The organism is Nonomuraea zeae, assembly GCF_005889725.1.
GTDB classification, from domain to species: Bacteria; Actinomycetota; Actinomycetes; order Streptosporangiales; family Streptosporangiaceae; genus Nonomuraea; species Nonomuraea zeae.
Map to the genome: position 1 here is coordinate 1 of NZ_VCKX01000002.1, position 55168 is coordinate 55168.

At 66.4% G+C, this 55168-nt stretch carries 61 protein-coding genes and 1 tRNA gene (1 of these 62 cut by a window edge); 22 read left to right on the forward strand and 40 right to left on the reverse strand.

Annotated features, from left to right (window positions below; genetic code table 11):
- Positions 1 to 213 precede the first annotated feature (213 nt).
- The gene (locus ETD85_RS00620; RefSeq protein ID WP_240778716.1) at positions 214 to 1239 is read left to right on the forward strand and encodes a M15 family metallopeptidase; all 1026 of its coding nucleotides are present in this window, start codon (positions 214 to 216) and stop codon (positions 1237 to 1239) included.
- Here the strand turns inward: ETD85_RS00620 and mscL are convergent.
- Genes mscL through ETD85_RS00635 form a run of 3 tightly spaced genes read right to left on the reverse strand, consistent with a single transcriptional unit; the run spans position 1236 to position 3043 of the window.
- Complete coding sequence (gene mscL, locus ETD85_RS00625) at positions 1236 to 1634, reverse strand: large conductance mechanosensitive channel protein MscL (RefSeq protein WP_138687578.1); 399 nt, start codon at positions 1632 to 1634, stop codon at positions 1236 to 1238. The two genes, ETD85_RS00620 and mscL, sit on opposite strands and share 4 nt — an antisense overlap.
- A 21-nt stretch (positions 1635 to 1655) precedes the next feature.
- On the reverse strand, positions 1656 to 2240 hold the full coding sequence (locus ETD85_RS00630; RefSeq protein ID WP_240778724.1) for an RcpC/CpaB family pilus assembly protein: 585 nt from the start codon (positions 2238 to 2240) through the stop codon (positions 1656 to 1658).
- Entirely contained in the window at positions 2237 to 3043 is an 807-nt protein-coding gene (locus ETD85_RS00635) for an S-methyl-5'-thioadenosine phosphorylase (RefSeq protein WP_138687579.1), read from the reverse strand. The genes ETD85_RS00630 and ETD85_RS00635 overlap by 4 nt, the downstream gene beginning before the upstream one ends.
- Before the next feature lie 110 nt (positions 3044 to 3153).
- Between ETD85_RS00635 and ETD85_RS00640 the strand changes: the two genes are divergently transcribed.
- Positions 3154 to 5121 (forward strand): MFS transporter, encoded by a 1968-nt coding sequence (locus ETD85_RS00640; protein ID WP_138687580.1) that lies wholly within the window; start codon positions 3154 to 3156, stop codon positions 5119 to 5121.
- Between the two features lie 572 nt (positions 5122 to 5693).
- Here ETD85_RS00640 and ETD85_RS00645 read toward each other — a convergent pair.
- The 3 genes from ETD85_RS00645 to ETD85_RS00655 form a co-directional block, all read right to left on the reverse strand.
- Complete coding sequence (locus ETD85_RS00645) at positions 5694 to 5996, reverse strand: FmdB family zinc ribbon protein (RefSeq protein ID WP_138687581.1); 303 nt, start codon at positions 5994 to 5996, stop codon at positions 5694 to 5696.
- Positions 5997 to 6063: 67 nt separating this feature from the next.
- A complete protein-coding gene (locus ETD85_RS00650) occupies positions 6064 to 7569 on the reverse strand; it encodes a potassium/proton antiporter (protein WP_138687582.1) in 1506 nt (501 codons plus the stop codon).
- A gap of 23 nt (positions 7570 to 7592) precedes the next feature.
- A complete protein-coding gene (locus ETD85_RS00655; protein WP_138687583.1) occupies positions 7593 to 8162 on the reverse strand; it encodes a 5-formyltetrahydrofolate cyclo-ligase in 570 nt (189 codons plus the stop codon).
- 24 nt (positions 8163 to 8186) lie between these two features.
- On the opposite strand from ETD85_RS00655, the gene galU reads away from it, so the two are divergent.
- The 7 genes from galU to ETD85_RS00690 all read left to right on the forward strand — a co-directional run bounded on the left by galU (position 8187) and on the right by ETD85_RS00690 (position 12792).
- Entirely contained in the window at positions 8187 to 9089 is a 903-nt protein-coding gene (galU, locus tag ETD85_RS00660) for a UTP--glucose-1-phosphate uridylyltransferase GalU (protein ID WP_138687584.1), read from the forward strand.
- Positions 9076 to 10263 carry a molybdotransferase-like divisome protein Glp gene (gene glp, locus ETD85_RS00665; RefSeq protein WP_138687585.1) on the forward strand — a complete coding sequence of 396 codons (1188 nt, stop codon included), beginning with the start codon at positions 9076 to 9078 and terminating at the stop codon, positions 10261 to 10263. Before galU ends, glp begins: the two co-directional genes overlap by 14 nt.
- 37 nt (positions 10264 to 10300) lie before the next feature.
- Positions 10301 to 10777, forward strand: a complete 477-nt coding sequence (moaC, locus tag ETD85_RS00670) for a cyclic pyranopterin monophosphate synthase MoaC (protein ID WP_138687586.1) — start codon at positions 10301 to 10303, stop codon at positions 10775 to 10777.
- Positions 10774 to 11256 carry a MogA/MoaB family molybdenum cofactor biosynthesis protein gene (locus ETD85_RS00675; protein WP_138687587.1) on the forward strand — a complete coding sequence of 161 codons (483 nt, stop codon included), beginning with the start codon at positions 10774 to 10776 and terminating at the stop codon, positions 11254 to 11256. Before moaC ends, ETD85_RS00675 begins: the two co-directional genes overlap by 4 nt.
- A 59-nt stretch (positions 11257 to 11315) precedes the next feature.
- Entirely contained in the window at positions 11316 to 11969 is a 654-nt protein-coding gene (locus ETD85_RS00680; RefSeq protein WP_206058014.1) for a GNAT family N-acetyltransferase, read from the forward strand.
- A 124-nt stretch (positions 11970 to 12093) separates the two neighbouring features.
- Positions 12094 to 12669 (forward strand): divisome protein SepX/GlpR, encoded by a 576-nt coding sequence (gene sepX, locus ETD85_RS00685; protein WP_138687588.1) that lies wholly within the window; start codon positions 12094 to 12096, stop codon positions 12667 to 12669.
- A 49-nt stretch (positions 12670 to 12718) separates the two neighbouring features.
- Positions 12719 to 12792, forward strand: a tRNA-Ala gene (locus tag ETD85_RS00690).
- 34 nt (positions 12793 to 12826) lie between these two features.
- Here the strand turns inward: ETD85_RS00690 and ETD85_RS00695 are convergent.
- Complete coding sequence (locus ETD85_RS00695; protein ID WP_170246436.1) at positions 12827 to 14170, reverse strand: tyrosine-type recombinase/integrase; 1344 nt, start codon at positions 14168 to 14170, stop codon at positions 12827 to 12829.
- Positions 14170 to 14466 carry a DUF2188 domain-containing protein gene (locus tag ETD85_RS62785; RefSeq protein ID WP_170246437.1) on the reverse strand — a complete coding sequence of 99 codons (297 nt, stop codon included), beginning with the start codon at positions 14464 to 14466 and terminating at the stop codon, positions 14170 to 14172. Before ETD85_RS62785 ends, ETD85_RS00695 begins: the two co-directional genes overlap by 1 nt.
- An 815-nt stretch (positions 14467 to 15281) precedes the next feature.
- On the opposite strand from ETD85_RS62785, the gene ETD85_RS00700 reads away from it, so the two are divergent.
- The gene (locus tag ETD85_RS00700; protein WP_138687590.1) at positions 15282 to 16817 is read left to right on the forward strand and encodes a hypothetical protein; all 1536 of its coding nucleotides are present in this window, start codon (positions 15282 to 15284) and stop codon (positions 16815 to 16817) included.
- Positions 16786 to 17739, forward strand: a complete 954-nt coding sequence (locus ETD85_RS00705) for a hypothetical protein (protein ID WP_138687591.1) — start codon at positions 16786 to 16788, stop codon at positions 17737 to 17739. Before ETD85_RS00700 ends, ETD85_RS00705 begins: the two co-directional genes overlap by 32 nt.
- A 536-nt stretch (positions 17740 to 18275) precedes the next feature.
- Here the strand turns inward: ETD85_RS00705 and ETD85_RS00710 are convergent.
- The 3 genes from ETD85_RS00710 to ETD85_RS00720 form a co-directional block, all read right to left on the reverse strand.
- Complete coding sequence (locus ETD85_RS00710; RefSeq protein ID WP_138687592.1) at positions 18276 to 19280, reverse strand: hypothetical protein; 1005 nt, start codon at positions 19278 to 19280, stop codon at positions 18276 to 18278.
- Between the two features lie 227 nt (positions 19281 to 19507).
- On the reverse strand, positions 19508 to 21409 hold the full coding sequence (locus tag ETD85_RS00715) for a DUF2075 domain-containing protein (protein WP_138687593.1): 1902 nt from the start codon (positions 21407 to 21409) through the stop codon (positions 19508 to 19510).
- Positions 21410 to 21666: 257 nt separating this feature from the next.
- Complete coding sequence (locus ETD85_RS00720; RefSeq protein ID WP_138687594.1) at positions 21667 to 22752, reverse strand: virulence RhuM family protein; 1086 nt, start codon at positions 22750 to 22752, stop codon at positions 21667 to 21669.
- A gap of 255 nt (positions 22753 to 23007) precedes the next feature.
- Between ETD85_RS00720 and ETD85_RS00725 the strand changes: the two genes are divergently transcribed.
- On the forward strand, positions 23008 to 24153 hold the full coding sequence (locus tag ETD85_RS00725; protein ID WP_170246438.1) for a Fic family protein: 1146 nt from the start codon (positions 23008 to 23010) through the stop codon (positions 24151 to 24153).
- 21 nt (positions 24154 to 24174) lie between these two features.
- Here ETD85_RS00725 and ETD85_RS00730 read toward each other — a convergent pair whose 3' ends face one another.
- Both ETD85_RS00730 and ETD85_RS00735 read right to left on the reverse strand, forming a co-directional pair.
- Positions 24175 to 24708 (reverse strand): hypothetical protein, encoded by a 534-nt coding sequence (locus tag ETD85_RS00730; RefSeq protein WP_138687596.1) that lies wholly within the window; start codon positions 24706 to 24708, stop codon positions 24175 to 24177.
- A 99-nt stretch (positions 24709 to 24807) separates the two neighbouring features.
- Positions 24808 to 25809 (reverse strand): HNH endonuclease, encoded by a 1002-nt coding sequence (locus ETD85_RS00735; RefSeq protein ID WP_206058004.1) that lies wholly within the window; start codon positions 25807 to 25809, stop codon positions 24808 to 24810.
- 334 nt (positions 25810 to 26143) lie between these two features.
- Here ETD85_RS00735 and ETD85_RS00740 point away from each other — a divergent pair, with 334 nt between their 5' ends.
- Positions 26144 to 27304 (forward strand): beta family protein, encoded by a 1161-nt coding sequence (locus ETD85_RS00740; RefSeq protein WP_138687598.1) that lies wholly within the window; start codon positions 26144 to 26146, stop codon positions 27302 to 27304.
- Here the strand turns inward: ETD85_RS00740 and ETD85_RS00745 are convergent.
- From ETD85_RS00745 to ETD85_RS00780, 9 genes are all read right to left on the reverse strand, one after another.
- Entirely contained in the window at positions 27296 to 27790 is a 495-nt protein-coding gene (locus ETD85_RS00745) for a hypothetical protein (RefSeq protein WP_138687599.1), read from the reverse strand. The genes ETD85_RS00740 and ETD85_RS00745 overlap by 9 nt on opposite strands.
- A gap of 183 nt (positions 27791 to 27973) precedes the next feature.
- The gene (locus tag ETD85_RS62790; protein ID WP_170246439.1) at positions 27974 to 28117 is read right to left on the reverse strand and encodes a hypothetical protein; all 144 of its coding nucleotides are present in this window, start codon (positions 28115 to 28117) and stop codon (positions 27974 to 27976) included.
- A 212-nt stretch (positions 28118 to 28329) separates the two neighbouring features.
- The gene (locus ETD85_RS00750) at positions 28330 to 28788 is read right to left on the reverse strand and encodes a MerR family transcriptional regulator (protein WP_138687600.1); all 459 of its coding nucleotides are present in this window, start codon (positions 28786 to 28788) and stop codon (positions 28330 to 28332) included.
- 242 nt (positions 28789 to 29030) lie between these two features.
- On the reverse strand, positions 29031 to 29285 hold the full coding sequence (locus tag ETD85_RS00755; protein WP_138687601.1) for a WhiB family transcriptional regulator: 255 nt from the start codon (positions 29283 to 29285) through the stop codon (positions 29031 to 29033).
- Positions 29260 to 29475 (reverse strand): hypothetical protein, encoded by a 216-nt coding sequence (locus ETD85_RS00760; RefSeq protein ID WP_138687602.1) that lies wholly within the window; start codon positions 29473 to 29475, stop codon positions 29260 to 29262. Before ETD85_RS00760 ends, ETD85_RS00755 begins: the two co-directional genes overlap by 26 nt.
- 10 nt (positions 29476 to 29485) lie before the next feature.
- On the reverse strand, positions 29486 to 30940 hold the full coding sequence (locus tag ETD85_RS00765; RefSeq protein ID WP_138687603.1) for a transfer protein: 1455 nt from the start codon (positions 30938 to 30940) through the stop codon (positions 29486 to 29488).
- Positions 30941 to 30943: 3 nt separating this feature from the next.
- The gene (locus tag ETD85_RS00770; protein ID WP_138687604.1) at positions 30944 to 31807 is read right to left on the reverse strand and encodes a hypothetical protein; all 864 of its coding nucleotides are present in this window, start codon (positions 31805 to 31807) and stop codon (positions 30944 to 30946) included.
- A gap of 19 nt (positions 31808 to 31826) precedes the next feature.
- A complete protein-coding gene (locus ETD85_RS00775; RefSeq protein ID WP_138687605.1) occupies positions 31827 to 32255 on the reverse strand; it encodes a hypothetical protein in 429 nt (142 codons plus the stop codon).
- A gap of 14 nt (positions 32256 to 32269) precedes the next feature.
- The gene (locus tag ETD85_RS00780) at positions 32270 to 32677 is read right to left on the reverse strand and encodes a hypothetical protein (RefSeq protein WP_138687606.1); all 408 of its coding nucleotides are present in this window, start codon (positions 32675 to 32677) and stop codon (positions 32270 to 32272) included.
- Positions 32678 to 33248: 571 nt separating this feature from the next.
- On the opposite strand from ETD85_RS00780, the gene ETD85_RS00785 reads away from it, so the two are divergent.
- Complete coding sequence (locus ETD85_RS00785; protein ID WP_138687607.1) at positions 33249 to 33446, forward strand: hypothetical protein; 198 nt, start codon at positions 33249 to 33251, stop codon at positions 33444 to 33446.
- Positions 33447 to 34354: 908 nt separating this feature from the next.
- Here ETD85_RS00785 and ETD85_RS00790 read toward each other — a convergent pair.
- From ETD85_RS00790 to ETD85_RS00830, 10 genes are all read right to left on the reverse strand, one after another.
- Positions 34355 to 34774, reverse strand: coding sequence for a hypothetical protein (locus ETD85_RS00790; RefSeq protein ID WP_138687608.1), 420 nt, complete (start codon positions 34772 to 34774; stop codon positions 34355 to 34357).
- On the reverse strand, positions 34771 to 35325 hold the full coding sequence (locus tag ETD85_RS00795; protein WP_138687609.1) for a GIY-YIG nuclease family protein: 555 nt from the start codon (positions 35323 to 35325) through the stop codon (positions 34771 to 34773). Before ETD85_RS00795 ends, ETD85_RS00790 begins: the two co-directional genes overlap by 4 nt.
- Positions 35322 to 35777, reverse strand: coding sequence for a hypothetical protein (locus ETD85_RS00800; RefSeq protein ID WP_138687610.1), 456 nt, complete (start codon positions 35775 to 35777; stop codon positions 35322 to 35324). The genes ETD85_RS00795 and ETD85_RS00800 overlap by 4 nt, the downstream gene beginning before the upstream one ends.
- Positions 35774 to 37345 carry a hypothetical protein gene (locus tag ETD85_RS00805; RefSeq protein ID WP_138687611.1) on the reverse strand — a complete coding sequence of 524 codons (1572 nt, stop codon included), beginning with the start codon at positions 37343 to 37345 and terminating at the stop codon, positions 35774 to 35776. Before ETD85_RS00805 ends, ETD85_RS00800 begins: the two co-directional genes overlap by 4 nt.
- 101 nt (positions 37346 to 37446) lie before the next feature.
- Entirely contained in the window at positions 37447 to 37587 is a 141-nt protein-coding gene (locus tag ETD85_RS62795; protein ID WP_170246440.1) for a hypothetical protein, read from the reverse strand.
- Positions 37584 to 37805 (reverse strand): hypothetical protein, encoded by a 222-nt coding sequence (locus ETD85_RS00810; protein ID WP_138687612.1) that lies wholly within the window; start codon positions 37803 to 37805, stop codon positions 37584 to 37586. The genes ETD85_RS62795 and ETD85_RS00810 overlap by 4 nt, the downstream gene beginning before the upstream one ends.
- A complete protein-coding gene (locus ETD85_RS00815) occupies positions 37802 to 38293 on the reverse strand; it encodes an SsgA family sporulation/cell division regulator (protein WP_138687613.1) in 492 nt (163 codons plus the stop codon). The genes ETD85_RS00810 and ETD85_RS00815 overlap by 4 nt, the downstream gene beginning before the upstream one ends.
- Positions 38293 to 38622: a hypothetical protein gene (locus tag ETD85_RS00820; RefSeq protein ID WP_138687614.1), complete on the reverse strand. Its 330-nt coding sequence runs from the start codon at positions 38620 to 38622 to the stop codon at positions 38293 to 38295. The genes ETD85_RS00815 and ETD85_RS00820 overlap by 1 nt, the downstream gene beginning before the upstream one ends.
- A 95-nt stretch (positions 38623 to 38717) precedes the next feature.
- Complete coding sequence (locus ETD85_RS00825) at positions 38718 to 39092, reverse strand: helix-turn-helix domain-containing protein (RefSeq protein WP_138687615.1); 375 nt, start codon at positions 39090 to 39092, stop codon at positions 38718 to 38720.
- Positions 39093 to 39215: 123 nt separating this feature from the next.
- A complete protein-coding gene (locus tag ETD85_RS00830; protein WP_206058005.1) occupies positions 39216 to 40001 on the reverse strand; it encodes a GntR family transcriptional regulator in 786 nt (261 codons plus the stop codon).
- 74 nt (positions 40002 to 40075) lie between these two features.
- Here ETD85_RS00830 and ETD85_RS00835 point away from each other — a divergent pair, with 74 nt between their 5' ends.
- Positions 40076 to 40531: an NUDIX hydrolase gene (locus ETD85_RS00835; protein WP_138687616.1), complete on the forward strand. Its 456-nt coding sequence runs from the start codon at positions 40076 to 40078 to the stop codon at positions 40529 to 40531.
- 181 nt (positions 40532 to 40712) lie between these two features.
- Here ETD85_RS00835 and ETD85_RS00840 read toward each other — a convergent pair whose 3' ends face one another.
- The gene (locus ETD85_RS00840) at positions 40713 to 41465 is read right to left on the reverse strand and encodes an endonuclease domain-containing protein (RefSeq protein ID WP_170246441.1); all 753 of its coding nucleotides are present in this window, start codon (positions 41463 to 41465) and stop codon (positions 40713 to 40715) included.
- A gap of 311 nt (positions 41466 to 41776) precedes the next feature.
- On the opposite strand from ETD85_RS00840, the gene ETD85_RS00845 reads away from it, so the two are divergent.
- The 4 genes from ETD85_RS00845 (at position 41777) to ETD85_RS00860 (ending at position 44544) form a co-directional block, all read left to right on the forward strand.
- Complete coding sequence (locus ETD85_RS00845; RefSeq protein WP_138687618.1) at positions 41777 to 42331, forward strand: hypothetical protein; 555 nt, start codon at positions 41777 to 41779, stop codon at positions 42329 to 42331.
- 136 nt (positions 42332 to 42467) lie between these two features.
- Positions 42468 to 42989, forward strand: a complete 522-nt coding sequence (locus ETD85_RS00850) for a hypothetical protein (protein WP_138687619.1) — start codon at positions 42468 to 42470, stop codon at positions 42987 to 42989.
- Positions 42990 to 43341: 352 nt separating this feature from the next.
- Entirely contained in the window at positions 43342 to 43962 is a 621-nt protein-coding gene (locus tag ETD85_RS00855; RefSeq protein ID WP_138687620.1) for a hypothetical protein, read from the forward strand.
- A gap of 111 nt (positions 43963 to 44073) precedes the next feature.
- Complete coding sequence (locus tag ETD85_RS00860) at positions 44074 to 44544, forward strand: hypothetical protein (RefSeq protein ID WP_138687621.1); 471 nt, start codon at positions 44074 to 44076, stop codon at positions 44542 to 44544.
- A gap of 146 nt (positions 44545 to 44690) precedes the next feature.
- Here the strand turns inward: ETD85_RS00860 and ETD85_RS00865 are convergent, their stop codons facing one another.
- Entirely contained in the window at positions 44691 to 45017 is a 327-nt protein-coding gene (locus ETD85_RS00865; protein ID WP_138687622.1) for a hypothetical protein, read from the reverse strand.
- A gap of 62 nt (positions 45018 to 45079) precedes the next feature.
- Complete coding sequence (locus ETD85_RS00870) at positions 45080 to 45358, reverse strand: hypothetical protein (RefSeq protein ID WP_138687623.1); 279 nt, start codon at positions 45356 to 45358, stop codon at positions 45080 to 45082.
- Here ETD85_RS00870 and ETD85_RS00875 point away from each other — a divergent pair.
- Positions 45357 to 46457 (forward strand): TraR/DksA family transcriptional regulator, encoded by a 1101-nt coding sequence (locus ETD85_RS00875; RefSeq protein ID WP_138687624.1) that lies wholly within the window; start codon positions 45357 to 45359, stop codon positions 46455 to 46457. The two genes, ETD85_RS00870 and ETD85_RS00875, sit on opposite strands and share 2 nt — an antisense overlap.
- Before the next feature lie 182 nt (positions 46458 to 46639).
- On the opposite strand, the gene ETD85_RS00880 is transcribed toward ETD85_RS00875, so the two are convergent.
- From ETD85_RS00880 to ETD85_RS00890, 3 genes are all read right to left on the reverse strand, one after another.
- On the reverse strand, positions 46640 to 46894 hold the full coding sequence (locus tag ETD85_RS00880; RefSeq protein ID WP_138687625.1) for a hypothetical protein: 255 nt from the start codon (positions 46892 to 46894) through the stop codon (positions 46640 to 46642).
- 144 nt (positions 46895 to 47038) lie between these two features.
- On the reverse strand, positions 47039 to 47425 hold the full coding sequence (locus ETD85_RS00885; protein ID WP_138687626.1) for a DUF6907 domain-containing protein: 387 nt from the start codon (positions 47423 to 47425) through the stop codon (positions 47039 to 47041).
- Between the two features lie 28 nt (positions 47426 to 47453).
- Positions 47454 to 50021, reverse strand: a complete 2568-nt coding sequence (locus ETD85_RS00890) for a DEAD/DEAH box helicase (protein WP_138687627.1) — start codon at positions 50019 to 50021, stop codon at positions 47454 to 47456.
- Between the two features lie 649 nt (positions 50022 to 50670).
- On the opposite strand from ETD85_RS00890, the gene ETD85_RS00895 reads away from it, so the two are divergent.
- Together ETD85_RS00895 and ETD85_RS00900 are read left to right on the forward strand one after the other, a co-directional pair.
- Positions 50671 to 51666, forward strand: a complete 996-nt coding sequence (locus tag ETD85_RS00895; RefSeq protein WP_170246442.1) for an LAGLIDADG family homing endonuclease — start codon at positions 50671 to 50673, stop codon at positions 51664 to 51666.
- A gap of 355 nt (positions 51667 to 52021) precedes the next feature.
- Positions 52022 to 53440, forward strand: coding sequence for a helix-turn-helix transcriptional regulator (locus ETD85_RS00900; protein WP_138687629.1), 1419 nt, complete (start codon positions 52022 to 52024; stop codon positions 53438 to 53440).
- 144 nt (positions 53441 to 53584) lie between these two features.
- Here the strand turns inward: ETD85_RS00900 and ETD85_RS00905 are convergent, their stop codons facing one another.
- Positions 53585 to 54250 (reverse strand): HNH endonuclease family protein, encoded by a 666-nt coding sequence (locus tag ETD85_RS00905; RefSeq protein ID WP_138687630.1) that lies wholly within the window; start codon positions 54248 to 54250, stop codon positions 53585 to 53587.
- 353 nt (positions 54251 to 54603) lie between these two features.
- Positions 54604 to 55168, reverse strand: the 3' end of a protein-coding gene (locus tag ETD85_RS00910; protein ID WP_138687631.1) for a hypothetical protein. 1553 nt of this gene lie beyond the right edge of the window; the window shows 565 of its 2118 coding nt (coding positions 1554-2118); its start codon lies beyond the right edge, outside the window; it ends in the stop codon at positions 54604 to 54606.

The window sequence follows — 55168 nt, forward strand, 5'->3', positions numbered from 1 at the left end:
AAGAGACAGATCTAGCTGGTTGTGGGGGTTGGCCGTACAAAGTGGGTTTTTTGTCTCATAACAGCTCTCCGGAGTTCGGTCCGGGCACTCGGGGGGCTGTAGTAACGTGCGTGCCTGACCCGGGTAACGAGTTAGCAAACGGAGGAGTCGAACGTGCCAGCCCCTCGATCAGCGGGTCTGATCGCGGTCGTCATGGCGATGGCTTCTCTTTTTGTGCCTTCTGCGCAGGCCGGCGCACAGGTCCGGACGGAGCTGCGGGTGCAGGAGCGGCGGGATCCCGCCAACCTGACGGAGCTGAGGAAAGAGGCCGAGCGCTCGGCCAAGGAGCTCGAGGACGCGACCAAGGCCCTGGAGAAGCGGCGCGCGACCATCGCCGCCTCCGAGAAGGAGCTCAAGACCAAGCTGACGGCTCTGCAGGGGCTGGAGCAGCGGCTGTCGGTGATGCGGCAGCCCGTGTCGCAGATGGTCGAGTTGCTGTACGAGCAGCCGATCGCGGCCAACAACGTCACGCCGTTCCTGTCGGGTAATGCTGATGAGCGGACTTTGCGTGCTTTGTCGGATGTGACCCAGATTGTGGCCGTGCGGCAGCAGGCGGTCGAGCAGACGAGTGCGTTGTTCAAGGAGACCGAGCGGCTGGCCGGTGAGGCGCAGGAGCTCCGTGCCGGGAATCTGCTGGCCGAGGCGCAGCTGGCGGCGGAGGTCGACACCTTGCGGCTGCGGTCGGACAAGATCGTGAAGTCCCTGACCGCCGCGCTCGTCAAGATGGGGATCAAGATCGACAAGGTGGGGCGGGCGGCGCTGGGGTGCAACCCGCTGCGGGCGGCGACGGCCGGGGACTATCCCAACGGGCTGATCCCCAGGGGGATGCTGTGCCCGTTGCAGCAGAAGGGCTTCAGTCTGAGGGCCGACGCCACCATCGCGTTCGTGAGTTTGAACGAGGCTTATCGCAAGCGGTTCGGCAAGCAGATGTGTGTGACGGACGCCTATCGGAGCCTTGCCGAGCAGCAGTCCGTCTATTACCGGCGGCCGGGGTTCGCCGCTGTGCCCGGACGGAGCAACCACGGGCTCGGGCTGGCTGTGGACCTGTGTGGCGGGGTGGAGAGGTCGGGGTCGGCGGAGTTCGTGTGGATGGAGAAGAACTCCAAGAGGTATGGCTGGTTCCACCCCTCCTGGGCCTACAGCAGCCCGTTCGAGCCGTGGCACTGGGAGTATGATCCGAAGATCGACTCGCTGCTCTAGACCGGTGTGACCTGCGCGCTGCAGAAGGCGCAGCGCGAGGCGGCCTTGGGGATCTCCGACAGGCATTCGGGGCAGTTGTGGGTCTTCGAGTCGACCCTGGCGGCGGCGCGGTCCTTCAAATGCGTGTACGGCCGCACGACCAGGAAGTAGACCACCGCGGCGATCATCAGGAACGAGATGACCGCGTTGAGGAAGTTGCCGTACATGAAGTTGGACTGCCCGACCGTAGCCTTGAGGGAGGAGAAGTCGGGCAGGCCGCCGAACGCCGAGATCAACGGCGTCAGCACGTCGGCCACGAACGACTGCACGATCGTGTTGAAAGCAGCCCCGATGACGACCGCGACTGCCAGATCGATGACGTTTCCCTGCATGAGGAACTTCTTGAATCCGCTCATGGGAGAAGCGTAGCCGAATGATTACTCTAAGTTAGGACTGATGGTGATCGAGAGGTGGCCGCCTGCTTGGGCGGCGGCCAGCTCGGTTGCCTGGCTCGCCGTGGTCGCGAGCACGACCAGGGCGCCGTGGGCGCTCGTGTGCTCGGTCGCCGGCGGGATGGTGATGACTCTTACGCCCTCGGCGATCGAGCGGGCCGGCTGGCCGTCGTCCCAGGCGGCCAGGACGGTGATCGTGGAGCCGGGGGAGATGAGGCCGGCCGTGGCCGCGTCGGCGATGCGTACGGGGGTCGCGATCAGGCCTGGCGGAAGGCGGAACGAGTCGAGGAGCCGGACGTCCGTCAGCGGCTCGCCCTTGCGCATGGGGGCGGCCAGGACGCGTCCGGCCGCCGCGGCGCGTATGGCGCCGGCCGGTGGATGGTGGAGCGGCGTCGGGTGGAGGTCGTCGGGACGTAGGGGGCCGGGGGACAGGTCGCGCGCCGCCACGAGGACCGTGGAACCGGGGGCGGGGCGGGTGGCGACGAAGGCGGCCGCGACGGCTATGGCGGCCAGCGCCGCCGCGATGAGACGGCGGCGCCGGCCGTAGCGCCGCATCCAGGCCTGGATCACGGCAGCTCGAAGGGGAGCTTGATGCCGTCGAGGGCGGAGCCGCAAAGGCAGGTGCGCTCATCGGGGAGCGCCTGGACGGTGTCGGCGACCAGGGTGCGCATGCGGGTGACGTTTTGGGCGAAGAACTCGAGAACCTCGTCGTGGGTGACGCCCTGCCCGGCCTCCACTCCCGCGTCGTGGTCGGTCACCAGGGAGAGTGAGGTGTAGCAGAGGGCCAGCTCGCGGGCCAGGATCGACTCGGGGAAGCCGGTCATGCCCACGATCGACCAGCCGTTGCCCGCGAACCACTGCGACTCGGCTCTCGTGGAGAACCGCGGGCCCTCGATGACGACCAGGGTGCCACCGTCGACGGCCTCCCAGCCGCCGGAACGGGCGGTCTGCACCGCCGTGGCCCTGCCGGAAGAGCAGTAGGGGTCGGCGAACGAGACGTGGACCGCGCCGTCTATGTCGTAATAGGTCTGTACGCGGCCAGAAGTGCGATCTACGAGCTGGTCCGGGACTACCAAGGTGCCCGGGCCGTACTCCGCTCGTAGCGAACCTACGGCGCTCGGCGCGAGCACCTGGCGGACGCCGAGCGAGCGCAGAGCCCACAGGTTGGCGCGGTAGGGGATGCGGTGGGGCGGGAAGCGGTGATCTCGCCCGTGCCGGGGGATGAACGCCACGGAACGCGAGCCGATGCGCCCGACCGTGACAACATCGCTCGGGGGGCCGTAAGGCGTTGCGAGCTCGATCTCCTCCGCGTCGTCGAGCAGAGAATAGAAACCCGAACCGCCGATGACGCCGATGTCTGCGCGAGTGACCATGGCGCAGAGAGTAGCCGGACCGGCGGGGGGCCAGGATGGGCCGAATCCGATTCTGTGGATAACTTGATTGCGGCGAGTAGGCACACCAGTACGAAGAGTAGGATCGCCGCATGCGGCAACAGGGCCTCGGGCTCATCATCATCGCGCTCATGCTCGGCATGCTGCTGGCCGCGCTCGACCAGACCATCGTGTCCACGGCCCTGCCGACCATCGTGAGCGACCTCGGCGGGCTGGAGCAGCTGTCGTGGGTCGTGACGGGATACCTGCTCGCCTCGACCGTCTCGACGCCGCTCTGGGGGAAGCTGGGCGATCAGTACGGTCGCAAAAGGCTCTTCGTCGCCGCCATCGTCATCTTTCTGATCGGTTCGGCGCTTTGTGGGATCAGCCAGAACATGGGGGAGCTCATCGGCTTCCGCGCGGTCCAGGGGCTGGGCGGGGGCGGGTTGATGGTGCTGGCGCAGGCGATCGTCGGGGACGTCGTGTCGGTGCGGGAGAGGGGCAAATACCAGGGGTTCTTCGGCGCGGTCTTCGCCGTGTCCAGCATCGTGGGGCCGCTGCTCGGCGGGCTGTTCGTCGATCATCTGTCCTGGCACTGGGTCTTCTACATCAACCTGCCCCTGGGCGCGGTCGCGCTCGTCGTGATCGTGGCCGTGCTGCCGAGCGACTACACGCGTACCGCGCACCGCATCGACTACGCCGGGGTCGTGCTGCTCGGCGGCGCGACGTCCTGCCTCGTGCTGATCGCGACCTGGGGCGGCACGACGTACGCGTGGAGCAGCCCGGTCATCGTGGGGCTGGGCGTGGCCGCGGTGGCCCTGCTGGCCGGCTGGATCTTCGCCGAACGGCGTGCGGCCGAGCCGGTGCTGCCGCTCGGGCTGTTCAGGCGCCGGGCGTTCACGATGTCGTCGATCGTGGGGTTCGTGGTGGGGTTCGGCATGTTCGGGGCGCTCACCTATCTGCCGCTGTATCTGCAGGTCGTGCACGGGGTGAGTCCGACCCTGTCGGGGGTGTACCTGCTGCCGATGATGGGCGGCATGCTGACGATGTCCATCATCAGCGGGCAGATCATCTCGAAGACCGGGAAATACCGGTTCCTGCCCATCACGGGCACGGCGGTGGCCGGGATCGGGATGTCCCTGCTGTCCACGATGACCGAGCGGGCCAGCCTGTTCACGATGGGCGTATACCTGCTGGTGCTCGGCATCGGGCTCGGGATGACCATGCAGGTGCTCGTGATCGTGGTCCAGAACGCGGTCGACTTCAAGGATCTCGGGGTGGCGACGTCCGGCGCGACGTTCTTCCGGTCGATCGGGGGGTCGTTCGGGGTGGCGACGCTGGGGGCGGTGTTCACGGCGACGCTGAACGAGGATCTGCGGCGTGCGCTCAGCGGGGCCAGCCTGCCGCAGGGGTTCGATCCTGCGCGCGTCCAGCAGGATCCGACGGTCATCCGGCGGCTGCCGCGGGAGCTGGCTGCCGACTTCCTCCATGTCTACGCCGACGCGATCGCGGCCGTTTTCCGGGTCGCGGCGCCGATCATGTTCGGGGCGTTCCTGCTTTCCTGGTTCATTCCGCAGTCGCGGTTGAGGGAGACGACCAGGGCGGCGGATCTGGGCGAAGGGCTGGGGGCCACGTCCGCCGAGCGGTCGTCGCTGGCCGAGGTCGAGAGGGGGCTGGTCCGCCTGGCCGACGCGGATCTGCGGCGGGGCTATTACGACCGGCTGGGGGCGCTGGCCGGATTGAGCGGGGTCCCGCCCCAAGGGGTCTGGGTCATCGCCCGGCTGGGAGGGGAGGGGTGGGTGCGGGCCGAGGCGCTGGCTGAGCGGGCGCATGTGAGCCGGGCTCAAGGGCGGCCGTACGTGGATCAGCTCGTCGAGGCCGGGCTGGTGCGGCGGTCCGAGGACGGGGAGTTGTTGCGGCTCACGGCGGAAGGGGATCAGGTGGCCATGCGGCTTGTGCGGTGCTCTCGGGAGGGGTTGAGCAGGCTGGTGGCCGACTGGGGGGATGATCCGCAGCTTGAGCGGCTGGTCGATCGGATCGCGCCCGAACTGCTGGGGGCTGATGCCGATCGGCCTCGATAAAGCTTCCCGCGGGAGTGCGGGCATGGGCAGAGCGGCGGGAGTGCGGGCATGCGTAAGAGCAGCGGGAGTGCGGGCATGCGTAGAGTGGCTGGTGGGGGTCGCGGGTCCGCGTCCCGGCCTGAGCGGCGTGAGGTCCTGTGACAGCGGAGTGCTCTCGGGCCATGATCGAGCAGGCAGCGGTGGTTTGCGGTCCGTGGCGGAGGGGCGTGGCCAAGGTGAGCAGGTTGCCTGGCGGTTCTCCGACAGCGGGTGCCCTGCGGGCCGTGACCGGACGCGCGGGGCAGCCTGAGGGTCATGATGCGCACCCTGAGGGTCATGGTGCCGGGTCGGCAAGATCGTCAGGGTTCGGAAGAGCCCGTACCGGGTCGACAGAGCGGCAGGATTCCGCGCTGAGCTGAATGGCCGAGCTCGCCGCTGAAGAGCCGCGAGGAGGCACCGAAGACCTGACCCTGCGCACGAAGCGGCAGCAGCATGGCGGGGCGCGGCTAACGCGCCAGGCCGTGACCACGCTGGACGGCCGTGCCCAGGACGGTATCCGTCGACGGTATTCGTCGTGGGCAGGCCGGAAAAGGTCAGTTGGAAGCGGCGGCGGGGGCGGCGGCCGGGGTGGACGAGGAGCTCGAGTCCGCGGACTTGCTCTCGGCCGGCTTCGACGAGGACGAAGAGGCGGGGGAAGTCGTAGGAGCCGAGGTCGACGAAGACCGGTTGTCCGTCTTGTAGAAGCCGGAGCCCTTGAACACGATGCCGACAGCGGAGAAGACCTTCCGCAGGTTTCCCTCGCAATTGGGGCAAACCGTCAGCGCATCGTCGGTGAATTTCTGAACGACCTCGAGCTGCTCGCCACAGTCGTTGCAGGCGTACTGGTACGTCGGCACGCGCTCCTCCTTCGGGTCTGGCACTCGAGCGATGCGACTGCTAATGGTAACCGATTAGGTCAAAGACCTATTCCAACCCCCGCTCTCCGTACCAGCCGGCCAGCTTGCCGCTGCGGCTTACGGCGCGCAGGCGGCGTTCGACCTGGTCACGGCAGGCGGCGGTGGTGACCAGGAGGAGCTGGTCGTCCACCCGGACGCGGGTGGAGCCGCCGGGGACGAAAGATTTGCCGTCGCGTACGACGAGAGTCACCGCGGCTCCGGCGGGCAGGCGGAGCTCGAAGATCTCCACGCCGTGCAGGCGCGAGCCGGCGGGGATCTTGACCTGCAGCAGGTCCGCCTTGAGCTCCTCCAGCGGCGCGGACTCCACCTCCAGCTCGTGCGCCTCGCCAGGCGCGCGAACCCCCAGCAGCCTGGCCGCCAGCGGCAGCGTCGGCCCCTGAAGCAGGGTGAACACGATGACGATCACGAAGACCTGGTTGAAGATCTCCTTGGAGCCCTCGACGCCCGAGGCCCAGGGGATGGTCGCCAGCACGATCGGGATCGCGCCGCGCAGCCCCGCCCAGGACAGGAACGCCTGATCGCGCCAGCTCACCCGGCCCAGTCGCGCGGCCCAGGCTATGAAGGAGCTCACCACGACGGACAGCGGCCGCGCCAGGAGCACCAGCACGGTGCCCGTGATCAGGCCGGGCACGATGGCCTCCGGCATCTCGTCGGGGCTGGCCAGCATGCCGAGCATGACGAACAGCCCGATCTGCGCCAGCCAGGCGGAGCCCTCCGCGAAGCCTCTGGTCGCCGCCCTGTGCGGAAGCCGCGAATTGCCCAGGATCAACGCCGTCAGGTAGACGGCCAGGAAGCCCGATCCGTGCAGCAGCACGGCGCCGCCGTACGAGACGAAGGTGAGGGCGAGCACGGCGATGGGGTAGAGGCCGGAGGCGGGCAGGGCGACGCGGCGCAGCGCGTACGCGCCCGCGGGGCCGACGGCGAGCCCGACCGCCGCACCGATGATCAGCTCGACGGAGGTTTCCAGCAGGAACGTTCCTACGGTCGCCGACGAGCTGGACGCTCCGCTGAGCAGGACCACGGCGATCACGGTGGGTGCGTCGTTGAAGCCGGACTCCGCCTCCAGCACGCCCGCCAGCCGGGAGGGCAGCGGCAGCCTGCGCAGCACGGAGAACACGGCCGCGGCGTCCGTCGAGGCCAGCACCGCGCCCAGGATCAGGGCCGTCGACCGGTCTAGGCCGAAAAGTCCCTCGACGACGAACGCCAGCACGACGATGCTGACCGTCACGCCCACGGTCGCCAGCACCAGCGCCAAAGGGACGGAACGCCGCACATGGGACCAGTTCGTGGTCAGGCCGCCCTCGGCCAGGATGACCGCGAGCGCCGTCAGCCCGATCTGCTGGGCGACCTGCGGGCTGTCGAACGGGATCCCGAACCCGGATTCGCCCAGAATCAGGCCGAACCCGAGGAACAGCAGAAGGCTGGGCAGACCGCTGCGATGCGCGATGCGTACGAACGCGATGGCGGCGATGACGATCACGGCACCAAGAAGGAGCCAGACATCAAGCGTCATCTGGCCCCCTCCCGTACCTTCGTTCACATAAGAGTAGTGAGTCCCGCGGGCGTCATCGCAAAGCGGACTGCGCGATCATGCGGCTCCGACGGAACCCCGTCGATCAGCTCGCCCTCGTGCAGCAATGCGACCGTCGGAACGTTGGGGCCCACCCTGGACAGGGCTCGATCGTACGAGCCACCGCCTCGTCCGAGGCGTACCCCCGTCCGCCTGTCCACCGCCAGCGCCGGCACGATCACCAGCGCGGCCGTGCGGATGGCGTCGACGCCGCGGCGGGTGTCGACAGGCTCCATGATCCCGTACCGGCCCGGGGCGAGTGTGTCCGGCCCGTCGTACACCGCCCAATCCAGGTCATTGTCCGCACACAGCACCGGAAGGATCACCGTCGCGCCGTGTTTCCAGAGAGCGAACACGAGCCCGTGGGTATCCGGCTCCGACCCCGTTGACCAGTAGCAGGCCACCAGCCCGGCCATCTGCACCCACGGCTGATCGAGCAGCGTTTCGCGGACCTGCACGGCGTTTGACCGCAATTGCTCGGGGGAGAGCGAGGTACGCCTCGAGTTAAGCTCGCGGCGCAGGTTCAGCTTGTCCACAGGTCCCTCCACTAGGGTCTACTCATGGCTGACTTCGACCCTGTGACGAAAGCCGTCGTGCCCGCCGCGGGTCTGGGCACCCGGTTCCTTCCGGCGACCAAGGCGACACCCAAGGAGATGTTGCCCATCGTCGACAAGCCCGCGATCCAGTATGTCGTCGAGGAGGCCGCCTCCGCTGGGCTCCTCGACGTGCTCATGGTCACTGGCAAGAACAAACGGTCGATCGAGGATCATTTCGACCGCGCGTTCGAGCTGGAGGAGGCCCTTGAGGCCAAGGGCGACGAGCAGCGGTTGTCCCAGGTTCGCGAGCCGGCCTCGCTGGCGACGCTCCACTACGTACGCCAGGGCGAGCCGAAGGGTCTCGGTCACGCGGTGCTGTGCGCCAAGCAGCACGTCGGCGACCACCCGTTCGCCTGCCTGCTCGGCGACGACCTGATCGACTACCGTGATCCGCTGCTCAAGCGCATGATCGAGGTGCGTGACACGTTCGGTGGGAGCGTGATCGCGCTGATGGAGGTGCCCAGGGAGCAGGTCTCGCTGTACGGCGTCGCGACCATCGAGGCCACCACCGTGGACGACGTGGTGCGCGTCACCGACCTGGTGGAGAAGCCGCCGGTCGACGAGGCGCCGTCCAACTGGGCGATCATCGGCCGCTACGTGATCGACCCCGCCGTGTTCGAGGTGCTGGAGAACACCCCGCCCGGCCGCGGCAACGAGATCCAGCTCACCGACGCGCTGCGGACGCTCGCCGGCCGCGGCTCCGAGGAGGGCGGGCCCGTGCACGGGGTGCTGTTCAGAGGGCGGCGATACGACACCGGCGACAAGCTCGACTATCTGCGGACGGTGGTGAGGTTCGCCGCCGATCGGGAGGACCTGGCGCCCGACTTCGTGCCATGGCTGCGGGAGTTCCTCAATGAAATCGGTTGACGCGCATCTGGCGGACATCCTCGCCACTGTGCGTCCGCTGGCGCCGCTGGAGCTGGAGCTGGAGCAGACACTCGGGACGACGCTGGCCGAGGAGGTCACGTCGCCCGTGCCGCTGCCGCCGTTCGACAACTCCGCCATGGACGGTTACGCCGTACGGGCGGTGGACGTCGCGGACGTCCCGGTCACCTTGCCGGTGATCGACGACGTGGCGGCCGGCTCCTTGGAGCTGCGGGCCGTGGGTCCCGGGCATGCTGTGCGCATCATGACCGGCGCGCCCCTGCCCGCGGGGGCCGACGCCGTGGTGCCGGTGGAGTGGACCGACGGGGGCACGGTCTCCGTCCGGATCGACCGATCCGCGCAGGCCGGAAACGCGGTCCGGCGGGCCGGGGAGGACGTGCAGGCCGGCGAGGTCGTGCTCAAACCGGGCACCCTGATCGGTCCCGCGCAGCTCGGGATCATCGCCGGCGTGGGGCGGCGGCGCGTCCTGGCGCGGCCGCGTCCCCGCGTCGTCGTCATCTCCACGGGCGCGGAGCTGGTCGAGCCGGGGACCTCTCTGATGCCGGGGCAGATCTGGGATTCCAACAGCTACACGCTGACCGCCGCCGTGCGGGAGGCCGGTGCCGAGGGGTTCCGGGTCGGGGCCGTCGGGGACGATCCGGCCGTGCTGCTCGATCAGCTCGACACCCATCTCGTGCGGGCCGATGCGATCATCACCAGCGGTGGGGTGTCCATGGGGGCGTACGAGCCGGTCAAGGAGGCATTGTCCCCGCTGGGGACGGTTTGCTTCGAGAAGGTGGCCATGCAGCCGGGGATGCCGCAGGGGTTCGGCGTCCTGGGGGAGGATCAAGTGCCGATCTTCGCCCTTCCCGGCAACCCGGTGTCGTCGTTCGTGTCTTTCATGCTGTTCGTCCGTCCGGCGCTCGACAAGATGCGCGGGCTTCCCGGCGGTGTGCCGGAGACGCTGACCGCCCGGGTCACGGGGCCGCTGCGGTCGCCCGCTGGGCGGAAGTCGTTCCTGCGTGGCGTGCTGTCCGCGGACGGCACGGTTTCGCCGGTGCATGGCCAGGGCTCTCACCAGCTCGCCGCGCTGGCCTCGGCGAACGCGCTGATCGTGGTCGCTGAGGACGTGACCGAGGTGGCGGAGGGCTCGTCTGTGGAGGTGGTCCGGCTGTGAGCGGATCTGAGCCGTACGTGCTGGAGGTGGTGGCGTCGTGAGCGAGCTGACCCACATCGACGAGACCGGGGCCGCCCGCATGGTGGACGTCTCCGCCAAGGACGTCTCGGCCCGCACCGCCACGGCCACCGGGCGGGTGCTGCTGTCGTCCGCCGTGGTCGAGCTGCTGCGGTCGGGGGAGGTGCCCAAGGGTGACGCGCTCGGGGTGGCGCGGATCGCGGGGATCATGGGGGCGAAACGGACGCCCGACCTGATCCCGCTCTGCCATCCGATCGCGTTGCACGGCGTCAAGGTCACGCTCGACGTCGAGGACTGGGGCGTGGCGATCACGTGCCGGGTGAAGACGGCCGACCGCACCGGCGTGGAGATGGAGGCGCTGACGGCGGTCTCCGTGGCCGCGCTCGCCCTGATCGACATGGTCAAGGCCGTGGACCCCGCCGCGGTGATCACGGATGTGCGGGTGGAGGAGAAGCTCGGCGGGAAGACCGGGCGCTGGGTACGGGAGTCCGAATGATCCGGGCGCTGGTGATCACGGTGTCGAACCGGGCGTCGGCTGGGATTTATGAGGATAAATCCGGCCCGCTGCTGGCCGACCTGCTGCGTGCGGAGGCGGGCTGCGAGGTCGTGGACGGCCCCGTGGTGGTGCCCGATGGCGAGGCGGTCGAAGGAGCGCTGCGTGACGGGATCGCGGGTGGCTATCACGTCATCGTGACGACAGGGGGGACGGGGCTGACGCCCTTGGACCTGACTCCGGAGATGACGGCGCGCGTGATTTCCCGGGAAATTCCGGGGATAGCCGAGGCCATTCGGCAGGCGAATCGCGAAAAGGTTCCTACGTCCGTACTCTCCCGCGGGCTGGCGGGTCAGGCGGGTGACACCTTGATCATTAATTTGCCGGGATCATCCGGTGGCGTGCGGGATGGAGTAGCCGTACTCGCTCCGATTCTGCTGCACGCGGTTGATCAAATTCACGGTGGCGATCACCCGCGCTGACCCGTGATTCGGAGCGCCGATCGATGATCCGTGGCGACATCGTGCCCGATAGGGGGATGATGAGAGGTGTGGATCGACTTCGTGGCTGGCCGGCGACCCTGAACGAGGGTCCGGTAGGCCTCCGGCCGCTGCGGCTGAGCGACGTACGCGTGTGGCGAGAGACTCGGCTGCGAAACGCCGACTGGCTGCGCCCCTGGGAGCCGAGCAATCCTGAGACGCCGCTGTTCAGGACCGGGCTCGGCCCCTACATCTCCATGGTCGGGACCCTGCGCCGTGAGGCCAGGCAGGGGCTGGCGCTGCCGTGGGTGGTCACGTACGAGGGACGCTTCGCGGGGCAGCTGACGGTCGGCGCGATCGTGTGGGGATCCGCGCGGTCGGCCCAGGTCGGATATTGGATAGACGGCGCGCTGGCCGGCAAGGGGATCACGCCCACAGCCCTCGCCATGGCCGTTGACCATTGCTTTTTCACCACCGGATTGCATCGGCTGGAAGCGAACATCCGCCCCGAGAACCAGGCCAGCCGTAGAGTGGTTGAGAAGCTTGGATTCCGGGAAGAAGGCATTCGGCGTCGCCAACTCCACATCGACGGAGCCTGGCGCGATCACATTTGCTACGCGCTGACCGTTGAGGACGTTCCCGGCGGGCTGCTCGTGCAGTGGCGTCGTGCTCGTGAGTCGGCCGCTCGCGGTGGGTCTCCTGTCGAAGAGGTTTGACGATCTCGCGACACACCGCACCGAATGCTCGTCAATCAGTGACACGCGGTCTTACGGTGCGTGACGTGAGCACATTGAAGACGCAACGAACACACCCGCGTCTTCATGCTGCCCGGAGGTGGTCGTGAGCAGCGTCCTGCTTTATCTGGCCATCGTGGTGATGTGGCTTTGCGTCTTGATTCCGATGTGGCTGCGCAGGGACAAGACGAACCTCGCAGAACTGGCCGAACTCGAAGAGCACTACACCGGCGAACACCAGCTTCCCGACCTCGACAATCTGGGCCCTTCGGACTCCGACGAGGACGACGGGACGGAGATCGAGAAGGTCGACGTCCGCCAGTTCCGGCTGCGCCGCCGCGCCATCATCGTGGCCCGCCGGCGCCGGCTGCTGTTCTTCACCGCTCTGCTGGTGCTGGCGTCCGTGGTGACGGCCGCGGTCAAGATGATCCCGTGGTGGGGCGTAGCGCCCTCAGTCGTCATCATGCTGGCGTACATGGCCTTCCTCCGCATTGCCGTACAAGTCGACAGGGAACGCCGCGAGAGGGCCCGCCAGGCGCGCGCAGAGCGGCTGCGGCGGGCACGGGAGCAGCGGCGGGTGGCGGAAGAGGCGGAGGCCGAGATCATCGATCTCGCGGCTCTGAACGCGGACGTCCTGTTCGACCAGTACGCCGAACCGCCCAGGCGGGCCGTGGGTGACTGAAAGGGTGGCGCGAGGACTCCTGGAAGTTTGCTAATCTGGTCGAGTCCTTGGGGATGTAGCGCAGTCCGGTAGCGCACTTCGTTCGCATCGAAGGGGTCAGGGGTTCGAATCCCCTCATCTCCACTGGCATTTTTGCAGGTTAGAGGCCCGCACCTCATCACGAGGGGCGGGCCTCTAGTCGTTCGTGCGTCACACGTGCGTCAGAGCGTCCCGGAGCGTCGCCGCCGGAGCGCCGCGCCCACACCCCGAGAATCTCGCCGTGCGCGTCCGGAGCGAGGTGCGCGTAGCGCTCCGTGGTCGACGAGCGCTCATGGCCGAGCAGGTGCTGAACGTGGTAGAGCGGGACGCCGGCCTGAACCAACCAGGACGCCGCCGTGTGTCGCATCACCCGCGGCGGGTGCCGGGGCAGCAGGTGCGCCGTATCGTCGCACACCTCCAGCCCGCACGACCCGGCCGCGCGCAGCCCGAGCGAGTACTCCTTCGACGGTGGCCGCTTGCCGCACATGCGGGTCGCCTCCACTGCGACGCACCACACCCGGGTCCGGAAGTCGCCGTCGTCGATCGGGCCGCCCTTGACCGCCGGGAACATCAGCCCCGGGCATGGGCCACGACCCGGCAGCCGAGCGCCGTTGGCCAGCACCCGCGGGCAGGTGCACTCGCCCCACGGCTGACGGTCGTCCATGAGGGTCTTCATCGCGGCCAGCGTCTCCGGTGGTACCGGCACGGTGCGACGGGACTTCTTGGACTTGCCGTGCTCGCGCAGCCCGTACCGGGTCATGACGTAGTGCACCTGTACCTGGCCGCGTAGCCAGTCGATGCGGTTGGTGTGGAGCCCGTAGATCTCGCCGGGCCTGAGCCCCACGTCCATGCCCAGCTCGACAAGGGTCCGGCAAGCCAGGCCGAACATTCGCTCCACGGTGTCATAGAGGGCGGCGGCCTCGGACGGTTCGTAGAACGCGATCGGCGGTGCCTCGTTGCGGGGCAGCTTCAGCTTGGCGAACGGGTTGACGGCCACCAGCGGTGGATCCTCCCGCATCGCCGCCGTGTACAGGCTGCTCATCACTGCGACGATCTCGTGGATGGTGGCCGCTGACAGATATGGCACCGCCTCGTCGTCGCCCACGACGTCACGTCCCCGGTGGCGGGCCCGCTTGGTGCCCTTCAGCTTGTTGACCCAGGCTTGTGCCTCCATGCGGGTCACCGCCGTCATGGGCCAGTTCGCCCACACCTGCTCGCAGTGGGTGCGCCAGAGCGAGTCGACCTTCGCCTGGGTCGGCGACTCCAGCGCTGAAGCCTGCCGGCGGCGTTCCCGCCATTCGCCGAGCTTGACCTCACCGGCGCGGGGGTCGCGCCGGTGGCCGCTCTTGTATTCGGCCTCAAGCTTGAGTGCCCAGTCCTTGACGACGGACTTGAGCTTGTTCGACTGGGTGACGCGGCGGCCGTTGGGCATCCACACGGTCGCCTGCCACTTGCCGGACTTCAGCTTGCGGTAGTAGGGCATCAGCTGCCTCCAGGGGGTTGCTGCTCGCCCAGCACTCGGTCCAGGGCTTGCTCGAGCCGCATGGCGGTGTCCATGGTCAGCAGGTCCACGGGCACGAAGATCGTGAGCCTGTCGGGGCTCCATGTGCGCCTGGCCTGCGGGGCGGCATGGGCGAGACGCCGCGCGGCGACGTGGGTGAAGTCGCTCCAGCGCCGAGCTTCGCTGCGCGTGTCGTGGGTGGCTGAGCGGCGTTTGCCGCCGGGGAGGCGGACGGTGGCCTGCCATCGCCCGTCGCCCAGTTGCCGAAGGTAGGACATGAGCACTCCTTAACCGAGGAGGCAGACGTCGAGGCCGAGCGGGTCGCCGATGTTGCCATCGAGGTTCGTTAGCGTGGTGAGCGACGACTTCGGGGTTGAGCCGTGAGCTGATGTAGGTGTTTATCCACTTTAGGCAAAAGACCTTTGGCATGCATTGCCGCTCGCCGCGAACCTCTACGACGCGTTCGCAGTTCCGCCGCATCTGGGCGCGAACAGCGATGCCTGGTGCAAGATGGCAGAGTGAGCGATGAGGCGGCTGTCGACCCGCAAACACCGCCCTGCAGGAACTCGATAGCCCTCAGGGCGATCATCGTGCACGCCTGGAGTAGCTTCCCCAGGAAGCTGAAGCGGTACGCACCCAGGAACATCTTCTAGATCTTCGACACACACCAGGCGGCGCGCTGGCACCGCACCAAAGGCACATCTGCATGATTACAGAACAGAGCAGATTGTTGACATTGAGTAGACGATCTCGGATCGTAGGAGAGCACGTCTGTGGCCCAGGATGGTCGTCTTGCCCCCATGCCGCCGACGGCGGAGGGATTTAAGACACTTCAGCTCGCGATGTTCTCTATGGAGGACGATGATCGCGAGGCGAATGTCTGACAGACGGTTCCACTGGCAGACGGTCGCGCCACTAGCAGCCCACAGGGGTTACTCGGGGTGTCGGCGGCCCTACTCGCCTGCCCTTCGGAGCAGGGCGGCGTGGTTCCGGGTACGTGCCGTGCCTCACTCAAGCTGAGCACGTTGGTACCGCACCCGGCATGACGCTGGGGGAAAGCTGGTGCGCCATGGCACCTCATCCTCCGGGCCCCTTGGGCCCATATCCCTACCCGACCAACGCCGATTGGTCGGACAAGCTTTATGAGGCGATCGCGGACACTTGCGCCGCCGAAGGCCTCGTGCCATTGCCGGAAGCCGCAGTCAAGCACGGACTGGCTCCAGCGCTCGGCTCTGGCGAGGCAAAGCGCGTGGTAGAACTCCCTCGCTCTGGAAAGCGTGTCCTGCGGCCGTCCGCCTATCACGTCGAAGGCCGGGGAACTCCGCAGGCCATGCTCGTTCTCAACCTCGAGTTCCACGGTGCCGGCTCTATTCCCTGGTGGTTGAACGACCGCACCCGGACTAGTTGGGTGCGGCCCACACCGGAAGCCATGGAGAGCCAGGAGAAGCTGGTTGCGGCGGAGATTAGTCTTGCGCGGGCGACCGTAGCCTTGGAGCGCGCCAGAGACGCGACTCGAAAAACGGTGACCACGGCATCAGCGGTGGAGAAGGACGCTGCCCAGGCCGCGTTAGCCGCCGCCCAGCAAGCGCACGAGCGCGCGACAGCAGACCACAAGAGTGCCGAGGCGATGCTCAACGAGCGGCGTCCTCTTCCCAGGATCGAGACACACTACGAGGCCGGTCGCTCCACTACCGCCTTGGCAACCGCGCCTCTGCCGGTTGAGATCGCTGCCTCCGTGCAGCGGTACGCCATCAAACAGCTCCGGGCCCGTGGGCGATTGCGCCCGTATGACCTGGAGGAATCGCTCGTCCAGGAGGGACAGCGGGACCGCGCGACCGTCGTGCTGCAACTGATCCGGATGACCGACCTGGACGGTACTCCTGTGGAGGCCTGGCGCCCGGTACGAGTCACGGGCAACAACCGCGCAGACAGCATTCTCACGATCTTCGGCTTGGAATCCCACCACATGATCACGGGCGTCCCTCAGCCCCTCCTGCGCCTAGAAGACGAGGAGGAAGAGCCACGGCTACTCCTGCGGGGACACGCGGAGATCCTGCGACGCCTGAGCGCCAAACTGAACACCGAGTACGCGGAGCCAGACCGGGACCAGGACGGGCAGGCGGAGCGCGCCAAGCACGTCGCACAGGTCCCGGTGCGGGTGGTGGTCGGAGCGGCCGAACCCGAACACCTTGAGGCGTCTCTGCGCGAACTCAACGTGCACGATCATCTGCGTGGACAACTGGCGTTCGTCGATGAGGAACGCAGCCTGGCACTGTGGTCCAGCGTGGTCAAGGGGTATCAAGACGCGGGTTTGCTCGGCGACCTGCTTCTCGATCAGGTCGCTCAGAACGGCTCAGACCCCGACGCAGTGCTCGACACCGTCGCCATCGCCGACGCGCTCCTGGGATCAGGCCCACTTGAGCCCCTCGATGCGCTCCTTCCCGCCACGGAGCCGGTGACCACCCACGCGTTGCGAGACGTGGCGGTGCAGTGCATCACTGCGCTGATGTTTCCACAGGTGCCCCCGAGGGCCGCTGACCAAAGCCCTGGGGCGCATCGTCGCACGGGCCGCTTGGCCCATCGTCAGAAACGCACTTATGGAAGCTCCCTGGAGTGTCGGCAACGGTAATGACGGGCAAAAGGTTCGACGGCGCACCGAGGTCTGGGCGGCGGCCGTGGGTCAGCAGTTCGTCCATCCCGGCAATCTCCAAGCTGCGAGAGCCGTATTCGATGGCAACGACGTTCAGGAGGGAGTGCGTCTCGACCGGCGCAGTCTCCGCGCCCTGCTGAACGACTGCGAGGCGGGAGACAAACGCGCATGGGTGATCCTGGTGCGTCAGCACCTGCTCGCAGGAATGGTCAACGCTCCGGAGAAGTTCATCACCCCCGGACAGGGATCCGAGGTCGCCGAGAATCGCAAGGGCGTGCGACGCGCGCCCCGCAACGCCCTCGCCGCGCTCACCCGTGCCTTCGACAAGCCCGATCATCCGGACGTCACCCCCGCGCTGCTGCTCTCCTTCGCTCGTTCAATCCTCCAGGCGCCCGACAACGTCGACGGCGTCCTCGGCGAGGCTTCTGGCACCTTCCTCGCCCCTGATGCCCAGGGGCATCCTCAGCCCCGCGTCCTGGCTGACAAGACATGGTTCGACAGCCTCTTTCCCAAGCTCCCCGTCAGCCCCGAGAAGGGCTCCCACGACCCGGCCCAGCAACCGGACGAGGACGACAACAGTCGGGATGAGCAAGACCTGGAACCTGACACCTACACTCGCGACCAGTACGAGAGCCAGCACACTCGGATGACGCGCCTGCGAGCCGACCTGATCAATCAAGTACGCGCAGTTCAGGTCGCCGTCGACGCCGCCGCCGAGCAGGCCAACGCACTCAAGACGCTGATCGAGGATGCCGTGAACGCTCGTATCCTTTCGGGAGCCAGCATTGAGCCTGCGGAAGTCCAGATGATTCACGCGAAGAACATCAAGGACATCCGGAAGGCCGCCGAAAACCTGGCTGGACCACTGGGTGAGGCGGCGTTCGCGGTGATGGACCTGTGAAGGCGGACTGCTGCCCCGAGCCGATCGCGGGCCCCGTCATCACCGGCCACTCCCTCGTGTGTGCCCGTGCCGCACTGGGCCCGCTGGCTCAGGCCGGTTTACCACAACCTATGGACCTCAGCGTCAAGTCCCGGCGAGCCACCCTGGAGAGGCTCGCCGACGTTCTCACGGCCTTGTATTTGGTCGTCGACGCTTCGGACCACCTACGCTGGCTCGGCAAGGCATACCGAGATGGGGGTGTAACCCAGCGCTTGCGCGAGCACTTGATGCACCCTGAGCGGGAGCGTGTCTTCGCTGCGGTCTACGCCCTCGAGGCCGATCCCAGTTACCTGGAGGCGCCCCTTGCCTGTGCCGAAGGAAAGGCGGCTGATCTGCTCCAAATCCGCGGTCGACTGGGCCCTCGAACATGGCCAACTGCTACTAGATGGAACCAGCTCGTAGCTGCTGCCATCCCACGCTCGTCTTAGCGGTCTCAACGTCGCCGGCTCCGACACCTGAGCAGTGCGGTGCCGGCGACCGCTCGCCGAGTATGCGATCTACGACGGGATGTCGGCTTTGAACGTGCGGGTGCGATGCCAAGCGAAGTACTTCTCACGCTCCTGCGTCCACCAGGACGTGGTGCGGCCCTTGAGGAACATGTTGACGTGTTCGGTCACGCCGGGGCCGGTGACAGCGGCACCGCTGGTGAGGATCTCGCCGCCGGTGCCGACGCTGATGTAGCCGTTCTCGTAGAGGGCGTCACAGCCGAGGATGCAGTTGAGCATGGCGACGTTGGCCAGGTCGCGGCGCTCGTCGTCGGAGCAGTGCATGCGCTTCTTGATGTGCGCGGCCACCAGCAGCCCGCGGTCAAGGGTCCGGCCGCACAGCGCGCAGACGCCGGTCTGGCCCGGCAGCAGGTGCCGCTTGAGGCGTTCCTGCTCCCCGCGCGCGGCGCGCAGGGCCTCACGCTCGAGTTCGCCGGTGAAGGACGGGATGTCCACCGCGTCGTCAGTGGGCGGCTCGCCCGATCCGATGGGCGGCGCGGCGCTGATGTCGAGCTGCGCGAGGTTGATCAGGTTGTCGGCGCCGATGCCGTCGACCACGGTGGGGTTCTGCACGAACCATCGCGGGCTGGTCACGGTGGGCAGGGCCTCCCGCACCTCGGCGATGGGAATCTGGCAGCCGCGCACCTCGTCCAGGGCATACATGTACTCCCACGTCTGCTCCTTGTGGTCACGGCCCCACAGCCGCTCCGCGAGAGCCTCGTTGTGGAAGGTGTGGGTGACCAGCCCGCCCAAGTACAAGTGGTGGTCGCCGTAGAAGAACACGTAGTCGCCGCGGCGCAGCTTCCTGATCCTGCCGACGTTGACGTTGTTGGTGCCGGGGGTGACGCCCCACAACGGCGCGGCGCCGGAGGGGTAGAGCCGCAGCAGAAGGGCCAGGTCGCCACCGTTGAGCAGGTCGGCGTGCGCCGCGAGGTCGACGTGATTGTGGATGGTGTCCTCGTAGTGGCGGGCGACCGAAGAGGTCTTCAGAGAGGCTGGCTGCAACATCACGAGCATGAATCACGCTCCTTGGGGGTGAACGGCGTTGCCCGTGGCGGGCGGGCGCTAGACGGGGCGGGGCTGCGCTCCATGAGCCCTGCCGGCCATACAGACCGGGGGAAAGCCAGAAGTGACAGCGGGCACTCCTAGGGAGTGATCAGCCTCATAGGGAAGGTGTACCACCTGCCGCCGACAATTTCGCGGGCTTTTCCGCCCCCTGTTGAGGCTCCGGTGTCCGGCCCGCCTCACGGGCTGGTCATGGGTACGCCGTCGAGGCCGAGCAAGGGGATCTTCAGGCTGGCCAACCACAGGTTGGTGGGCCGGTCGACGGCGTACAGCACCGTGCCGCGCATGCCGCGGGTGGCCAGCACCCGGTAGGTGTTGCGGGCCACCATGTCGAAGTTGCGTGCGCCGCGCTGGTCGTCGTCCTGGTTACGGACCCGCTCGGCCACCCACCTGTCCGTCCGCCAGACGAGGTCAGGGCCGACGATGACGCCGGCGTAGTCGTATTCGAAGCCCTGGGCGCTGTAGACGCAGCCGATCTGCCCGTACCCGCCCGGGTCCGTGGCCCACAGGGGCCAGGGCGGAATGCGCCCCAGGTGCTTCTTGGCCTGCAGGTTCCATGGGCGCCGCCATTCCTCGATCTCGACGTCCAGCGGCAGGGCGCCGTCGTCCTTCGGCGGATTCCAGGGCCAGCAGAAGCCCGCCGCGATGCGGGCCTTGTGCTTGTTGCGCATCTGCTCGTTGAGGAAGACCTCCATGGCGGCGGGTGTCGGGGCGACGTAGAGCTCGTATCCCTCGACCGGCCGCCAGACCGGCAGGTCCTGGCCGGGGCGCAGCCCGAACAGCCGTCCGACCCAGTCGACGTAGGCCGGGGACCCGCCGCAGCGGAACTGGTGCCGCAGGTTGATCTGGTGGACGTCGCAGCCGAGGCGTTCGGCCGCGTCGCGAATCATCTCGACCGATCCCACCTCCCCTCGGCGGACGATCTGGTGCTCGTCGAGCAGGAACACCGGCACTTGGGCGGCGTCGATCAGTTCGTCCACCTGAAGGGGCGGCTCGCGGAGGTCGTCGTCGCCGCGGCGGTTGCGGGAGGTCTCGCGGACACGGTGCGCCTCGTCCGCGATGAGCACGTCGATGTCGTTGGGGGTGGCGTCGGCGAAGGTGTTGAAGTAGGTGAAGCCTCCGCGCTCATCGCCGGCCAGCCCGGCGTACCTCCACAGCGTCTGGGTGAAGGACCGGCTTCCGGTGGCGTGGAAGGCCCGCACGCCCTGCCGGTTGAACGCGCCGAGCAACTCGACCGCGATCACGCTCTTGCCGGTTCCCGGTCCGCCCACGATGAGCACGACCTCCTTGCGGGTGCCGCGCCTGCTCGTGGCCACCAGACGCCTGACGTAGTCGTAGGCCTCCCGCTGCTCGTCCAGCAGAGGGAAGACCTGTCGCCCGTGCGCGGCGTCGGCGACCCTGGTCATCAACCCCTCGGTCGAAGTCACCGGGGCCTCCAGCAGGAACTGGGCGTGCTCGGCCGCCTTCTTCGGCGACAGCAGTCGCAGCAGCGTCTCCTTGAACGCGTCTCGCTGATCGCCGCCGAACAGGGTGACCCACCCCGCGATCTCGTCGCCAAGTCCCTGCGCACGAGGCTTGATCGTCTCGACGTAGCGGCCTTCGGCGTTGTGCAGGTTCACGATCCCGCTGATGGTCGCGTCGCGCAGCAAGGGCACGTAGCTGGTGAGCACCTGGCGGTAGCCCCAGACCTGCGTCGCGGGGTGCAGCTGCGGCTTGCCGTCCCTGCTGATGCGGACCATGTCGCCGTCGGGCTGCACCCAGGACCACTGCTTGTTCTCCACCACCACGATCGACATGCGTCGTTCGTCCTTCGGGTGCGCGCCGACGAGCACCATGTCCATGCGCACGTCGGTGATCGGAGCTTTCAGCTCCAGCAGCACCTGCACGTCCCCGAGCCCCGCTTCCAGCAGAAGCTGCACCACCGTGGGGATGCTGCCGGCCCAGGAGCGCACCTCAGGGGCACCCGGCTCCTGCCACAGGACCTCCTCGAACCGCCTGGCGAGCTCACCGGGGAAGCCTCCATCGGCGAGGGCGGCGGCGAGTTCGCTGGCACTGTTCTGGTACAGGCACTGCAACGCCACGAGAGCGCTCCTTCGAGACGACGCCGGCCAGCGCGGTCGGCATACGCGAGCGGGGGGACGAAGGGTGGTGCGAGCCGCACTTTAGCGGCGATCACTGACAGCCTGTGCGGGGCACAGTCGGCAATTCCGATCTTCTCAGGCTGCTGCTGAACCGAGTGATCCGCTCCTCCTGCGCGCGAAGGAGCGGATCGCTTGTCTCTGGCCGTACGCCATTCAGCTCCTGAAAGCCCCCTCCGACCTCAGGAACGGATGGACCGTCAGGGCTGCTGCTTGGACTGGTCCCGCAACGACCGGACGTCCTGCTCGATGGCCTTCAAGTCGTCCACCGAGATGCCGGTCGCGACGGCTTCCCGCAGCAGGCGCGAGGTCTCCGCCTCGTGTTCCGCTTCCGCGAGCGCGGCGGCGATCTCCTTACGACGGGCGTCGAACACGGCGAACATCTGGCCGGTGCTGGCGAGCATGGCCTCGTGGGACACCTTGCCGGCCCCGTTCAGGACCTCGAAGTCGTTCATCTCGATGAAGCGGTCCGTCTGGCTGGCCCACTCCGCCATGGTCATGGTCTTGCGCCTGCGGGCCTGCAGTTCCGCGTAGTCGAGGAACTGCGTCGTCAGGATGTTGAGCATCTCCATCTCGTCGTGGTCGAGGTAGTTCTTGGAGACGCTGACGTCCGCCTTGCGCACCTTCTCGCCCTTCCAGCACGAGAGGCCCATGTTGGGCTTGTCGGGGTCGGCCCTGGCCACGATCAGCTCGGCCGCAGTGTGGCCAGTGACCGCGTACACCAGCTTGTTCTGGATGGTCGCGAAGAACGTGCTGGCGACGGGCGACTTCGAGTCGTAGTCCACGCTGGTGCTGAAGATGTCGCGCACCTTGAGGTAGAAGCGCTTCTCCGAGGCGCGGATGTCCCTGATGCGCGCGAGCAGCTCGTCGAAGTAGTCGACCCCCTTGGGGTCCTTGAGCCGCTCGTCGTCCATCACGAATCCCTTGACGAGGTACTCGCGCAGCGTCGTGGTGGCCCACTGCCGAAACTGCGTACCCCTGGGAGAACGCACGCGGTATCCGACGGCAAGGATGACCTCGAGGTTGTAGCAGCCGACGGTGCGACGGACCAGACGGTCGCCCTCCTGCCGAACTAGAAAGAAATCCTTTCCAGTTGCGTCCTCCGCCAGTTCGCCGTCCTCGTAGATGTTGTGGATGTGCTGCCCGATGTTCTGCGGCGTGACGCTGAAGAGCTCCGCCATCTCACTCTGTGACAGCCATACCGTGCCCTCCACTGCACGCATCTGGACCTGACTGCGTCCGTCCTCCGTCGTGTAGAGGATGAGCTCCCCTGGAGCATCGGCCATGAGGCCTCTCCTTGTCTCACATGAAACTGATCTCGACTTACCTACCGCCTCCGTTACCGATCCATTAGACACCAAGCTGGACACAGGTGTGGACATTGACTGAGTCATAACAACAGGTAACGATCACTAAGAGTGCCTTTTACCTGCTGATATACGTCAAGTAGGATTGGACACATGACGAGACATACCGTGCGGTCCCACCCTTGGATAGCGTTCGACTTCGACCCTCGGGAGCAGCTCGACTACCGTACGTGGATGCTCCTGGGAGAGGTGGTCTCCAAGGTCGCCCACATCGCAGGAGCGCCCCTGCAGCCGCAACTGGCCCACGACCTCAACCAGATCTTCTTGAGCAAGAGCGCCCACGCGACGACCCGCATCGAGGGCAACACCCTCTCGGAGGGGGAGGTGCTCCGACGGGTACGACAGGAACTGGACCTGCCGCCATCCCTCGAGTACCTCGGACAAGAGGTCGACAACATCGTTGACGCATACGACCTCATCGAATCCGATCTTCGCGGCAACAGGTCGCTCGCTCTGACCACGGATCGCATCAAGGAGCTCAACCGACTCGTCATGCGCGACGTGCCGGGCGCCGAGCGTGTGAAGCCAGGCGAGATCCGAACCGAGAACGTGCTCGTCGGCAATTATCGAGGGGCGCCGCCTGGAGACTGCGAAGACCTCCTCGATCAGCTGTGCAGGTGGCTCCGTGTGATATCCAAAGTCGCCGGCCCTGAATTACAGCAGCCGGCCGCGATACTGTCGGCATTCCTCGCTCACCTCTACATCGCCTGGATCCACCCGTTCTGGGACGGGAATGGACGGACCGCTCGCTTGGTGGAGTATCAACTACTCCTGCACGCGGGGGTGCCCAATCTCGCCGCGCATCTGCCGGCGAACTTCTACATGCGGACACGAACCCGCTACTACCAGGTGCTCGAGGAGAGCAGCACCATCCTCCACGGGCCGACAGGATTTCTGTTCTATGCGCTGCAGGGCTTCGCAGACGAACTGCGGGAGCAGGTCAAGATGATCCAAGCGCAACAGCTGCTGGTGGCCTGGGTGAACTTCGTCCACGATTCAGTACCCGATGGGCACACTGCTGCCAGTGTGCGCCAGCGGCATCTGGTGCTGGACCTCCCCATCGGCGAATGGACCAACATCAGCAAGATTCCGGAACTAACGCCCCGACTCGCCCGGGAGTACGCGGGCAAGACGCGAAGGACGGTGAGCCGCGACGTGAACACCTTGGAGGATCTGGGTCTCATCCTCAAGGGGCGTGGCCAGGTTCGCCCGTTCGTCGATCAAATGAGAGCCTTCTTGCCGCTGAAGGCTGAGATGCGCGAGCGGCGTATGCCGGAACCGTCACCCGAAGACCCTGGACACGTTCATTCCGTGTCGTAGTGAAAGTATGACTCCCGTGGTTCAGGGTGTGATGCCTTGCCTGTCCAGCCAGTCATTCCACGCGGCCACCACTCCATTGGCCAGTACGAAGACGTCGTATCGTTGATCGTTCGACGACGCTACCCAGGTGTGGCCGACCAGGATGCTGGAGCGTGGGATCATCCTCAACCTGAGAGGGACGGCAGGGTCGGCAGGGCAGGTATCGGGCGTGAAGGCGACGTCGATGTCTTGGCTGGTGAAAACGGCAGGACTGCCAGGGATGCGTCCGTCTCTGAGGGTGAGGTGTTTGGTGCCGTTGCACAGGTCCGCGCACATGGCCAGGGCCGGGGTCGCGGTGATATGCCGTTCCAGGGCCTGGTTGGTGACAGCATCGAGGCCTGCGGCCTGGTCGTTCTTCAGCCAGTCCTTGAGATGGTAGGCGTCTTGGAAGAAGTGGTAGAGCCGGTCGCGCGCCTCGGCGGCATCAAGAGGTGAGGGGGCTGCGGTCTCGGCGAGCCGAGCGTGGCTCCGGAGCATGCGCTCGTACTGATCACGCCAACCCTCGGATAGCGGCATCTTGTGCTTCCCTTTCCGCCCGGATGGGCGCTGTCACGTTCTCGCTGGGGGCGTTACGGTACGAGGCGCCATGACATTGCGCTGCCGGCGATCTCCTGTTCACCTTTCCGTGGCTCGTTGGGCTTCGACCAATGTCCGTAGGTCGGCCACCGTCAGCCATCGCGCCGTTCGATGGATCATTCGATGGCAGTTGGAGCATATGAGAGCAAGATCTTGAGATCGTGTTCGGGTCTTTCCGGTAACGCTGAGAGGCGTTCGATGGTGGCATTCGATGTAGTCCAGCCCTCTTGCGCCATAGGTGCGGTAGAAGTCGAAGCCGCATGCCTCGCATGCGATCGCCACACCATCTCTCTTGGCTTCAGCGATCTTCTTTCGCTTCAGCTTCGGGTCTCGTTCGCGTCGCAGGTGCATCTTGAGAAGGACGCCACCCTCTTCAATGCCCATATCGTCCGAAAGGTCTGGGTCTGGAAGGGCGGCCCCGCTTTCGTCCCAGAGTAGCAACGTGGTCTTTATCGTCTCGGCGAGGGCGCGCATCTCGGCTGGTCGTTCGAGGAAGTCTGCCAGTACCTCGCCGTCAAGGCGGTTGCCGTTGGTCCGCTTGCCCTTGTAGTCCGGATGGCACGTGATGATGTCCGACACCTTGCGCTCGATCCCGGCCGGATTGCGGAAGTCCGCACGACGTCCTTCGAGCGGATGAATCGCCGGACTCTGCAGCAGTTGAGACAGTTTAATCGCTCGCCGGCTCTCTTGGGCTAACGTCTTCCACTTGTTCGCCTCGGCCGCCGCGCACGCGAGGACGATTTCATCGCGAGTCCAGTTCGGGTTGCGGAGATAACGAACTGTGAATCCGAGTTCGCGGAGATGCCTGGCGACGGTTTGGTCTCCCCCCGAGAAGTCGTCCGACCTCCATACACGATCTCCACTCACTCCGTGCGCGTACCCGAAGATGGCCTTGGAGTCGTACAGCTCCCCGTCCAGTTCAAGGTAGTAGGCCGTGGCGGGGCCGAACCCCGCTGACTCGAGGAACTTTTCACGACCCAACCGCTTGAACTCAGCCACGGCGGCGATTACTGCGGAGGCGGTCACGTCAGCGAACGTCACGGCGTCGAACGTAGCGCACACGGCTGACATCTTGCGGAGGCTTCGCCGCCCGGACGACCGAGGCCTGCGTCCCGACTCCTGCTACGTCCAACTTGCGGACCTCAGCCCCCGCTCGCCTGTTACGAGGCGGGCGGGGGTTTCATCGTGTCCTGGTGCTGGTCGAAGAGAAGCCGGGTTGTCTACCACGCGTCAAGTTGTCTTGGGGTGTCGAGGCGAGTTCTCTGACCAGATTTCTGAGCGCCTCTCCGGCCTTCTCCTGGTCCTCGGGATGTAAAGCATCAGCAGCATTGCTTCAGGTCCACGCACTATCTAACCTGCGGGGATATTGACGGGCATGTCGCTGTACTGGACCGTCAGGGCACCGGGCATGCGGCCTGCCGGTAGGCGAGGGAAGGCCGCTCCACCGGTCATGAGGTTCACCAACCGCACGGAGAACCCGGCCATGACGGTGTATGTACCGATACTGCAAGGCAGTTACGGCGGCTTCCAGGCACTGAAAAACGCCACTCAACAAGTCCGAGGCTGTCTTCAGCCAATCATCGAAGTCATGCCAGAAGACGGATACGAAGATCTGGAGATAATCGCTGACCGTTTTGCTAGAGGGATCCAGAGCGCGGAACTGGGGACTATCAACATCGCGATCGACACGCGCCGCGTCGCCGACCGATTCGGTCGACCCACTGCCCAGAGGTTGCTGCGCCTGCTCGGCCGCAAACTTGCGGCCGACTGCCCATTCCGCCCCGTGATGCACATCGACGATGACCCCGATGAACTTGATGCCGTGCAGCACATCGCCGCCACCCATCACATGGGCGTATGCCTACGCATCAGCCAGCCGTACGCAGGTAATCTGCAGGACGCGGGGGCGATCTTCGGGCAGCTCCAGGTGGTAGACCAACCTGCGGAACGCACTGACGTAGTGATCGACTGGGGCTTCGTTGAAGCTGCTCCCGACGCTATTTCGGACGCGTTCACTGCGATCTCTTGGCCGATGGCAAACCTTGACGCGCACCCCTGGAAATCGATCACTGTTGCCGCAGGATCCTTCCCACCGCCAGCGTTCGTCAGAGACGCCTCGATGACAAAGATCACAGTAGTGGCCAGGCTGGAGGTGCCGCTGTGGGCTAAGATCCGGGAGCGATGGCCTGGCGCTTATTACGGCGACTACGTCATCAGCAACCCGGCCTCATCTCCGCCCAAGACCCGGGCCACTTCCAGTCTTCACTACACGGCCGCCCGCTCCTGGATCCTGTGTCGCAGACTGCGAGCAAAGACTGGGGCAGGCAACGTCTTCACCGACATGTGCCAGAGCTTGGTCGAGTCCCGCTACTGGCGTTCCTATGGACCAGCGTTCTCGTGGGGCGACCAGTGCTTTGCGATGCTGGCATGCCACAACGCCGATGCCGATCAGGCACGCCAATGGCGGGCGTACTCGATCTCTCACCACCTGGCGGTCGTCGCGGCTGAGATGCAGTCACAGCCCCCGCTAGAGTGACTCGGTTGGCATGCCGTAGTTGGCGTGCATGTCTTCCAACCAGGTCACTGCGAGAGCGGCCACCTGGGTGACGAGCCCGTAGATCTCGTCATGCTGCTTGTCGGACTCGCGCGGCTCCAACTCGGCTGCAAGCTGGCCCACCTTCGCCATCATCGCTCTGAGACGGAACGTCTCCAGTTGGTACGGAGTCACCGCCTTGCTCTCGCGGAGGCGCTTACGTTCACTCTGCACGTTCTCCAAGACGGCGCTGAGTCGTAGCCTGCCCGCGTGCGCCTGCACTGCTGCGACCATGAACTCGGCGACCTCGCGCGGGTACGCAGCGTCGGCGACTTCGATGTAGAGGTCGTATTCTTCGCCGTGGCCGGCCGCAATTGCCCACCCGCCGTGCTCATGCCGGTCAGGGTTCGACTCGGATGGGATGACCCGCCAGGTGATCGGGTCGATGTTGTCGATCTGCTCGGGTCTGGGTATCGGAGTGTGCATCATGTCCCCTTCTTCTGATCCGATGTGGAACTGTTGCGATCCCCGGGTGCGGTGAGGGTGGCCTCCCATCGTGGCGGGACACCTCCGTTGATCGCCATAGTCGGGACCGCCCGGGTAAAGGCGGCATGGTGATCCTCTTTCGAGGCATGACAGGTACGTCCCTGCGGACAGAGTGCTCAAGAGTGTTCAAGACGCCAGGTACACCTCCACCTTGTTTATGACCATGGCGGCGATGAATAGTGCGACGTCGTCTGCGGTCACGGCCGCCGACACCTTGACGATGCGGCGCACCAGCAGCAGCTCGTAGACGAAGTTGGCCGCAGGCAGCATGGTGGTGACCGGTACGACCTACGACCATCAGCCGACGTCGGTCAGCACCCACCCGAATGCGGCGGGCTGATAACCACGATCAGGCCCGAGTAGCAGCACAGCGGCGGCGAGCAGGTAGTCCTCTGGCCGTAGGGCGGCCGGGACGGTGTATGCATGTCGGTTTCCTTTCGGAGGTTGGGGCCCGGCGTCGCTTCCCCGTCGCCGGCTGCGTCCTAGTCGTTGAACTGGACGATGCAGAAGAGATGCTTACGCTGGCCTCCCAGCGAGACCGCAGCCTCCCAGTCCTCCTCGGTGAGCGTCTTCTGGTTGGCCTCGGGGACGATGTTGACGTCTGGGGTGCGCTCCATCCGGACGAGCGTCTCGTCTACGAGCTGCCGCGGGTAGTCCGTGAGATGTTTGCGCAGATCGGTGAGGCTGCACCAGTCTGGTCGGCCCCACGCGTCAATGCGGGCGATGGTGGGGTAGATCTCGCGGATGCGGGCTGCCACCGTCTCGTGCGTGGCGGGTTCGGCGTCCTCGATGAGCATGATGACCCAGCGTCCGTCAACCTTCTTGCCGGTGACGCCGTGCTCCCGGATCTTGCCGTTGGCGAGCCACCGGTACAGGGTGCCGACGGAGATGCCCAGGTTGGCGGCGGCCGACGTGGCGGTCTCGGTGGGAATCTCGCTCATGGCGCTGCTCCTGGCTGGGCTGTCGTGCTCGGTCTGCTTCAGGGACGTGGCGGCCTGCTTGGCATCGTCAACGCGTTGCCTGGCGACAGCAAGTGCATCCTGGTCGCCGACAGCTTTAGTGGTCTCTAGAGCCTTGCGAGCCCGGCACAAGCGCTGCCGAGCGGCCTGCGCGGCACGGCTGCTGCTATGGCCGGCGCACCGTCTGCCACCTTCGGCCTGGGATCGGCACATGTCACGTCCCTTCACCGCAGCCGGGCGACGAGGCGGTTGCGTTCACGTCCGGACAGACCGCCCCACACGCCGAACCGCTCGTTGTGCTCGAGCGCGTACGCCAGACATGCCGCTCGGACATCGCACCCTCGGCACACCTGCTTGGCGGCGGCGGCGCTGCCGCCCTTCTCGGGGAAGAACGCCTCCGGGTCGGTTTGCGCACACAGCCCATCGTTCAGCCACGCCAGCGCGCCGGGACCCTCAGCGGTCGGAATGGCTCTGGCCATGCCCGCCCCCGTTCCGGTTGAGCAGGCGACCCGGCCGGACGCCGGCCAGGCGGACGACGCCGACAATGACGGCGCAGGCGAGTACGGCGAGCAAGACGCCGACGGCCACAAGCAGCACAGCCAGGGCGGGCGTGATGGTGAGCGCGTTGCCGCCGACGGCCAGGATGAAGATCAGGGCGATGGCTCGCATGAGGGTGTCCTCACTGGTTGAGGGTGTACAGGTTGCGGCCCGCGCGGACGACGTCGCCGTTGTCGGCAAGCTGGCCGAGTTCGTTGCGTACGGAACCGGTGGTCTTGATCTGGCGGCCGCCGTCCTGGTTGACGATGTCGAGGCACTCCTCGGGGGTCAGCGGCTGGTCTGAGGTGGCCAGGGCGGCGAGGACCCGGTCTTGCAGTCGCGCCTGCCCTGCGCCTTTGCCGCGGCCCGTGGAGCTGCCTCGCCCCGCCTGCGTCTTTTCGGCGTACTCGTTCTGCAGCGCGGAGCACAGGGCCGCCATGGCTGCCGGGTCGTGCCGGGCGGCGCATGCCGGGCCGGCCGCATCCCGGGAGGTCTTCTCCAACTCGGGCGGCTTGCCTGGCCCGTATAGGGCCAGAATCTCGGGGTCCAGGCCAGGCAGCGGCTCGATGGAGCCGATCCGCCAGTGCCGCATCATGCTGGTCGGGTGCGGGCCGGACAGGAGGTAAGCGGTGCCCTGCGTGTCACAGACGTCGTCATCGTCGTCGGTGTGCCGGTCGAACTGGGAGCGCAGCGCACGAGGCTTGAACTGCTTGCGGATGAGCGGCAACTCCTGCGCAGCGGACAACAGGCCGTCGCCGACCAGTTGGGCCATGATCTGAGACGACCACCTGAGCAGAACGACCTCGCCCTCCTTCAGCATGGCGCGCAGCGTGTCCGAACCGCCGAGTTCTTCCAGGTGGGAGGCTTGGGCCTCCAGCTCGATACCAACGCCGACCGAACGTCCCGTCCGGCCGAGCTCCTTGACCAGGTAGGTGCCTTCGTCGCGATACGGTGCGCCCAGCTCCAGCAGCCGGTTGGCCTCGCTGATGCGTACGGAGAGCAGCGGGTCTGGGTCTCCGAGGAGGAAGGCGTTGCGCCCCAGCGCCGCGTATCGGCGCTGTCGCGCCTGGGCGACGGCGACGGCCGCCCGCAGTATGAGGACGACCCCCTCCTGCGTCGTGGCGTAGAAGTCGACGTTGTCCGCAGCCTCTGGGGCGCTCTGGCCGCTCTTCAGGTCCCCGTACCAGGAGACGATCCGGTTGCGCTTCTCGCAGGCCAGGACGTACTGAACGACGCGGGACTTACCGGCGCCGGTCGTGCCCAGCACGAAAGCTCGCTGGGCAGACCCGGAGCGCGGATCGAACAGGCGGCGCCTGGCCGGCCTGCCGTTGTGGTAGCGCCCGACCACGATCCGGCCGTGCCTGTCCATCATCATGTCGGCCACGGTGGGCGGCGGCATCACCGCGAGCGGGTTGGCCGGGTAGACGGTGACGATGGCGCGGCGGCCGTGGATCTCGACGACGACCCGGCCTGGATCATCTTCCACTCCGAGCGCTGAGCAGAGCGCATCGTGGTTGACCTTGATGACCTGGCCGGGCGGAGCTTCGAGCATCAGCTCGACGATCTCGTCGCTGTTGGCCAGCGTGAGTGCACTCATCGGTCAGTCCTCCTCGTCCGGGACGGGGGGCCGGCCGCTGCGCACGCTGGTCAGTACGGTCCCGGGCATGGCCTTGGGTGCGATCTTGTCGGCCCACACGGTGGCGGGGGTTCGGTCCTCGTCTGGCTGGCCGACGGTGATGAACTGGTAGGCGGAGCCGCAGCCGGGCACCGGACCGATCGTGATGTCGTTCTCGGGCACATTCATCAGCGCCGATAGGCGCTTCTTCGAGATGTCCGGTACAGGCTGGCCGGGCACGGTCGAGCAGATGATCGCCCGCATCGCTTGCTCGCCGGTCCGCTCGATGTGATTGAGCGCAGTGCGGGGCCCGGCACCGCCCTCGACGGCCACGTTGTGGGCCCACCAGCCAGCGACTGGGTGGTCGCACACCACCTGCGGCTTGGGCTCCTCGACGGGCGCCAGAGCGTACGAGGGCGGCGGGGCCAGCATGCGGCGGGCGACCTCGGCGGGCCGCGTCACCCACGTCCCAACGGTCCACACGGCAAGGGCCGCGGCCTCACCCCAGTGGATGCCGGGCACGATCCGCTCGGCGACCAGCAGGGCCGCCAGGCTGGCGCCCGGCATCAGGTACAGCACACTGGCGGTCGCCCGCTGGTGGCCTTCCGGCTTCCAGACTCGTAGCGTGCCCAGCCCGGCCAGGGTAAGCGCCGCGTCCGCCAGCAAGGAGGCACCCGTGTAGTCGCCAGTGAACAGGCCGACGCCCGCTGCGGCGGCCCCAGCGAGGGTCGCGAGTCGCCCTGTCATGCTCTGTGCGACGGCGACGCGCAGCCGCGCCCGGTGCAGCGCGAGCCAGCCCTCCGGGAGCGCTACTTCCACGGCCGCCAGAGGCGACGGCGTCTTCGCCACGGTCGTCTCCCCTCTCAGATCAGCGGTTGGAGTAGAAGCTCGCGTCGGCCATCGGCACGGGCATGGCGCGGGCCGTATCGGCGACCGGGCCGTAGTCGGCCTGGTGAGCGGCTGAGGCTTCGGTGAACAGCGAGCCGAGTTCTTCGGCTTCGACCGCCATCGCCTCGGCGTAGCCGAGCACCATCCGCATGACGGTGGCGGCCTGGTGGTGCTCGCCGACGGTGTCCCGGTCGACGGTCAGCGACGCCATCTGCTCGGCCAGACGGTCCGTGCTGCGCGCGCAGCCCTCCACGTAGCGGTAGGTGGCGCGCACGCTCTCGCCCACCCAGCGCAGCCGGGCGCCGGCGATGGCCAGCTGGGTGATGACGATGACGTACGTGACGACCGTCACCAGCACGCCGGCGCTGGCCTCGACGGCCTGCCCGGTTGCTGGTTCCAGCTCTGACATGGGTCCTCCTGCTGTTAGTCGAGGTGGTATTCGCGTTCGGCCGGTCGGACGTGGCCCATGTCGCGGGTGACGTCGGCGAGCGGCCGGTGTCTCGCGGCGGCGTTGTCGCCGGCGACCGAGATGGCTTCGGAGGCGGCGGGCAGGTGCACGGAGATCGAGACGGCTCGGGCTCGCACACTGGCGGTCTTCTCCATGAGCCGCACCACCAGCCGCTCCAGCACGCCCGGGACTTTCAGCTCGACGACCTTGGCGTGCAACTCCTCGAGGGTCGAGTAGAGCCGCTCGCAGGACCGGGCGGTGGCGCGGGCATCGTCTACCCCGGCCAGGATCTCCTCGGCCATGTCGGCGTCGGCGTCGGTCACATCGAAGATCGTCAGCTCGGCGTCGCGGTACTGCGCGGTCGCCCGGCTGGGCATGGTCATGGTGGCTCCGTTCGTCGGGGTCGGGGTTGACGGCGGAGAGGATGGCGAACCGGCCGCCAGCGCGGGCCGCCCTCCGGCGGGTGGCCCAGTCAGAACTGGGGACGGCGACGGCGGATTGGGCTCGTACCGCTGCGGCACCCGCTCATCGACCCGCTCGGTCTTGTCGACCCAGGCCGTCCGGTCCGCCCCGGGCGGCGGGCGCATGTCCTCCCACCCGGGAGGTGGCGGAGGCGTCCCAGCGGCGCCTCGAGTCCGCGTTGTGCCTCCGCGACCGGGGTCAGGACGACCATGCCGGAACCAGCGCCTCCACCGCCCGCTAGCGTCGGCGCGCTTGGGTGGCTTCCATGACCAGCGCGGCGGCCCCCAGCCGGGAAACGCCGAGCGGTGCCAGCGCTTCACCCGCCGGCTGCCGTCCTTCCAGGCCTGACGTGCCCACGACGTGCGGCGACGGCGCTTCACATGGGGGCTCTGGGTGTTCTTGCGGCTCCAGCGTTTCCGCGCTTCGAGGGCCTTGTCGCCGTCGGGCCCGGGACGCCGCTTGGGACTCTTCCACTTCAGCTTCTTGGGAGGCTTGATCTTCGACACCTTCTTGCCGCCGCCCGGACGGCCCGACATCCAGCCCTTCGGGCCTTTGCCGTCGCGCTTGTCCTTGGGTGCCTTCCACCGCAGCTTTCCGCCAGGCTTCTTCGGCGTCTTCGAGGCCGGTGTGGTCTTGCCGTCGGTCTTCGTTTTGGGCCGCTTCGGCGGCTTACTGTCCGGCCTGGTCTGAACACAGGAGTCGGAGCCGAGTCCGCCCTTGCTGCGCTTCTTACGCCGCTTGGACGCGTCTCCGTGGCCACCGGTCTTGCCACCCTTGCCCGCCTTCAGCAGGCCGCGGTATGGCTTCTTGTGATCTTTCCTACTCTTCGCGAGTCCGTGCCCTCCGGAGTGGTCCTTCGGGCGCCCCTTCGGCCTCTTGGGATCCTTATGGCCTCCGTGTCCAGAGCCTCCTCCGTGCCCGCCACGTCCCCCGCCGCGACGCCGGCGCGAACCCTCGGGAGGGGAGCCCGACAGTAGGCCGTGGCCGTTCGACCCGCCCCGTCCATGCCCGCCAGCGGCCTTGTGGCCCGCCTTGTCGGCACGGGCCCGCGCCTCATCCGCGAGTGCCGCACGCCGTCGTGCCCGATGCCACATGCCCTGCGCTGCGGCCACACCGAGCGCGGTCATCAACGCCATGGCGACGGCGAGCATGTCCCGCGCGGTCGGATGGTCGGGGTCTTCCGGCGCGGGCGGCGTGAACGCGCCCTCCTCATCGCCATCGTCCGGGCCGGAAGCGGCCGACGGCAAGCCGGGCATGGAGAGCGCTACAGGCGGCCGCATGTCGTCCACGGACAGCAGGTTCGGCCACACACCCGGGGCACCGCCGCCGTCCTCCTCGCCGGTGTGCGTCACGCCCGCGAAGACAGGGATGCGCGGCTGAGGCTCGGGAGGCAGCGGCGGGAGCGGCACGGAAGGGGTCTCCCCTCGTGGCTGGAAACGCACCACATTCGCGTCATCGTCGTCCATGATCCGCGCCCCCCATGCATCGACGGACAGTGACCGGTACCCTCGCGCGCACGCGTCCGCGCGCGTCCGCGTCCGCGCGTCCGCATAATGTGCGCGCGAGGCAGATTCGGCGGATGAAGATGAACATGAACATCACGCCTTGTAGTGCTGGCAGTAGTTGCTGAGCGTCATTGCCAGGTCGTTCCATCCCGCGTCGTCGTCCTGGTCGCCGGCCACGACGCGGGCCCGGTCCCACCACGCCAACGCGACGGCCTTCGGGCTCGCGCCCTCCAGCACCGCCAACCTCCGCTCCCAGTGGTAGGTCTGGTTCGCTGCCCGCCGGGTGTCGGCCGCAGGGAACCGCGAGCAGAACGTCTGTAGCGTCACGACGAGGTTGCTCCACCCGCTGTGGTCGCCGCGGCGGGCCTGAGTGGTAGCAGTCGCTCTCGCCTGGTCTGACCAGGCGTAGGCGACACCTTTCGCGCCGAGCGCGGCGTTCTGCTCCCGCCGCACTTCCCAGTGCCGGCGCCTGTTGCCCACGCTGGACTGCGCACGAGGCGCTCGACGAGTCAAGGCGTCTCCTCAGCACGTCGAGGGCCGGGTGGCAGAGGAGGCGGGGCGACTTGCGTGGTCGGCGCGTCTAGTGAATCAGGCAAGATAACGCGGGGAATCTCCTCGTCCACCGATTCCAGCTCCGGCTCGCTGAATGCCTCCGAGGAGACGTGGCGAGGCGACACCTCGGCCAGGCCGTGTGGCCGCCAGTGGCCGAGCAGAACAGCCGCACCGGCGACCATCGCCACCGGGTTCTCGTCGCCGAAGTCGAACCACTCTCCGTGCTTCCGGTATTCACGGAAGCACTCGTGAAGGTCCAGTTCCACGTCGATGCTGCCGGGAATCGCCCAGAGCAGCCGCAAGATGACCGGGGACCCGATCTGCATAGCGGCCAGTCGAGTCTGCAGGTTGCTGCTGATTCCGATCTTGACGAGGCGGACCTCGTCGCAGCCAATGACGTAGACCCACGACTGAGGATTCCCGGCCCCGGCGAGAGCGGCCTCATACCGTTGCCAGCGGAAAAGGCGCTGGTTGTAAGCGCGCCGCTCACTGCTACTCATCGGCTCGTTCATGCCGGCCTGTCCTGCCGGATCATCTCCAGGAAGTCTTGGTCGGCCTTCGTGCGGCGCTTCTGCGGCGGCCTGGCCTGCTGCTCGGGCTCGGCGGGCGGAAGCGCCTGCTGCTGCTTGGCCTCGACAGCGGCCCGGCGAGCGTCCGGGATCGTGTGCCGGTGCTTCTCGTAGCGCGCCGCCAACCGGAACGTCCGCTTGGCCGCCGTTTCCAGAAGTTCCTGAATCTCAGCGAACGGGGACGTGACCCGGCTGTGCCGCCACCACGCCTCGAACGAGCTGTACCCCTCGGGGGGGTTCTCCTTCCACATGGCTTCGGCGTCGCGCCGGACCTGGGCCACGAACGCAGCCTGATCCGACAGCACCCGGCGAAGCTGGGCGGCGAACGCCTGCACCATCTCCGGCCGGTCCAGCATGTCGCCGGACCACCCCGGCCCGGAGGTGTTCCTGCTCATGAAGCAGTCCTTTCGCGGCGAGTTGCACCGAGCAGACGGCGGCGCGTGCGCCCGTCCAACTGGCTGAGCCATTCGTTGCGCTTTCTGCGCCCGTACGACTCGACGCAGCCGCCCTCACGCGCGAGGTCGGCACCGGTCGGTAGCTCACCTTTCGCGACAGCCTGTTGCCAGTGGCGCCACATCGCGTCTGTGGCGCTCGTGGTAGCGGTCTCGGTGTCGTCGATGTCGTCGTCGGGCTCCTCACGGAGCTGCCAGAGGATCTCCTCGGCGTCGAGATCCGCCACCTCGTCCGCTACCTCCGGCGCTACCTGGTCTCCGGTAGCGGTGCCGGTGTCGCTCTGGGTGGCGCTCGTGGTGTCGTTCGGGGGCAGCGGGACGGCACGCAGTGACACCCTGCCCGCCACCAGATCCGCTACCGACGGCGCCACCCCGTCGCGGGTGTCGGTCCCAGGTGGCGGGATGCGCCGGCCAACGACCATCGAGGCGAGCATCTCGATCGTCGCCGCCGCCTCCGGGTCTCGCTGGGCCAGCACCGCGTCCGAGAGGCGACGCGTCTCCTCCGCCAGTCGGGCAGCCTCGCTCAGCCGCCGCTTACCGGTGATCGCGGGATGGTCGAGGTTCGCCCACGGCGCCATCGCCGTGTCGAGCAGATCCGACAGGCTGTCCGCCCCGCCGAGCGCCGTCACCAGGTCGAGCAACATCTCCTGCGTCCGCGGGTTCCGCGCCAGGTCGGTGTGCTCCACCGCCTGGTCCAGGAACCGGTCCCGCTTAGTCAGTGCGGCAGCGATCTTCCGATCGGAGGAGTTCGCCTTGCGCAGCTGATGCAGCTTCTTCACGGCAAGGGCGACTCGCTTGAGCCTGCGGTGGGCGTCCACCTCGGACGCGGTTCGGTCGGTGGCCTCTGCGATGCCCAGGCGGACGAGGATCCGCTCTGGAGTGAGGCGCCAGTTGATGCCTGAGGTGCCGCGGATGCGGTGGCGTTCGATGGCCATGCCGCGCTCCCACAGCCACGCCGCGACCAACGGGGCCGCGAGCCGGAACACGCCCTCCGGCAGACTGCGCGCCTCCATGGCAGCCAGCACCGCCGATACGGCGGTGAACATCCACACGGCAACGCCGTCGATGCCTGCGGACAAGTTCTTGCGCATGCTGGCCCTGGCGCGCTTCGCCGAAGTGACGACGGCGATCTCCAGGAAGGCGAACATCAGCGCCCGGAGTGGCCAGGGCACGTCACCGATGATCCGGTCGAGGAATTGCCACATGCCTTGTCCGGCAACGATGGTGGCGATGCCGGCTGCGATGAAGGTGAGGCGGTCGGTGCCACGAGCGTCGTCCTTGAGCGGCTTGTCCTGCTGCCGCTCGGCGTCGGCCTCGCGCTGGAGTCGCTCCCGTTCGCGGTCGGCTTCGATCTGCTCCGTGTCGCGCTGGGCGCGCAGCCGTTGTTCGTCGAGCTCGGCCTGGGCGGTCTTGGCGCGAGCCTCGGCCTTAGCGGCTTCTCGCTCGTCCCTGGATCGCCACAATGCGCGGGGGTGACTGCGCTCGGGGGCGTCCGGGTGGCTGGTGCTCACGGCTCTACTCCGTTCTCTGGCCGATGGCTGTGTCGCGTGCCCGCCCAGGGCTTGCTCCCTGGGGTGCCGGCGTCGTACCGGACGGGCTGAGATCGAGATCTTCACAGGCGGTTGACTGCCTCCTGCATCGCAGCCAACTCTGCGTTCACGAGGTCAAGCAGGTCCTCGGCAGCCGCGAGGCGTGCCCGCTCGGTCGTGAGGGCTTCCTGCTCGATCTGGAGAAGGGTGCTCTCGACGCTCATCGGTGCAGGCCCTTCTGCTGGGCGAGGTGCGCGGGTGTGAGCCAGTGGGTGCGCTTGGGGTCGTCGCGCCAGCGGACGCCGATCAAACCCATGGACGGGCTGTGCCCGACGACCTTGTAGGGGCAGAAACGGCGGTAGAAGGCGACGACGACCACGGTCAGGAGAGTCAGCCAGACCAGCGCGCCCACGATGGGCAGAAGCGTGTCGAGGAGGTTCACCGGGCCACCCCCGCCAGCCAGCGATCCAGCGCGGCGGTAACCTGCGGGCGCTCGGTGCCGGATGGCACCAGCGCGCAGGTGTCGAGGACGAAGTCCTCCAGCGGTGCCCGCTCGGCGAAGAACTCGGTGCCGCCAGGCGTCAAGGGCAGTGTGTATGTGGAGTACAGGGGGTCCAGGAGGTGCGGCTCGATCCGTACGGCGCCGACACCGGCCGGCTGGTCGAGGCCTTCGATGGCCAGCCCGCGGTCGAACACGACCTCGGTGACCTTGTTGGTCGTGTGGTCGGGGACGAGCAGCGTGACCGCGAACGGGTCGCTTCTCCGGTAGATGAGCAGGCAGAAGTACGGCCGCTGGTCGCCGGCCGCAGCCTCCCACAGGATGATCGGCTTGCGGACGCTGACTCTGTACCCGCTGGGGACGATGTTCTTAATCGACCGGCGGACGGCTCGTCCGGCCAAGCAGACTATGTCGAGGATGAGGTTCTGCATCACGACACCGCCCCGGTCAGCGTGCCGCGGGCGATGGAGATCTGGACGAGCATCGCGTGAGCGAGCCGCTCGGCGTCGTCGAGCGAGATCAACTTGAAGCTCTCCCGCCAGACGCTGATGCGGGCGCCTTCATCGGGCTGGTAGGTCAGCTCGACCGCCTCGCCGGCGACCGGCTTCTGGTCCTCGGCCACGCACGTCCCGGGGCCGAGATCGGTCGGCAGGTGCTCGACGCACCACGGCTTGCAGGGCGGGCGCTGGTCCGGCTGCTCCTGCAGTTCAGCCGTACGCTGGACGGGGATGGTCACGGCGATGTGTGCCATGATGGGCATGTACCTTTCGTCCTCGGCGATGTCGGGGACACGCGGGCGGCCCGGATCTTGGCGGTGAGGGGCCGCCATTCGCGTGTCAGGGGAGATGGCGCGCATCAGGCGACGACCTCGGCGTTCGAGGAGAGCGGATCGGCCACGATGGGGTTTGGTCCTGCAACCCAATCCGCAGCGTCAACCAGGCCCTTCAGCGTGGCGGCCTCAGCCATCTCGTGAATGGCAGCGGCCGGGATGAAGTAGCGCCGCGCACCCACGCGTACGGCAGGAAACCGGCCGCTGTGAATCGCTCGATAGAGCCCCATCGGCGAAATCCCGAAAAGGGACGCGGCCTTGGCCACGCTGTAGAACTTGGGATCATCGCCTTCGCTGCTGACCTGTTGGTCTGTGTTGGTCTCAGTGACAGTGAAGCCAGAGGCAGCCAGCGCTTGAGCGAAGATCCTTAAGATCACAGGCGCGAGGGCCTGATCCTGCATGAGAGCTCCGATCCAACGAGTCGAGTCACATGTCTCACGCCAGACCTGGCGGAGATCACATAACTACACGACTAGAGGAGTTGTCTCTCACATAATCCACACTCGTATAGAGGAGTTCAAGGGTTATCGGGCAGGAAGTTGGTACGACAGAACGTAGGCGTCGCTCGACATGACCGTGTCGCACACCTCTACAGCACGCCCGTCCTGCGCAAATGCCGTACGGATGAGGTGAAACACGGGGACACCAGGAGGCAGTTTCAGCGCGGTGATCTCATCACGCAGTGGCATGCGGGACCGGATCTCTTCGTCGAAGTGGTCCAGCCGATACCCGAGCTCTTCCAGGCGGGCATAAATGCCGCCCGGGCCGCTGTCTGGCTGAGCGATCTGCGTGTCCCGCGCGATGGCCGCCGGCACGTAAGAAGTGGCCGTTTCCACAGGTCTTCCATTGATCAGATATCGGCGGGACCTTACTACCACCCGCACATCGTCTTGAAGGCCCAAGCGCTTCTGTACATCTGCCGAGGCGTCCTCCTCCGTCACGCGGATGGAGTCAACGGCAGGTTTGCCCCCGGCGCCCTCTGTCTCTGCGATGAAGGCGGCTTTGCCCTGCTCCCTGTGACGGCGGGCGAAACGGTCCGAGGCCAGGCGACGTACCGGAGGATTCCTCCGTACGAAGACGCCACGCCCGTGCTCTGCAACGGTCAGCCCTTCGCTCTGCACCAGTTGGAGGGCGTTGCGAACCGTCATGCGCGCTACGCCGTAATGCTCGATCAGTTGGGCCTCGGACGGTACCTTGTCGCCCGGAGCAAGCTTTCCCGAGTTGATCGCATCCCTTACGTGATCTGCGATCTGCTTGAACACCGGCCTGTCGCTGGCGCTGTCGATCGCGGGAAGCATGAGATCGGCCACGCCAACTCCTCAACTCGTACAGACGTGTACTAGCGTGAGTTTAGTCAGTCAGTCACTAATTCCAGGAGGGTCACGTGGGCCACGACAGTCGACACTCGGTCAGCGTCGCAGGCGTGATCCTCGACGAGCACGGTCGAGCTCTCCTCATTCAGCGGCGCGACAACGGCCACTGGGAAGCACCTGGCGGTGTACTCGAGCGGGACGAAGACATCATGGCCGGCCTCGTACGGGAAGTCCGGGAGGAGACCGGACTGGAGGTCGAAGCAGCAGTCCTCACCGGCGTGTACAAGAACATGACACGTGGGATCATCGCTCTCGTCTTCCGCTGCCGCGTTGTCGCCGGCGTACCAACGGTGACGGAGGAGGCGAAAGCGGTGATGTGGGCGACAGCTGAGGATGTCCGCACGCTGGCCACGGAAGCGTTCGCCGTTCGGGTTCTCGACGCGATGCAACTGTCAGAGATTCCTGAGATTCGGCACCATGACGGAACCAATCTCCTGCTCATGGAGCACGAGGTCTGCGACGTCTGAGCAGCCCGCCGTCACGGTGGCCCGTATGGGAGACGTTCGAGGAGGTCAGCTTGCACGTAGCCCGAGGGATACTCGGCCTAGGGAACGCCTAGGAGTTGTGTCCTGTGCGGTCTCGAGCACGGCTCGATCAACTCAGCTCTGCAACCTGCCTGTCAGTTCGGCGGCCCGCGACAACGTTCACCTACGCGGGCCGGTCCTCCAACGCCTGATACCACGGCATCGTCCTATACCAGGCGTCTCCCCGTACACCAACGGCGTCCCGGAACAGCCAGAGGGCATTCGCGTAATAGCGGTCACGCTGCTCAGGCTCAGGTAGATCCATAAACTGCATCGCACCGTTGCATGCCTGACAGAGCCAGCCCCGCGCACGCTTCTCTCGGTCGTCGTGATCAAGGCCGACTGGCGCCTTCTGGCGGGGGTACCGTTTGGCGGCACTCAAGTGGCACACCTGACACTCGCTGCCAGCAACGGACCGGAACGAGGCGATCTCAGCGGCCGTGATATCCACGCCACAGCCCTGGAGTCGAGTTGCCACTCGCCGATCCTCGATCATGGGCTTGATACCGGGGATGAGAGAGTACGGCACGGGGTTGTCCCGGTAGTACTTCAGCCGCTCCAGCCAGCGCACGGAACCGTACCGAGTACCGCGCGCAACGCGGCCGAGTGTGGGCAAGCAACCGTAGACCCGGTGAGACGACGTCAGGTCCTGGACGTAGCACACCGATCCGAGCCATGCGCCGCGGTCGTCCGGGTGGTCGAACACGTCAACCACGCGGACAACTGGAACACCCCACCGATCGTCTTCGACGCCGAGAGTCTCGTCACGTTCACAGATCAAGCACCGCCAGCCGCGAATCTGCCTCAGCTGCTGCAGGCTCGGCTGGTTACGCCGCTCGGAATGCCTTTTCGAACCGGGGAAGCGTGCGAAGGCCACGTGACGTGGGATGCACGCCGAGCACAGCCCCAGGGTTCTACGATCGGCAAGTGGGTCACGTTGGCATGGCCCAGGACAAGGGCTTTCTGGGGTGCAGCTACACGAACGACAGGGCTCAAACTCCGTGAGAAGTCGTTGATGGTCCTTGTAGGACGCCATCTCCGTGGGCATAGGGGCACAGTAGCTTTCGACACCGACATATTCTGCCGGGCTCCCGCTACGTCGCCTTCAGGCCGTAGGCGGGCCCGAAGGACAGCACAGCACAGCACCTGCGCCTGAGACGCTCCGACCCTTGCGGAAGCTGTACCTTCATGCGGGTGAAGGTGCTACAAGAGGGGCCGCTCTTCAAGTTCTCCGACTGGCCGAATGACTTGGTTCCTGACATCGCTATCGGCGTGTACACCGTGTGGCACGGAGACATGCTCCTCTACGCCGGCATGAGCGGTCGAGAACTGCGACCAGAGCAACTGGAGATTCAGCCCGGCCAGCCACGGAAGCCTCAGGGGTTATGGACCCGGCTGCGAGCGCACGCGTCCGGAAGGCGGTCAGGAGACCAGTTCAACGTCTACATCTGCGACCGTTTGGTCATCCCCACCCTCACTCCCGAACAGCAGGCAGACCTCGGCCGCGGTCACCTTAGCCTTGATCAACTGACCAGAGACTACATCCGGAAGCATCTCGGTTACCGATTCCTAACCTGCACGAGTGCGTCAAAGGCTCGTGAGATCGAGAGCGTCGTCCGAGCCGGTGGCCTGCGGGCTGGCCCCCCGTATCTCAATCCTCTGAGAGGCCCAGTGCTGGGTCTCGCTGTCGGCCTTGAGTCAGATGTCGTCGACGTGGAGTCCCCGGTGATGAAGCCGGGATGACCTGACCATTCGAAATCGCCCGCGCGAGTGGCTAGGGCATCACCACGGTGGCATCGTGGAGTCACATCCTCGCCGTGAGACCTCCCGTGAAGACCCGGCCGCCCTCACTGCCGTCCTACTCGCGATCGGCCTCACTGTGCTGGAGGACGACGGTGCTTGGTCGTGGGCCTCAACGTTGGTCGGCGGTGCGCTTTTACTCGTGATCGCAGCCTTCCTGCGCTTTCCGCGGCCGTACTCCTTCTGGAGTGCCCTGTTGAAAGGCATCGCGGTCGGTTCGGTCATCACCATGTGCGTTGCGATGATCACGGCCTATCCGACGCAGCAACTTCTGCTGGGGTTATCACTGTTCCCCAATAAAGTGGACATGCCAGGGGGGTCGTACGCCGACCGCGTCGCCGATGTGGCCATAGGTCAAGTGGTGCCGTGGGCCATCATCACTGGGGTGGCCGTCACGACCGGATACGTCGGCGCCTGGAGCTGCGGCCGTCGAGAGAGAGCCTCCACATCCCGACTATCACAACCGTTGTCAACGCGGCCCAGCAGCAGTTACAGCCGCGGCCGGAAGTGCTCCCGGCTACATCGCACGAGTTGGGGGTACACCCTGGCGCTCATCCTGCTCGCTTTCCTTCTCGGCCGCCGATGGAACGTCACCCGATGACATCGAGGCCGTGCGCGCACGACCGCTTGCTGCGGGGGTACGAGGCGGCGGCGAGGCTGCACCGCAACGATCACACTGACGAAAGCGGAACAACTGCTCACCGCCGCACAAGAAGAAGCCCGGCGTGTGGCCGACCGGCGGGCGTTCGGCCGGTCAGTGGCCGCGGCCCTGCAGTACGGCGGTGCCATGTAACGGTTTTCGGAGGCTATCTCAACGGGATGCCGCGCCTGAGGTCGCAGAGGTAGGGCGCCCGAGCGCAACAAGCCCACGCGTATCGTGGGATTTCCGATGGTGGGCTGACGGCAGAAGGTGTACAAACCGAGAGCAACGTACCGGGCGAAGGAGAAACCCCGTGGCCGAGAAGCTCACCACGCACAACGCGCAGGTCACCACAGCCACGGTTGAGGTGAAGACCCTCACCGTCTCCGGCAAGCGAGTGACTCTGTCAGTCTTCCGGCAACTCCGCGAGCGTCGCCTGGTATCCCCTGCTGATGGCAGCCTGGCCGGTGTTCCATGGGGCTACGTCAACTATCACCCGGACAAGTGCGACAGCGACGGCGAACACCTGCATGTCATCTGGCAGATTGGAGACAATCTCTACCGCAACCGCGTTGATGAGCCCATGTGGTTTGAAGAAGTATTCTATTCCGAGTGGGCCGGTGACGCCATTCAGGGCAAGTACTGCAGCAACGGGCATCAGCGGCCAAAGTGGCTTGATCGCGTCAACATCTGGGACGACGACGAAAGCGGCCCTCGCGACGCGTCCACATTTAGGATCAACGCCGTCACCTGCGAGGCTCCCGCCGTCTACATGTACCACCACTCGATAGAAGAGTGTATGAGTGAAATCGACAGCAAAAAGGCGTGGGACTGCCTAAAGGCTGAGGTGGCAGAGGAAGCTGCGCGACGTAAAGCCCTCAAAGAACGATGGACCGAATTGTCCGCATTGCCTCAACTGTTCATCGCCGTCTGACATCGGGCAGGCCGCATCGTGCGCTTCACCTGGGTCTGGACCGTCGCGCGTGGGAGCAACGGAGCAAAGTTAAGGTTTTGCCATCGGGCATGGCGATGCTCAACTGATGCCATGCAGGTTGTCTTCGCTGCACTTATCGCTGTCGCAGGAACCCTTCTGGGCTCACTCACGACCTTCCTCTTCCAGAGATGGACGGTCACCCGTACCGAGAGCTTCACGCGGACAGAGCGGCTCCGCCAGGAGCGCATGAAGGCTTATAGCGCCTTCGCCGGCGCTGTTCTAGATCTTCGTACCAAGCAGGGGGCACGATGGGGGGCGAAGAGACGGGCGGACGCGAGTCCGGAGGCGTACGCGGAGGCCAAAGCGGTCCAGAACCTGAGTCGAGCCACTGCGTGGCAGGCGCTTTGCTTGGTACGCCTGCTCACGGACGATGATGAGGCTGTACGGCTTGCCAGTGCGGCGATGGAACTCGCTGCCGACATTCATACGCTGGCAACCCTCGAGGAACTGGATAAGCGCATGGGCGAGGTTCGGCAGGCCATCGACAGGTTCATCGACAGGGCCGCATTGCTCGTGCGCTAGAACGGCCTTGCCAATGTCATCGAGCCTGGAGGAACCTCGGGAGCCCATCAGGCGCTATCGAGTCGGACTCGGCGACCTCTGGCTCCAGATGTTGGCGTTCGCGAACATCTGGAGCCAGAGCCGGGCCGACGTTCAGACCTTCGTGGCTACAGCTCGGGCGGCGCCATGTAGCTGCCGTCGGGGTTGCGACGTGCTCCGTACCGCAGCGTTCCCTCCGACAGGTGGTGGATGCCGCAGGCGCGGGCGAACTCGACGATGTCGAAGTTGGGGTCGTCGTGGCCGAGGACTTGTGCGGTCACCCACATGACGTTCACCTTGACGCGTTCGGCATCGTCCGGCTCGAGAGCCTGTTGCGACTTCTTCGTGTCGAGGTCGCGACTGTGGCCGGCTCCGTCGAGCCGGTAAGGGGCGTCGATCCAGTCGTGGTGTTTGATCTCCGCCGCGAAGTGGCGGGCGAGACGGCTGAGTGCCATCGGTGTCCCTCCTAATAGGACCAGGGCGGCTGGGCGACCCTCCGAATAGGTCGCGCCGCTCGTCACCGGACTCTACCCGGCCGCGCGGCGAGCAGGGGCCAGATCAGGACCTTCGGAAGGCGCTGCTGAGCAGCACCCGGAGCTAAGCCTTCGGCTTGCGCGAGCGACGGACGCTGCACCGGATAGACCATCCTTCCTCCGGTCTGCGCGTACGCCGCGGCGAGCCGATTGAGGTAGTCGTGGCGAATTGCTTCGGCATCGAAACCCTCCGTCTTTGCCGCCGAGTGCGATGCTGAAGGGGGCAACCCGAGGACCGAACAGGGGATGTCGAGGGAATTCATGGACGATACGACCGCTCGTGAGCGGCTAGAAGACATGCTCGCAGAATTGGACCGCGCGATCGGGGTTCTCCAAGGTGACCCTGTCGCCATCCGCGAGCACTCGGCGGCCGCCGCAGGAGACAACCTGACCGACGCCGATCGCGCCCAGGCCATGTTGAACGTGGCCACCGCACAGCGCCGCGCAGTGATCGAAGCGCTCAAGCGCATCGACGAAGGTGTTTACGGCAGGTGCGTCGACTGCGGCAGGCCGGTGTATGAAGCACGCCTGGAGGCACGTCCTGAGGCACCGCGCTGCGTACACTGCCAAGGTAAGCAGGAACGACGGCATATCTCAGCGGACCTGGAACCGGATGTCCGACCGTCATCACCTACATCGGAACCGTCCGGCACCTCAACTCAGCGTGCCCTGGAGGGCTGGGCTAACCAACTGGCGATCCTGGCGGCTCGAGATCACGCCGGACCACCTATGGCCCATCTCGCACGTTCGCCGATTGAGGCCGGTCTCCGTGTGGCACTGGGGCTGCATGCCGCCACCGGCGAGGCGGCAGGGCTTCCAGTGACGATCTATCTGGAAGATGGGCGGCGCTCTTCAGACGTTGAACGCGCTGTTCGGGATCTACTCGCGGCGCATGGCTTGGAGGACTGGGGGTGGTCGTCACCCATTCATGGCTCCTGGCTGCGTACGCTGTTTACGCGCGGCAAGCAGGTCGCGAGTTCAGAAGTCACCAAAGAACTACTCGATGAAGTGCGACGAGCAATTGAGTTGCGAACCTTGCATGAGCCGCAGGCCGCCGTGGATGAGAAGAAGTGCGCAGCCGCCACAGGACTGATCGCTGCTCTCAAGGACGAGCGCCGCGCAGCAGTAATGATCGGGTCGATCCTGATTCTGAAGGATGTAGAGCTGCTCATCGTTCGAGAGCTGACACAGCGTGAACTCTGCTACCTCGAACGCAATCCGGAACTGCTCAAGTGCCCAGGCCAGCTTCTTGACGACCTGCAAAGCTTGCCAGAGGAGCCGGCTACTGCCGTAAGACACGGTGCTTCACAGCCTGAACTCAGCGGTCATTTCGGCGGGGTCGGCGGCGCGGACGATGACTGACATGCCGGTGACGGGTCCGATTGAGTAGGAGCTTCAACTTGGGGCGCTTCGCGGCATGAAACGAGAGACTTCTGTCAGGATCTTGCCGACATGAACTTCCGCTCGCATGTAGTCGAGTGGTGTGACTGGTACGGCAGCATGTTTACAACGGGAGGTGAGTGGCATGCGGAGCCGCCGATTACTCACTCGTCCACAAAGCCGTGTCGCTCCAGGTGCTTGACCGCATCCGGATGCTTTCGAACCCAGGTCTCGCACGCCGCCCACCACACAGGCGTGCCGTCCTCTTCGCGCAGCAGGACATCGTGGACCCCGTCTTCGTCGCAGGGGAACGAACTGCCGGCGGAATGTGCGCTGCACTTTCCGCCGCTGCCTTTGGTGTCGTTGGGAAATCGCCCAGTTCGGTGGTTGCGGTAGATCTTCTCGATGCGTGACTTCATCACACCCATCCACCGAGGCTCTCCAATACCCGTGAGCCCGTCAACAGGGTGTACAGGGATCTCCGGCCAAGCAGCCTTGTCCTTACCACGGTCACCGATCGTGAACAGAGACTCGTCCGACCGGCTGGGTCCGACGGCCGACTATCAGTCGGCTTCGGCGATCTCCGCGAGTCTGACGAGCTCAGCTGCGATCTCCCGCGCCTGCTGCGGCGACAACTCGACTTCTTCGACGGCTCGATCGATGGTAAGGCTCACCCGCGCCGGCTGGCGATCCGCGGCGTCGAGGGTGTTCACCCACGACGTCAGTCGCACCTGCACGCTCTGGACGTCCGGGTCGTCGGCGAATAGCCGATTCAGGCCCTTGATCTCGCTGTCGTCGGTGGTGTGGTGGAAGCCGTCCGTACGGTCAAGGACGACGTCGTCACCGAAGTGGTCGCCGGTGCACCATGCGGGGCAGGGCTGCAAGCTGATGCCGAGCGCGGTCAGCTGCTCCTTTGCGGTCCGGCCGTCGCCAACGTGGTCATCGACCATCGGTGAGCCTCCTCCGCCAGCGTCCACCCTAGGGGGCATCTGCCCGAGGGGAGTCCTGTTCCGACGTAGTTGCTTGGGCGTCGGCGGTTAGTGGCGGCTGGCTGTAGGTGGTGAAGAGCTTTCGGCCGGTCAGTTTGTGGTGGGCCAGTTGCTCGCGCACCGCGTGCGGGTCGCTCCACCGTTCATGTCCGGTTGTGAGAGCTTCGGCCCAGGCTCGGACGGCGTCGGCCAGCAACTGCCAGGTGTCGGGGGTGATGACACACATGCCGTCGACGGCGTTGGCCTGGCGGTGGAGTTGCCTGCTGGGGTGCACGATCACAGGCAGTGCGGCGACTTGGGGGTGGAGCTTGCAGCCCCAGCGGACGCTGCCGCCCAACTGATCAAGATCGTGCTTGCTTATCGTCGAAGTGCCTCGACCGGTCTTGAGTTCAATGACGGCATGGCATTGGTCGCTGAGCACCCAGAGGTTGTCCGGGCCGGTGGCATACATTCTTTCCGGGCGAGTGCTGGTCAGGCCAAGGTGCTCGCCGAGTTGCTGCCAGGCGCGCTCGGCATCTTCGGTGCGTTCCTCATCCCCCCAGACCACGTCGTCGATCAAGGTTTGCACGGCCAACAGCAGGGCGGTGCCGTCGGAGTACGAGCGAGCCAGGAACGCGGCGGCCGCCTCGGCCTGAGCCGCTGCGGGCCGCAAGTGCGCCGGTGTGACGCCACCGGCCGGGCGTAGCAGGAACGGGTTGTCGTCTAGCGCTTTGGTCAGCACGCGCTGGGCGGCGGCCGGGTCGACGTGGTGCAGGTAGGCGGCGCGCTGCTCGGCCACCCAGCCTTTTACCGCCGAGTCGGTAAGAGTGCTGCTCACGCTTCGGAGCTGGTCCGCAGCATCAGCGTGCCGGCCGGTGGCGGCCAGATCGAAGGCTTGGCGCAGCGCAACAGCTTCTGGTCGTACGAGGCCTGCGATGGCGTAGTGCACGTCGGCCAGCGCGCGGCGGCTCAAGGTCCGCCATTGCGGGTCTTGGTCCAAGCACAGGTTGAGCGCCATCCGGATGCCACTGAGGCCGGCGCCGGTGAGCTGGTCGGCGATTTCGCGACTCAGATCGATCTGGGCCCGGGTCGCCGGGGAAAACATCGCCCGCTGCTGGGGATCGTGCAGGGCGATGGACAGGTGGCCACCGAGCAGCAGCACGGCGCAGTGGTCCTCGCTGTCGCGCACCCCGCGGCCCATGCCCTGCTCGATGCGCTGGATGGAGCGGATCAGCATGCTGCGGCTGCCCGATAGCACGGCGGCCTCACGGCGTTCGGTGGCGTCCATGGGACGGGGTATGCCGTCGAGGATCAGCAGTTCGCAGGCGGCGTCTGGTAGGTCGATACCGTCGTACTTGTTGACCAGCACGACCAGGCCGACATGCCCGGCCTTGAGAGCGGTGATCGTTTGTGGCAGCTCCTGCGCGTGCACGATTCGATCAGCGTAGGGGTGCCACGCAGCGGCGGCGCGGGTGCTGGGTACGAGCACGACCACGTTGACCGGCCGCCCGTCCGGCCTGCCATCACCGTCGCGATCGCCGTCGGCGTACTGGCGCGCGAGTTCGCGCACAGCGTCGTCGCGGAGGTGGGGATTGAGGGCGATTGGCGCGAGGATCATGCGGTCGCCAAGGTCGGCGGCGCTGCCCGGGGTGATGGGCTTGGCCACATCTTTGGGGTCGGCATCCCAGTCCGTGACGAGCACGCTGTCATCGGACAGCGTGGCGGTCAGGTAAACCCGGCGGCGCGCGGTAGCGAAGGCCGGGATCATCGCGATTGATGGACAGGGCGGACTGAGTTGGATGGCCTGGCTGGTGACGGAGACCGTGCACAGATCCAGCACGTCAGCGATCAATGGCCAGGTGAATTTGAAGCCGTCCTCGTCGGCGTGCGGATGCAGAATCTCCATGACCCTGTGCTGGCGGGCTGTCCACGACCAAAACGGCACCGCCAGCGTGGCGGTGTAGTCCTTGGTCTGGAGATCGGCCCAGTTCTTGGGCGATTGTTCCTTGAGTTCGTGGGCGAACAGGGTAACGAGTTCACCGTAGGCGGCGTGCTCGGCCGGGATGGTGAGCCGGAACTGGGCCTCGGTGGTGGCCAGCGCCGCGTGCGCGTCGTCGACGACGACGATGCCGACCTGGAGCTTGCTTCGCGCGTCGCCGACCACGCCGAAGACGGATTGGCCGTTGATCAGCTTCTGAAAGGTGGTCACGAGGATGGCCTGGCCGCTGCGGAAGGCCAGGTCATTGACCCGGTCAGTAACCGCCAGTCCCATCTTGTCGGCTTCGGCGCGGACCTGGGCGGCCAGATAGCGGTCCGGAGCCAGGTAGACCGCGGTGCCGACCTCCTCGTTGAGCGTGCTGCGGGCGATCAGCAGGCCGACGGCGGTCTTGCCGCCGCCGGTGTTCTGCTTGATAACGATGTCGCGCTGGCTTCGGCGCGCGAACCAGGTCTCCAGCACCTCGCCCTGCTCGTGCCGCAGATAGGGCCAGGGACGCCGCGACAGCGCCGCGTAGATCTCGCGCGGTCGCACCAGCGGCTCCCGACGCCCTTTTCCCACGAGGCTCAGATCGAGCGGCATTTGGCACGTTCCTTCCTGACTTCGTGGCTCCCAGCGCGTCGGCCCGGCGCCATCATCCCTCGCAGGTCTCGGCCTGTCGCGCCCAATCCAAAATGGTCAGCTGACATCGCGCACTCACTACACCGGTTGAAGCCGTGGAGTCATAGAGCTGTGACCAAGTGCCGTCATTGGTGTAAGACCGAGTCGTGCAGTACTGGCAACGGAGCAGGTGCACGCCCGCAGCTGGCGAGCGTCCGGCTCAACGGGCCGAAGACACCCGTGCCTAGGCTGCACTTTTACGACGACACGCGGCAACAGGACGGCTCTGCATCGGCTGGATCGGTCCCCACCTCCCCGGTGGCCATGCCAACTGAGATCCGCTTGAACTGGATCTCGCACTCCCTGCGTCTGTGGACAGAACTGTCGGTGATCGCCGTTACAGTGCGGCTCGCACCATCCATCGTTCTTTTATCCGGGTCTGTCGGCCACTATGCCGATCGTCGTTCTGAAGGAGCTCTTCGTGGCGCCGAAGTGCCTGTACCGAGGCAGCGCTGTCGGCCGCGAACACGCTGACGTAACAAGCGAACATGCTGGCAGAGAAGCGCATATGAGTGCGGAGGAGCCGTTAGCGCTCGATACGCCAATTCCCACGCCCCATGGATGGTCCACGATGGCGGACCTCAAAATCGGCGACTACGTGTTCAGCCGAGACGGTGAACCCGTCCTGGTCTGGGGCGTAGCTCCGATCAAGCATGGGCGCCCGTGCTACCGAGTCACCTTCGACGACGGCGACTCGCTGGTGACGGACGCCACGCACCACTGGTGGGCGTTCGATCGCAAGAGCAAGCAGCGCTGGGCCGAGTGGACCACCGACCAGATGGCTACGGCCAACTGGTACAGCGGACTCCGTTTCGCGGTGCCTAGACCAGAACCCCTTCAATGTGGGCCCGCGCACCTACCACTCGATCCGTATGTCATGGGCATGTGGCTTGGCGACGGGGACAGCAGAGTCGCCACGCTCACCGTCGGCCGCGATGACTTTGACGAGACGCTTCGGAACCTCGAAGAGGCCGGCATGACGACTTCGGTCTATGACTATGGCGAGGACAGGGGCGCCGTCCAGATCCGGTTCAACCATGGCCAGCGGTACGGCAAGCAGGGCACGTCACAGCATGCCCTGCGCGCCTTGGGTGTGCTCGGCAACAAGCACGTGCCGGATCTGTACTTGTGGGCCTCTCAGGAGCAGAGGCTCGAACTCCTACGAGGCCTGATGGATAGCGACGGCTACGTCAACGAACGCGGCAACTGCACGTTCACCTCGTCCAGCCGAGCGCTTGTGGACGCGGTTGAGCATCTCGCCCGGTCCATGGGGTGGAGGGCCGCGACCGGCGCCTGGCAGTCCGACGAGCGCTGGAAGAATCGGGCGGCTGGGACGTGGCGCGTCTCGTTCACGCCGTCGGGCGACGTGCCGTTCAAGCTCAAGCGCAAGTCATCGCGATGCCGCACGCTCCGCTCGGAGTCGTCTCGCGCGATCACCAGCATTGAGCCGGTGGACAGTGTGCCTGTCAGGTGTATCGCGGTCGATTCCGATGACCATCTGTTCCTCGCTGGGCGATCGATGCTCCCAACGCACAACACCCACGTCCTCGCGTCCAACTTGGAGTAGCCGGCGGACGGCGGCCACCAATAATCTCGACCACTCCGTCCCCGGGCTCAGTTCGTCGGGTGCACCTCTTTGACGTGCCACAGAGCTGCGACGCTGTGACCGGCCGACGCACCTGCTTCACGGAGGGACCTCTCTGGCGCCTTGCCGTCCCCTGCCAGCGAGATGTCCGTGTAACCAAACCAACCCCACCAAGTCGACGAACCCGCAGACACGTGGGCGGGCGCACTAGGCCGTTCAGGCGACGCCGCGCGGCACTACGGAGTAATAGCGTTGTAGCCCTGTCATTGTGTACGCTGTAGGCATTCATCGCCTACGCTGTAAATAACTACAGCGTAGTCGCTAGCCAGGAGTCATAATGCCGCAGCGCCAGCAGCCTGTCGCCAACGGGCTAAGAACCGACCACCCCATCCCCGACTTGCCCTTCGTCGACGACGCCCACATCCCCATCGACGACCCCCGTGCCGTGGAAGCCATCGGCCGCCACCACGGCACCGGCACCTGGGGACGCCACGACAAGGCTCGCGACGGCGGCTGGGTCGCCTTCACCACCGACCCCGTCCGCAAAGACCTCGCCTGGCTGGTCCGCTGGCACCCCCAGCACGGCCGCTCCGTCATCCTCTACCGCGACACCGACGCCGCCGGCGCGCACACGACCTACCTGGACACCGCCCAGCTCTTCCGAGCCGGCGGCTACTGGTGGGACGGCACCACCTGGTACCGCCCATCCCAAATCTTCGACCACGCCAGCGAGCGTTACGTGCGCCGCCGCGTCCCGGCCGCGACAAACGTCACCGCCGCGGACCTCCTCGAAAACGGCGATGCAGACCCCGGCAACGGTCACATCCTCGACATCGACCAGGTCGACCTCGACACCCCGTACCAGGGCCGCTGGCTGGACGACCTCGCCGCGTGGGCCGCCCAGCGCCCAACTCCGTCCGCCTCGCCCAACGTGGTGAAGCTCTCGGCCCCCGAGCTCACGGCCGACCAACTCGTCAGCCTCACTCAGATGGCCCAGATCGCCGGTGTCGCCCCGTCCACCCTGCGCGCGTACGTCTCCCGCGGCGAAGGAGACGTACCCCCGCCCCAAGCCACCGTCAGCGGCCGCAACGTCTGGGCTCGCCCGGTCGCGGAAGAATGGGTCGAACGCCGTCATCGCAGCTCCGAAAGCCTCGACCAGGCCGTCTCCGCCCGAGTGGGCGAAGCCACGCTGCCCATCGGCGTGGCCGAGCTATGGACGAGGTTCACCCGCGTGTTCTCCTCGACGCTGTGGGACAACCCCGATCGGCGTAAACGCTGGGCACTGCGCTGGCGTACACAGCAAGCCGTCGGACAGGTCGCAGAGGAACTCGGCTGGGACGTCGCCGCCAGCCTCGGCTCGATCATCTCCGCCGAAGACCTGGCCATCACCCTCCGCCACGCTGTCCTGGACGAGTTCGCCACCGGCCAGCAGCTCCACCGCAGCATCCACGAGCACGACCGCAAACGCGCAGTCGCCGCCGGCAAACCGGAGCCCGTTTACGAAGACCTACCCTCCTACGGCATCGTGCACCACGTGGCCCGGATGATCGACTGGCTTATCCGCCACCACCCGTCCACTGCTGCCTACACCATCGCCGAGATCACCGGTGAAGCGGAGCGCCGGTTTGAAATCTCCCGAGAGGTGATCGAAAACTCCCTGGCCACAGCCCTGGCCCTCGACGGCGAGCTTGACAAGAAGACCCGCGAGGACTTCCTCAAACGCGCCTTCAGCCCGACATCCCTCAGCGACGACTAGGGCCTGTTCATGGTGTCCAAGCGTCGGCGTCGTGACGCCTTTCCTCCGCCGCCTACCGCGCGTTGGCGGAAGAGAGGTGGCCGAGGAGAGGCGTGTGGACGTGCCGCTCTGGCCCACCGGGGCCTCTGCTGGCTTACGAGCTGGTCAGGATGCCAGGGTCAGGGGCGCGTTGGGGCAGGTGCTGGCCACTTCGGCGAGCTTGGCCTTCTCGGCGGAGTCCACGCTGAGCTGCCAGTGGCGTTTGACGGCGACCCATTCGGCGATGTAACGACAGTGGACCTGCTCGATGGGCAGCCACTCGGCGGGGTCCTTATCGGCCTTCTGGCGGTTGGAGCGAGCGGTGACGGCGACCAGGTGCTCGGGGTGGTCGAGGTGGTTGGCGTACTGTTCGCGCTTGGCGGCATCCCATGCCGAGGCGCCAGAGTCCCATGCCTCGGCCAACGGCACGAGGTGGTCGACGTCGAGTTGGGCCGCCTCGTTCACGACTACATCGTCGTAGTAGCTGTACCAGGCGCCCCCGGTCAGCTTGCAGCCGGAGCCGACCTTTGGGGCGTCAATGGCCTCGGCGATCAGTACTTCGTACCGGGCGGAACAGCCGTCGCTGTCGGCGTCGGTCCAGTGCTTGAAGCTGGTGCGCTTGTAGCCGTCCCGGGCCTCAACAGTTACCGGCAGGTCGGCGACGGCCTGGCGCAGCAGCGGCGGCGGGACCGCCTGCGCGGCGCGGGCCACGGCCGGCACTGCGGTCGGGATGGCGACGAGGGCGAGAAGTCCACCGGCGGCGAAGACCGTGAAGCACGGGAAGAGACGCATGACCACTCCACACTGTTGCATATTGCACGTGATTGCATGCGCTAAGTAATCAAACGATGAGTCGTTGATGTACTAACCGCGAGGTGAGAGCAGGCTTCCAAGCCTGCGGCTGTTGCAGCGTGCATGGCCCGCGGCCTATGCGACATTGTCTGCGGCCACATGAAGATCACCGCCAGGCCTCGTGCCCGTGTTGGATGTCCAGTCGTCGGCGATCGAAGGGCATCACCGAACAGCTCGGTCAGGATGGCGTAGGCGCGTTCGACCCGTGCCGAGTCGGCTCGCGCGGCCAGGACCAGGACGTCGTCCATGGTGCGGAAACGGTACGACCATGGCATGGCGCGATTCCTCCTCCCCTAGTCCGCGCTGAGGCTCAGCGAGGTGGTGAGCATCAGGGCCCAGTCACCGCGGAAGAGCGAGCCGCCGTCGTCGATCCAGGCGATCGTCGGTTTGCCCTGGCCGTTCATTGTCATGGCCAGGCCCTCGCCGGCGCCCCGCATCCTGGCCACTGCGGTGCTCACGCACCGACGTCCGATACAGGTGGCGAGCATGAGCCGCGTCCCGTCCTGGTTCTGGTACGCCACCAGCGGCCGCCCTGCCCAGTCCAGGACCAGCGCCGGTGTCGAGCGGTACGGGCCTCCGGCGTCCAGCGTGATCACGTCGGCCTGGGCGCAGTCGGGCGTGCGGCAGTCGAGCAGCTTGGTCGCGCGATCGTTCATGTCCCGGTAAGTGATCACCGGGCGGCCGTCCGCCCGTACCGCCAGGGCCAGGCCGGTCTCCCAGCCCAGCCGGTCGTTGACGCCGGGCGGGTAGGCAGGCACGGGCCGGGTCACGCGGGGCCGCAGGCAGGCGGCGTCAGCGCAGGAGATGACGTGGATCTGGCCGCTGGTGGTGTCGAACCGGGCGACGACGGGACGGTCG

Bases quoted from the DNA above. Each gene is read 5' to 3' on its own strand.
- mscL (WP_138687578.1), bottom strand. From the start codon at position 1,634: ATGAGCGGATTCAAGAAGTTCCTCATGCAGGGAAACGTCATCGATCTG.
- ETD85_RS00635 (WP_138687579.1), bottom strand. From the start codon at position 3,043: ATGGTCACTCGCGCAGACATCGGCGTCATCGGCGGTTCGGGTTTCTAT.
- ETD85_RS00640 (WP_138687580.1), top strand. From the start codon at position 3,154: ATGCGGCAACAGGGCCTCGGGCTCATCATCATCGCGCTCATGCTCGGC.
- ETD85_RS00650 (WP_138687582.1), bottom strand. From the start codon at position 7,569: ATGACGCTTGATGTCTGGCTCCTTCTTGGTGCCGTGATCGTCATCGCC.
- galU (WP_138687584.1), top strand. From the start codon at position 8,187: ATGGCTGACTTCGACCCTGTGACGAAAGCCGTCGTGCCCGCCGCGGGT.
- glp (WP_138687585.1), top strand. From the start codon at position 9,076: ATGAAATCGGTTGACGCGCATCTGGCGGACATCCTCGCCACTGTGCGT.
- ETD85_RS00675 (WP_138687587.1), top strand. From the start codon at position 10,774: ATGATCCGGGCGCTGGTGATCACGGTGTCGAACCGGGCGTCGGCTGGG.
- ETD85_RS00680 (WP_206058014.1), top strand. From the start codon at position 11,316: ATGAGAGGTGTGGATCGACTTCGTGGCTGGCCGGCGACCCTGAACGAG.
- ETD85_RS00695 (WP_170246436.1), bottom strand. From the start codon at position 14,170: ATGCCCTACTACCGCAAGCTGAAGTCCGGCAAGTGGCAGGCGACCGTG.
- ETD85_RS62785 (WP_170246437.1), bottom strand. From the start codon at position 14,466: ATGTCCTACCTTCGGCAACTGGGCGACGGGCGATGGCAGGCCACCGTC.
- ETD85_RS00705 (WP_138687591.1), top strand. From the start codon at position 16,786: ATGGAAGCTCCCTGGAGTGTCGGCAACGGTAATGACGGGCAAAAGGTT.
- ETD85_RS00710 (WP_138687592.1), bottom strand. From the start codon at position 19,280: ATGCTCGTGATGTTGCAGCCAGCCTCTCTGAAGACCTCTTCGGTCGCC.
- ETD85_RS00720 (WP_138687594.1), bottom strand. From the start codon at position 22,752: ATGGCCGATGCTCCAGGGGAGCTCATCCTCTACACGACGGAGGACGGA.
- ETD85_RS00725 (WP_170246438.1), top strand. From the start codon at position 23,008: ATGCTCCTGGGAGAGGTGGTCTCCAAGGTCGCCCACATCGCAGGAGCG.
- ETD85_RS00730 (WP_138687596.1), bottom strand. From the start codon at position 24,708: ATGCCGCTATCCGAGGGTTGGCGTGATCAGTACGAGCGCATGCTCCGG.
- ETD85_RS00740 (WP_138687598.1), top strand. From the start codon at position 26,144: ATGTCGCTGTACTGGACCGTCAGGGCACCGGGCATGCGGCCTGCCGGT.
- ETD85_RS00745 (WP_138687599.1), bottom strand. From the start codon at position 27,790: ATGATGCACACTCCGATACCCAGACCCGAGCAGATCGACAACATCGAC.
- ETD85_RS62790 (WP_170246439.1), bottom strand. From the start codon at position 28,117: ATGCTGCCTGCGGCCAACTTCGTCTACGAGCTGCTGCTGGTGCGCCGC.
- ETD85_RS00750 (WP_138687600.1), bottom strand. From the start codon at position 28,788: ATGAGCGAGATTCCCACCGAGACCGCCACGTCGGCCGCCGCCAACCTG.
- ETD85_RS00755 (WP_138687601.1), bottom strand. From the start codon at position 29,285: ATGGCCAGAGCCATTCCGACCGCTGAGGGTCCCGGCGCGCTGGCGTGG.
- ETD85_RS00760 (WP_138687602.1), bottom strand. From the start codon at position 29,475: ATGCGAGCCATCGCCCTGATCTTCATCCTGGCCGTCGGCGGCAACGCG.
- ETD85_RS00765 (WP_138687603.1), bottom strand. From the start codon at position 30,940: ATGAGTGCACTCACGCTGGCCAACAGCGACGAGATCGTCGAGCTGATG.
- ETD85_RS00775 (WP_138687605.1), bottom strand. From the start codon at position 32,255: ATGTCAGAGCTGGAACCAGCAACCGGGCAGGCCGTCGAGGCCAGCGCC.
- ETD85_RS00780 (WP_138687606.1), bottom strand. From the start codon at position 32,677: ATGACCATGCCCAGCCGGGCGACCGCGCAGTACCGCGACGCCGAGCTG.
- ETD85_RS00795 (WP_138687609.1), bottom strand. From the start codon at position 35,325: ATGAACGAGCCGATGAGTAGCAGTGAGCGGCGCGCTTACAACCAGCGC.
- ETD85_RS00800 (WP_138687610.1), bottom strand. From the start codon at position 35,777: ATGAGCAGGAACACCTCCGGGCCGGGGTGGTCCGGCGACATGCTGGAC.
- ETD85_RS62795 (WP_170246440.1), bottom strand. From the start codon at position 37,587: ATGAGCGTCGAGAGCACCCTTCTCCAGATCGAGCAGGAAGCCCTCACG.
- ETD85_RS00815 (WP_138687613.1), bottom strand. From the start codon at position 38,293: ATGCAGAACCTCATCCTCGACATAGTCTGCTTGGCCGGACGAGCCGTC.
- ETD85_RS00820 (WP_138687614.1), bottom strand. From the start codon at position 38,622: ATGCCCATCATGGCACACATCGCCGTGACCATCCCCGTCCAGCGTACG.
- ETD85_RS00825 (WP_138687615.1), bottom strand. From the start codon at position 39,092: ATGCAGGATCAGGCCCTCGCGCCTGTGATCTTAAGGATCTTCGCTCAA.
- ETD85_RS00845 (WP_138687618.1), top strand. From the start codon at position 41,777: ATGCGGGTGAAGGTGCTACAAGAGGGGCCGCTCTTCAAGTTCTCCGAC.
- ETD85_RS00860 (WP_138687621.1), top strand. From the start codon at position 44,074: ATGCAGGTTGTCTTCGCTGCACTTATCGCTGTCGCAGGAACCCTTCTG.
- ETD85_RS00865 (WP_138687622.1), bottom strand. From the start codon at position 45,017: ATGGCACTCAGCCGTCTCGCCCGCCACTTCGCGGCGGAGATCAAACAC.
- ETD85_RS00875 (WP_138687624.1), top strand. From the start codon at position 45,357: ATGGACGATACGACCGCTCGTGAGCGGCTAGAAGACATGCTCGCAGAA.
- ETD85_RS00870 (WP_138687623.1), bottom strand. From the start codon at position 45,358: ATGAATTCCCTCGACATCCCCTGTTCGGTCCTCGGGTTGCCCCCTTCA.
- ETD85_RS00880 (WP_138687625.1), bottom strand. From the start codon at position 46,894: ATGAAGTCACGCATCGAGAAGATCTACCGCAACCACCGAACTGGGCGA.
- ETD85_RS00885 (WP_138687626.1), bottom strand. From the start codon at position 47,425: ATGGTCGATGACCACGTTGGCGACGGCCGGACCGCAAAGGAGCAGCTG.
- ETD85_RS00890 (WP_138687627.1), bottom strand. From the start codon at position 50,021: ATGCCGCTCGATCTGAGCCTCGTGGGAAAAGGGCGTCGGGAGCCGCTG.
- ETD85_RS00895 (WP_170246442.1), top strand. From the start codon at position 50,671: ATGGCGGACCTCAAAATCGGCGACTACGTGTTCAGCCGAGACGGTGAA.
- ETD85_RS00900 (WP_138687629.1), top strand. From the start codon at position 52,022: ATGCCGCAGCGCCAGCAGCCTGTCGCCAACGGGCTAAGAACCGACCAC.
- ETD85_RS00905 (WP_138687630.1), bottom strand. From the start codon at position 54,250: ATGCGTCTCTTCCCGTGCTTCACGGTCTTCGCCGCCGGTGGACTTCTC.